This window comes from Parviterribacter multiflagellatus, assembly GCF_056863265.1.
This window is the reverse complement of sequence record NZ_JBXPIZ010000002.1, coordinates 498,580-552,485: the sequence shown is the minus strand read 5'-3', so window position 1 is coordinate 552,485 and position 53,906 is coordinate 498,580. Positions and strand designations below refer to the sequence as shown.

Sequence of the window (53,906 nt, the reverse complement as noted above, 5' to 3'; positions counted from 1 at the left end):
CGCGCATTCTGTATCGATCACTATGGAAATGAGGGACGACATGGGTGAGCTGGACGGCAAGGTCGCGCTGGTGACCGGTGGGAGCCGCGGGATCGGCGCCGCGGTGGCGCGACGGCTGGCCGCGGACGGGGCCGGCGTGGCGATCACGTACGCCCGCGACCGCGCGGGCGCCGAGGCGGTGGCGCGCGAGGTCGCCGCGGCCGGCGGGCGGGCGGTCCCGGTGCAGGCCGACAGCGCCGACCCGTCAGCGGTTCGCGGCGTGGTCGCGCGCGCGGCGGACGAGCTCGGTGGGCTCGACGTGCTCGTCAACAACGCGGGGATCTTCCCGTACGGGCCGATCGAGGACGTGGGGGAGGAGGAGCTGGAGCGGGCGCTCGCCGTCCACGTCAAGGGCTCGTTCGTCGCGGCGCAGGCCGCCGTGCCGCGGATGCGCGACGGCGGCGCCATCGTGAGCATCGGCAGCTGTCTCGTCGACCGCGTCGCGAGCCCGAACATGACGCTCTACACGATGAGCAAGTCGGCGCTCGTCGGGCTCACGAAGGGGCTCGCGCGCGACCTCGGGCCGCTGGGCATCACCGCCAACGTCGTGCACCCGGGGCCGATCGACACCGCCATGAACCCGGCCGACGGAGAAGGCGCCGACCATCAGCGCGAGCTGCTGGCCCTCGGTCGGTTCGGCACCGCCGAGGACGTGGCGGCGACGGTCGCGCACCTCGCCGGCCCGGGCGGCCGCTTCATCACGGGCGCGGAGATCGCGGTCGACGGCGGGCACGCCGCCTGACGCGCAACGCGACGGTTGCGGGTGCTGCTACGGTGGCGAGCACCCGCAACCGACCGGTTGCGTCAACCCCGCGAAAGGAGCCGACGTGCCCCTGGTCCCCATGGTCATCCAGAGCGACGGGCGCGGCGAGCGCTCGTTCGACATCTACTCGCGCCTGCTCAACGAGCGGATCGTCTTCATCGGCCAGGCGATCGACAGCGACGTCGCCAACCTCGTCGTCGCGCAGCTCCTGCACCTCGAGGCGACCGACCCCGACCGCGACATCTCGATCTACATCAACTCGCCCGGCGGCGAGGTCTACGCGGGGATGGCGATCTACGACACGATGCGGTTCATCCGCCCGGACGTGGCGACCGTCTGCTGCGGCATCGCGATGTCGATGGGCGCGGTGCTGCTCGCGGGTGGGACGAAGGGCAAGCGCACCTCGCTGCCCAACAGCCGCATCCTCACCCACCAGCCGCACGGCGGCTACCAGGGCCAGGCGACGGACATCGAGATCCACGCCCGCGAGGCGCTGGCGCTGCGCGAGCTGCTGGAGGACACGTTCGTCGAGAACACCGGCCAGTCGAAGGAGCGGATCAAGGCCGACATGGACCGCGACCGCTACTTCACGCCCGTCGAGGCGCAGGCGTACGGGCTGATCGACAAGGTGCAGGCCGAGCGGCCGTCCAACGGCAACGGCGGCTGACGCCGGCTACTCGAGCTGCCAGCCGCGGCGCGTGTACTCGACGATCCGCGCGCGGTTGAGCGTCGACGCCTGCACCGGTACGCGCTGCCGGTCGGGCGGGAAGACGCTCGCCGCGCGCAGGGTCGCCGCGTCGAGGGTGCGCAGCGCGTCCGGCGGGGCGAGCGTGAGCGCCGGCGCGCGCCGGCCGGCGGCCGCCAGGTGGAAGCCCCAGTCGCCGAACGACGGCACGTCGACGTGGTACGGCACGGTGCGCAGGCCGGCCTCGCGCAGCGACGCCTCGATCGACCAGTACGCCTCCTGCGCGAAGTACGGCGAGCCGGACTGCACGACGATCCGCCCGCCCGGCGCGAGCAGCCGGCGCGCGAGCATCCCGTACAGCTCGACCGAGTAGAGCTTGGCGATGTCCTCGGCGTCCGGGTCGGGGAAGTCGACGACGATCACGTCGAACGCGTCGCGCGCCTCGCGCACCCACGTGAACGCGTCTCCCGTGACGAGCTCGACGCGCGGGTCGTCCAGCGCGCCGCGGTTGAGCTTCCGCAGGTCCTCGTCCTCGCGCGCGAGCCGGAGCATCTCGGGGTCGAGCTCCACCTCCACCGCGCGCTCGACATCGGGGTACCGGAGCACCTCGCGCAGCGCCAGCCCGTCTCCGCCGCCGAGGACGAGCACGCTGGCGTGGCGGCCGGCCATCGCGGGGTGGACGAGCGCCTCGTGGTAGCGCGCCTCGTCGACCGAGCTGAACTGCAGGTCGCCGTTGAGGAAGAGCCGCACGTCGCCGCCACGGAGCGCCCGCGTGACGACGATGTCCTGGTAGCGGGAGCGCACGTGCGTCGCGATCGGGTCGTCGTAGAGCGCCTGGCGCGCGCTGGCCTCGAAGTCGCCGGCGACGGCCGCGGTGCCGGCGAGGATCGCGACGACCGCGGCCAGGGCGGCGGACAGGGCGGTGATGTGGGCGCGGGGGAGCGTCCGGCGCAGCGGCCACAGCACGACCGCGCCGGCCACCGCGTTCACGGCCCCGAACGCGAGCGCGGCCTGGACCTGGCCGAGCGACGGCAGGATCAGCAGCGGGAACGCGATCCCCACGGCGAACGCGCCCACGTAGTCGACCGCGAGCAGCGTCCCGACCGTCTGCCCGACGCTCTCGCGCCGCAGCCGGGCGAGGATCGCGGCGAGCAGCGGCAGCTCCGCGCCGACCAGCACGCCGAGCACCACCGACACGACGCGCACCGCCGGCCCGTACAGGTCGAGCCACGCGTACGCCGAGAAGAGCGCGAGCGCCGACAGCCCGCCGAGCAGCGCGAGCACCGCCTCGATGCCCACGAACGCGGGCGCCGCGTGCCGTTCGGGGATCTTCGCCGCAAGCCACGAGCCGGCGCCCATCGCCGCCACGAACGTCCCGAGCACCATCGCGGTCTGCGCGGTGGAGGAGCCGAAGAGGATCGTCCCGAGCCCGACGATCACGAGCTCGTACGCGAAGCCGCAGACCGCGCAGACGAACGTCGCCGCGAGCACGACGCGCCGGGCGCTCCGCGCGCCCGCCGGCACCGCGACGCCCTCCGCGGCGGCCATCAGGACGTCGAGGTCGTGCCGCCGCGGCCGCGCAGGGCGCCGTAGCCGGCCCAGACCAGGCCGACGACGAGGACGGCCCCGAAGAACAGGAGCACCAGCCAGTTCTCGCGCAGGAAGTCGTTGCCAGGCGGGTCGGTCGGCGTGCCCTGCTGGGCGACCGGCGTCGTGGACGGCTCGAACGGCAGCGGCTCGGCCTCGCCGTGGTCCGCGACCAGCGCGGGCAGCGCGCCGACGGCGTTGATGAGCGTCACGTCGTTCGTGTCGCCGGTGAGGTCGCCGTCGGAGTAGCCGAGGTCGCCCAGCTCGCTGAGCCGCGGCGGGTCGCCCAGGTTCGACTCGATCGACCAGTACGCGCTGTCGTCGGAGTCCGAGCTCTCGCTCGTGTACGTCACGGTGCCGGTCAGCACGACCCACTTGTCGCAGCCGGCGACGCCGGGGCCGACGTCCTTGCCGGGCCCGAGGTTCGACCCGACGTCCGGCCCGCCCTCGCTGCCACCGAAGTCGTTGACGTCGAAGCGCCAGCCGTAGCAGATGCCCTGCTCGGCGGTGGCCTCGGCGAGCGTGTTGGCCAGCTCGGCCGCGTCCTCGGGCGCGAGGATCGCCGCGCGCACCGGCGACGACGGCAGCAGGAGCAGCAGCGCGAGCGCGAGCGTGACGGTGCCGAGCGCGCGCACGGTCACTTCCCCGCCGCCGGCCCGCCGCCGCGGAACCGCTCGCCGGGGCCGCCGTAGGTGCCCCACCAGCCGCCGATGTACGGGTTGAAGTAGCCGTAGCCGTCGCGCTCGCGCGCGTCGAGGATCTTCGTCCGGCCTCCGTCGCCGCCCCCGTCGACCGCGCGCACGACCTGGCCGCGGGGATCCGCGGAGGCCGTCGCGGCGCCGGCGGGGAGGACGCCGATCATCCGGTCGCGGTAGCGCAGGAAGTGGCCTTCGGGGGTGGAGCGCCGGTCGGCCGGCGAGTGCGCCTTGGCCAGGTCGCCGGCGAGCTTGCCCGGCGTCCCGCGGCACGACCACGCCTGCGCGCGGTGGCCGTTCGGGTCGCGCTCCACCTGGCCCTTCGTGCAGTGGTCGGCGAGCCAGTCGTCGATCGACGAGCTGCACGCGAACACGCCGGCGAGCCCCAGCACGCCGACGAGGGCGACCGCGAGGCCCATCTTCACGCCCCTGGTCACTGGCGCTCCAGCAGCGTCTGGGTGGTCACGATCTCGCCCGAGCCGGGGTAGACGTGCACGGTCCACCACGCGACGCCCGCAGGCGCCGGCGCGCAGCCGATCGCGGTCACCGCGTCGGGGGAGCCGGGGAACACGCCGGCGAGCGCGTGGTCGTCGTGCTGGCAGCGCTCGCGCAGCGCCGCCGCCCGCACGCGCAGCTCCAGCGGGCTGAGCTGCTCGACCCGGCTGGCGAACGCGTGCCGCAGCCCGCGGACGACCTCCGCGCGTGTGGCCGGGAGCGGCGCCGGCGCCATGCCCGGCATGCACGCCACGGTCTCGGTCAGCCCGCTCGCGACGACCTGGTGCGAGGCGCCGAGCACGCGCAGCTCGACGTCCAGTGCGCCGACGCGCAGCCGGACGGTCTTCAGCGCCTCCTGGCGCGGCAGGTCCAGCCACAGGCCGAGCGCCGCGGCGGACGTGTCGACGTACGGGGCGGAGACCCGCGCCAGCACGTCAGGCGCGCTCCCCGGGCCGGCGCAGGCGCGCGACGACGGCCTCCTGGGTGCGCAGCGCGGCGCGCTGGCCCTCGATCTCCTCCGTCACGCGCGCCGCCACCGCGCGCCAGCGCAGCGCGGTGTCCGCGAGCGACGGGTCCGCGCCGTCGAGCCCGCCGCGCACGTCGAGCCGCTCGGCCTCGGCGAGCGCCTCCGCGCGCTCGTGCACGAGCGCGTTGAGCCGCGAGCGCAGCCGCAGCTCCTCCAGCAGGGCGCCGTCCAGCTCCGTGCTCACTGCGCGGGGTAGAGGTCGAGGACGTGCTCGGAGATCGTGGTCCCGACCGAGACCTCCCAGCCGCCGCTGCCGTACTTCTCGAACGAGAGCAGCCGGCCCGGCCCGCTGTAGTCGGCGTACTGCATCTGGCCGGACTCGGGCGGCGCGTCGTCGGAGCGCTCGATGCGGAACCGCGCGCTGCCCTGCTCCTCGCGCGTGAAGGTCGTGCCGTCGTGCGTGATCGACGCCGCGCCGGGCTCGAGCTCCACGCCGGCCAGCGGCTCGTAGACCGCGACCTCGACGCCCTCGTCGTCCTCCACCGACAGCCACAGCTTCCTGCCGCCGACCGCGTCGAGCAGCAGGTGCTCCTGCCAGCGGAAGCCGTCCTCGTCGAAGTGGATCGTCCGGTCGACCACGTAGTCGGTGCCCTCGTACGCGACGACGTCGCGCGGCTTGAGGCGGCGCACGTCGCCGTGGACCGCGCGCTGGTCCTCCTGCGGCGTGCGCTGCGGCGGCAGCTGCCGCTTGGGGGTCGACGAGCGGCCGCGGGCCACCGCGAAGGCGGCCCCACCGAGGACGAGCAGGACGACGATGACGATCAGGGCGGTGACCATGGCCCCCGCACCCTAGATCGTCTACCTGACGAGCAGCGCCACCCCGGTCACGAGGAGCACCGCGGCGGCGACCACGACCAGCCAGCGGAACGCGGCCGCCTCCGACGTCAGGGGGTTCCCGAGCCGCCTCAGAGCAGGTACACCGACGAGAAGACGATCACCCACATCACGTCGACGAAGTGCCAGTAGATGCCCGGGATCTCGACCCCGCGGTGGTCCTCCGGCGTGAAGTGCCCGCGGAAGGCGCGGGTCGTCGACATGATCAGCAGCGTCAGGCCGACGGCGACGTGCGCGCCGTGCAGCCCGGTCAGGCCGTAGAAGATCGACCCCTGCGCGAACGCCTGCGGGGTCATCCCCTCGTGGCTCAGCGAGATGTACTCGTTGATCTGGACGAACAGGAACGTCGCCCCGAGCAGCGTCGTCAGGAAGAGCCCCGCGCGCAGCCCGGCGTGGTGGCCCTTCTTGATCGAGTGCAGCGCCCAGTGCATCGTCAGCGACGAGCTGAGCAGGATCGCCGTGTTGACCGCCGCGACCGACTTCGGGAGCGCGAACTCCTCGAACGGGAACCACTCCTCCCCCTGCACGACCCGGATGAAGAAGTAGGCCGTGAAGAAGGCCCCGAAGACCATCACCTCGGAGATGATGAAAAGCAGCATCCCCAGCAGGGACGGGTCCACGCGGGAGCTGCGGTTGGCCTCCGGAGGGCCGTGGTGGTCGCCGTGACCGACGCTGATCGAAGCGGCTTCCATCGCCTGACGCTGCGCCGCCGCTAGGCGGGCACGCCCTCCAGGTGGACCTCGACGTGGTCGACCTTCGCGGCCGTCGAGTTGCGCACCCGCTCGACGAGGTCGGCGCGCAGCCAGCCGGACTTCTCGCCCGGCAGCGTCGAGATCACGACGTGGTCGACGGTGAAGAGCTCGAGCGCGTTGCGCACCGCGTCGTACGGGTCGGGGTCGCCGATCATCCCGCTCGCGGTGATGCCGTGCTCGCGCAGCTTGGCGATGAACGCCGTGAGCCGCTCGCGGGCCGCCCCTGTGTGGTGGCCCTCCTTGCCGTCCTGCGGGACGACGGCGATGAACACGCGCTCCTCCTGCTCGGCGTCGCGCTTGAGCAGCTCCATCAGCTCGTCCCCGCCGGCCGTGCGGTTCGCGACGACGAGCGTCACGCCGACCGCCAGCCCCTCGCTCTGCAGGTCGGTCACGACGTGCTCGACGGGCAGCCCGTCGGCCGCGTCGCGGATGCGGTCGACCAGGTCCCGCCGCAGCCAGCCCGAGCGGGTCTGGGGGAGGGTGGAGACGATGATCTCGTCGGCCTTGAAGCTCGCCAGTGCGTCGGTCGTCGCCGAGTACGGGTCCTCGTCGCCGATCTCGCCGGTGAACTCGATGCCCTCCTTGCGCAGGTAGGCGGAGACGAGCTCGATGCGCAGCCGGGCGGCGTCGCGCTCGGCCTCGTCGTAGATGACGTTGCCGTGGCGCGGCTGGGCGAGCGGCACGACGAGGTGGAAGCGGTGGTCGCCCTTGGCGTGCCGCTCACGCACCGCGTCGAGGAGCTTCTTGCCTGCGACGGTGCGGTTCGCGACGACCAGAACGTTGGGCATGGGTCACTCTCCTGCTCGTTCGGTGGCGGGACCCGCGGGCTGCTCGACCCGCGCCCCGTCCTTGAACACGCCGTGGACGGCGCCCGGGACGCCGTACTCGTACGGCCCCCCGACCACGGTCGGCACGGCATCGAAGTTGAACACCGGCGGCGGGGACGACACCTGCCACTCGAGCGTGAGCGCCCGCCACGGGTTGGCCGCCGCGCGCGGGCCGCCTCGCCAGCTCGCGACGATGTTGTAGGCGAAGATCAGCGTGCTCAGGCCGACGACGAAGCTCGCCAGCGACACGATCAGGTTGAGCGTCGCGAAGCTCTCGGCGTAGTCGTAGACGCGCCGCGGCATCCCCTCGACGCCGAGCACGTGCATCGGGGCGAAGGTGATGTTGAAGAAGATGAACGTGAGCCAGAAGTGCAGCTTGCCGAGCGACTCGTCGTACATCCGCCCGGTCATCTTCGGGAACCAGTAGTAGACCCCGGCGAAGATCGTGAAGAGCGAGCCGCCGAACAGCACGTAGTGGATGTGGGCGACGATGAAGTAGGTGTCGCTCACGTGGATGGTGAGCGGGATCATCGCGAGCATCACGCCGCTGATGCCGCCGAGCGTGAACATCGTCAGGAACCCGAGCGCGAACAGCATCGGGGTGTCGAGCCGCAGCACGCCGCGCCAGATCGTCGCGAGCCAGCTGAAGATCTTGATGCCGGTCGGCACCGCGATCACCGCCGTCGTGACCATCATCGGGATGCGGATCCAGTTCTGCATCCCGCTGACGAACATGTGGTGCGCCCAGACGGTGAACCCGAGCACGACGATCGCCAGCAGGCTGAAGGCCATCATCCGGTAGCCGAAGATCGGTTTCCTGGCTTTCACCGCCAGGATCTCGGACACGATGCCGAAGCCCGGCAGCATCATGATGTAGACCGCCGGGTGGGAGTAGAACCAGAAGACGTGCTGGTACATCAGCACGTCGCCGCCCTGGGTCGAGTCGAAGAAGTTGAAGCCCAGCCCGCGGTCGAGCAGGACGAAGAACTGCGACGCGGCGATGAAGGGCGTGGCGATGACGACCAGCAGCGACGTCGAGAAGTTCGCCCACACCAGCAGCGGCATCCGGAAGAAGCTCATCCCGGGCGCGCGCATGGTGATGATCGTGACCAGGAAGTTCAGCGCGGTCGCGATCGACGACGCGCCCGCGAACTGCACGCCGATCGTGAAGAACTCCTGGCCTATCGGCGCCGTCGTGGAGAGCGGCGCGTAGGCCGTCCAGCCGGTCGCGAACGAGCCGCCGGGGGCGAAGAAGCTCGCCATCATCATGATCCCGGCGATCGGGAGCATCCAGAACGACAGGGCGTTCAGCCGCGGGAACGCCATGTCCGGCGCGCCGATCATCAGCGGCAGGACGTAGTTCGCCAGCCCGGCGAAGACCGGGATGATGAACAGGAAGATCAGGATCGACGCGTGGACGCTGAACAGCCCGTTGTAGGTGTTCGCGTCGACGAACTGGCGTCCCGGCTGCGCGAGCTCGGCCCGCATCAGCATCGCCAGCAGGCCGCCGACGAAGAGGAAGAAGAACGCGGTGACCGTGTACTGGATGCCGATCACCTTGTGATCGGTGTTGACGCGGAAGTAGTCCTTCCACGTCCGCGCGCCGTGGCTCGAGTGGTCCTCGGGCCGCGTGGGCCTGCCGCTCGCCCAGTAGAACCAGTAGTCGAACGCGCCGAGGCCGACGAGCGCGAACAGCGGCGCGGCGATCATCGCGACCCGCAGGTAGCCCTCGCCGGTGACGCTGCCGGTGTCGAACCCGTTCGCCGCGAAGAGCAGCAGGTACGAGAACGCGGCGCCGTAGAGCAGGAACAGGCCGGCGCGGGGGAGCCCGGGGCCGGGACGGAGCACGGACGTCATCGGCTCTGCGCCTCCAGGTAGTCGACGAGCGCATCGAGCTCGGCCGGCGGCAGCGCGCCGTAGTTGCCGGGCATGATCCCCTCGGCGAAGCCCTCCGCGACCTCGGCGCCGGGATCGGTGATGTCCTCGCGGATCTTGTCCGCGGTGCGGCCCTCCAGGACCTCGTCGAGGTTCGGGCCGGTGGTGCCGGTGGCGCCCGCGTCGGCGAGCGTGTGGCAGCCGCCGCAGCCCTGGGCGGCGAAGACCGCCTTGCCCTGCGCCGCGGTGTCGCCGCCGGTCTCGCCGCCCGCGCCCGCGCCGCCGGACTGCTCGGGCGCGTTGCCCGCCGCGGCGTTGCCGGCGCCGCGCTCGCGCAGCTCCTGCAGCTTGCGGTCGAAGTCCGCGCGGCTGACGACGTGGGCGGTCTGGCGCATGTACGCGTGGCCCAGGCCGCACAGCTCGGCGCAGACGACCGGGTAGCGGCCGCGGCGCGTCGGCGTGACGCGGTAGCTCGTGTTGATGCCCGGGACCGCGTCGACCTTCATGCGGAAGGCCGGCACCCAGAAGTCGTGGATGACGTCCTCGGAGCGGATGTTGAACTTCACCGGCTGCCCCTCCGGCAGGTAGAGCTGCGTCGAGCGGATGGCCTCGTCGCCGCTGCCGTACTCGAACGTCCAGGTGAACTGCTGGCCGACGACGTTGATCTGCATCTCGCCTGCCTGCGCCTCCTCGATGTCCGTGAGGACGATGTAGGCGTAGGTGCAGAGCCCGAGGATCAGGACGGCCGGGATCAGCGTCCAGATGACCTCCAGGCGCGTGTTGCCGTGGATCGGCGGGCCGTCCTGCAGCTCCTGGCCCGGACGCATGCGGAACTTCCAGACGCAGTACAGGACGACGGCCTGCACGAGCACGAAGACCGGCACCGACACGATGAGCAGGACGTCCCACAGGGTGTCGATGTCCTTGGCCTGCGACGAAGCGGCCGTCGGGAACCAGTCGATGGCCAACCCGATGGCGATGCCGATCGCCGAGGCGATGACACCGAGCACCGCGAGCTGCACCGTCGAGGCACGCTCGCGCTGGCGTTCACGGACGCCGTTGTCCTCCCCAGGACCCATTGGTTCGTGATCCTACGCACAACATCGGATCGACGCCAAATGGTGTGTCGCTTGACACGAGGTGAGGGGTCCGGGAGGTGACCGGAGAGGGGCCGCGCGCTGGGGGACGGGGCGCGGCGGCTGCGCCGGGGGGCGGGGCGCAGTGGGGACGATGACGCTGCGCGCGGGCCACATCCGCGCGGGGCGTCGGTTTCCGGGAGGGTGCGGCCTAGAAGGTCGCGTACGTCGCGGCGGAGAGGTGCGCGACCGGGGAGGTCGGAAGCTCGGGCGGGCCGGTGCGGCCGCGCCGCTGGGCGCGGTAGTCGGACGGCGAGAGGCCGTGGTGGCGGCGGAACGCCTTCGCGAACTGGGCCGGCTGGCGGTAGCCGACGCGGTAGGCGACTTCGCGGACCGTGAGGCCGCGGCCGGAGAGCAGCTCCGCCGCCTTCTCCATGCGGACCTGGGTGAGGTGGTCCCGGAAGGTGGTCTGGCCGATCTCGGAGTAGGCCCGCTGCAACTGGCGGCGGGAGGAGGCGACGCGGCGAGCGATGTCGTCGAGCGACAGCTCGGACGCGTACTCGGCCTCGACGAGGGCGACCGCATCCTCGAAGAGCGAGGTGCGGTGCCGGATGGTGCTGGGGCGCTGGACAGGCATCGATGGGGATACGCGTGCGGTGGGACGCCAGGATGAGTCGAGTTGACGCGGCACCGCGATCCTGGCGCGCGTCCACTCTCCACCCGTTATGCCCGGGTTCGACGGATCGGGGGCGATGAGGTAGCTTCGTGGCGAACGTCGCAAGCTTTCGCCGGAGGAGTCGGAGATGCAGGTGCGGGATGGCATGAGCAACGTGGTCCTGACCGTGGGACCGGGCCATTCGCTGCGCGCCGCCTCGCGGCTCATGGCGCAGCGCGGCGTCGGCGCGGCCGTCGTGCTCGACCCGGACGGCGAGGGGCCGGGCATCGTCACCGAGCGCGACGTGCTGCGTTCGATCGGCGCGGGGGAGGACGTCGACCGCGAGCTCGTCGCCGACCACCTCACCGCGGACGTCGTCTACGCCGCGCCGGACTGGTCGCTCGAGGAGGCGGCCCAGCAGATGCTCCGCGGCGGCTTCCGCCACCTCATCGTCTGCGAGGGCGCCGACGTCGTCGGCATCCTCTCGGTGCGCGACGTCGTGCGCTGCTGGGCAGGTGACGGCGCCACCTGCGACGTGCAGTCCGCCGCGGCGGCGTAGGACGAACAACGGCCGCCCGGAGGCGGCCGTCCAGGGTTGGACTGAGTGAGTCATTCCGGATGGCTGGCGCGGCGGGCCGAGCGCCAGTAGGCCGATAGGCGTCGTCCCGTCGCGTCAGGCGCCGGAAGACCCGCTCAGTGCCCGGTGTCTTCCGGCTCCTCCCACGGAACCCGGTCGACGGGCTCGACGACGTGGTGCTCGAGGGGGAGGTGCTGGTACTCGCGGACGGCGTCGCGGATCCACACGAAGAGGACCCAGACCGTTAGGACGATGCCGGCGACGAGGAGGATCGGGCTGATCGTGATGCCGAGCAGCGCGACGGTGATGCCGATGGTCAGCAGCAGCGGCTGCGCGCTTCCGGGCGGGAGGTGGATCTCCTCGCCGGGCGGCGGGACGGGGCGTTCGGTCGTCTGGGTCATCACATGTTGTAGAGCCAGGCGGCGACCCACGACATCCCGAACATGAAGAGGATGACCGCGGTTGAGATCAGCGCCGTGCGGAGGTTCTTACGTGCGAGCTTTCGGTCCATAAGCGGAGTTGGGGGATCGTACTGCGATCGCTACAGCCGCGCGTCCAGGACCATGGTCCCGAAGAGCAGCGCCAGGTAGAGGAGCGAGAACAGGTAGAGGCGCAGCGCGTGCTTGCGGTCCGCCATGCGCAGGAGCTGCACCGCCATCGCGATGAAGATCGCGTTGAGGACCAGCGAGCCGGCGAGGTAGATGGCGCCGAACGCGTGCGTGCTGAAGAGCAGCTGCGTGACGGCGTACAGCAGGACGCTGTAGAGCAGGATCTGCTTGCGCGTCTCGCCCTCGCCGCGCACCACGGGGAGCATCGGCACCCCGACGCGCGCGTACTCGTCCTTCATCAGCAGCGACAGCGCCCAGAAGTGGGGCGGCGTCCAGAAGAAGACGATCGCGAACAGGTAGAGCGCGGTGCCGTTGAGCGAGCCCGTCGTCGCGGCCCAGGCCACGAGCGGGGGCACGGCGCCGGCGGCGCCGCCGATCACGATGTTCTGCGGCGTCCGGCGCTTGAGCCAGATCGTGTAGACGAAGACGTAGCCGAGGAAGCCGCTGAACGACAGCGCCGCCGCGAGGGGGTTCGCACCCACCCACAGCACCACGACGGCCAGCGCCGCGAGCACGCAGCCGAAGATCAGCGCGTGCGTCGGCGCGACGCGGCCGCTGGCCACCGGGCGATCGGCCGTGCGCGGCATCTGGATGTCGATGTCGCGGTCGTACCAGTGGTTGACCGCTCCCGCGCCGCTGGCGGACAAAGAGCCGCCCAGCAGCGTGATGAGGACGAGGCCGACCGACGGGTCGCCCGCGACGTACATCGTCGTGATCGTCGTGAGCAGGAGCAGCGACTGGACCTTGAACTTGCACAGCTCCAGGTAGTCGCTGACGACCTGCCGCACGCCGGGGCGTGCGGCGGCTACGGACGTCGTGGCCGGCATCGAAGGGACCCTACCGTCGGTGTCTAGCCGCCGGCCCCGGCGTGACCGGGCGCGACTTCCTCACGCTCGGACACCGGACGCGTCTGGCGCTCGACCTGCCGGCGGATGTCCTTCATCGGCTCGACCGAGCGGATGCGCGGCACGGAGTCGAAGTTGTTGACCGGCGGCGGGGAGGTGGTGAACCACTCCAGCGTGTTGCCCTTCCACGGGTCCGGCCCCGCGATCGCGCCCGTCTTGAGCGAGCGGACGATGTTGATGATCGTGAGCAGGATGCCGAAGCCGAAGGTGAACGAGCCGATCGTCGAGACGAGGTTCATCCACCCGAGGCCGTTCATGTCCGGGTACTCGTAGATCCGTCGCGGCATGCCCTCGAGGCCGATGGCGTGCTGGATCGCGAACGTCAGGTTGAACCCGATGAACATGATCACGAACGACCAGATGCCGAGGCCCTCGTGCATCCGGCGGCCGGTCATCTTCGGGAACCAGTAGTAGATGCCCGCGAAGATCGAGAAGATCGCGCCGCCGACCAGCGTGTAGTGGAAGTGCGCGACGACGAAGTACGTGTCGTGCAGCTGCCAGTCGATCGGGAACGTCGCGAGCGTGATGCCCGTGATGCCGCCCATGAGGAAGACCGAGAGGAAGCCGACCGCGAACAGCAGCGGCGTCTTGAACTCGATCGTGCCCTGCCAGAGCGTCGCGATCCAGTTGAACATCTTGATGCCCGTCGGGATGCCGATCAGGAACGAGCTCAGCATGAAGAAGACGAGCACGACGGCCGGGCTCGGCGTCGTGAACATGTGGTGGGCCCACACGATCAGCGACAGGAACGCGATGACCGCCGTCGCCGCCGCGACCGCCTTGTAGCCGAAGATCGGCTTGCGGGCGAACACGGGGAGGACCTCGGAGATGATCCCGAAGCCCGGCAGGATCATGATGTAGACCTCGGGGTGGCCGAAGAACCAGAACAGGTGCTGGTACAGCAGCGGGTCGCCGCCGTTGGCCGCGTCGAAGAAGTGCGTCCCGAAGTGCCGGTCGGTCAGGAGCATCGTCACGCCGGCCGCGATGACCGGGAGCGCGAGGATCAGCAGGACGGCGTAGATGAGGATCGTCCAGCCGAAGAGCGGCAGACGGCCCCAGCCCATGCCCGGCGCCCGCATGTTCGCGAGCGTGCAGTAGAAGTTCACCGCGCCCACGAGCGACGAGAGGCCCGTGAGGTGGATGAGGAAGATCCACGCGTCGGTGCCGGCCGAGATCGAGAACGCCTCGTTCGACAGCGGCGGGTACATCGTCCAGCCCGCCTCCGGCGGCGTCCAGAACATGGACGCGTAGAAGACGACGCCGCCCGAGAGCAGCAGCCAGTAGGAGAGGGCGTTCAGCTTCGGGAACGCCATGTCCCGGGCGCCGATCATCAGCGGGATGAAGTAGTTGCCGAAGCCGGCCATGATCGGCACGACGAACAGGAAGACCATCGTCGTCCCGTGCATCGTGAACAGCTGGTTGTACGTCTCCGGCGTGAGGAGCGTGTTGTTCGGCGTGCCCAGCTGCAGGCGGATCAGCAGAGCCTCGACGCCGCCCAGGATGAAGAAGACGAACGTCGTGACCAGGTACATGATCCCGATCCGCTTGTGGTCCGTGGTGAGGACCCACGAACGCCAGCCGACGGGCTCGCGTTCGACGCGGTGGGCGGTGATCTGCGGGACCGGCGCGAGTCCGGTCTGGGCGGCGGTGGTTGCGGCCATGAAGGTTCTAGCTCTCAGAGACTTTCAGCGAACGCCTACTGCGCGTTCTCGATCTGCTCGCGCTGACGCGCGGCTTCCTCGTTGCCGGCCTTGATCTCGGCCTTGCGGCGCTCGATGTACGCCTCGTACTCGTCCGGGGTGACGGCGGTGACGCGGGCGACCATGTTCGCGTGGTTGCGGCCGCACAGCTCGGCGCACTGACCGCGGAAGGTGCTGCCTGCCTTGCTGCCCGGGATCTTGAACCACGTGTAGTTCGTGTGGCCCGGGATGGCGTCGAACTTGCCGCCGAGCTTGGGGATCCACCAGGAGTGCGCGACGTCCTGCGCGCGGATCTCGAGGGTGACCGTCGTGTCCGTGGGCACCACGAGCTCCTCGTAGTCGAACGCGTTGTCCGCGTTGCTGTCCGGCGTGTCGTCGGGGTACTGGTAGCGCCACAGGTACTGCAGGCCCGTCACGGAGATGCGCAGCGTCTTGCCGTTCTCGGGGAAGGCGCTGTTGTCCGGCAGGTCCTGCTGCGCCGCGAGCTGGAGCCCGTTGGCGTCGTCGGTGGCCTCCGCGTTGCGGATGTCGCCGAGCTGGATGAACGTGACGATCGCGATGACCACGAGGATCACCGCGGCCCCGACGGTCCACCCGATCTCCAGCCGCGTGTTGCCGCGGATCTGGGCCGGCACCGCGCCCTTGCGCGCGCGGAACTTGACCAGCGAGTAGATCAGGGCGCCCTCGACCGCCACGAAGACGATCACGCTGAGCGCGAAGAGGAGCCAGTAGAGGGTGTCGATGGAGTCGGCGTTCGGTGATCCTCCGGACTCAGGAGACCAGAAGTCGGCCGACGCGACCGGCGTGAGCGTGAGCGTGCCCAGGGCGCCGAGGGTCAGCGCAGGCAGGAGAAGTCGAACGGATCGCAAAGCGGGCGGGATGATAGACGCGGCGCGGTCGGACACGCCGCCACGTCGGACTAGCGACCGGTGAATCGGGGGCCTCGCTTCTCGACGAACGCCATGACGCCCTCCATGAAATCGCCCGACGCGGCCATCTCCTGCTGGATGTCCGCTTCCAACGCGAGCTGGTCGTCCATGCCCTGGTAGAGCCAGCGGTTGAGCTGGCGCTTGGTGCCGGCGAACGACTTGGTCGGGCCGGTGGCGAAGCGCGTCGCGAGCGCCTCGAGCTCGCCCTGGAACGCGTCGTCGGCGACGACCTTGTTGACCAGGTTCCACTCGTACGCCTTCGCGGCGGGGACCTTCTCGCCCATCAGCGCCATCTCGGCCGCGCGCGTGAAGCCGGCGCGTGCCGGGACGAACAGCGACGAGCCGCCGTCCGGCACCAGCCCGATGTTCACGAACGCGAGCAGCAGGTAGCTCGACTCGGCGGCGAGGATGAGGTCGCACGCGAGCGCGAGCGAGCACCCGATCCCGACGGCGGGGCCGTTGACGCCGGCGATGACCGGCTTGGGCATGCGGCGGATGGTCGTGATGATGGGGTGGTAGACCTGGGTCAGCCGGGTGTGCACGTCGGGGTGCCCGGCAGGCGTGGGCTCGAAGCCCGCTTTCAGGTCGGCGCCGCTGGAGAAGGCGCGCCCGGAGCCGGTGATGACGACGGCGCGGACCTCGTCGTCGGCGGCGACCTCGAGGACGGCCTTGTTGAGGTCCTCGCCGAGCTGGGTGTTCCAGGCGTTCAGGGCGTCCGGGCGGTTGAGCTCGATCCAGGCCGCGCCGTCGCGGCGCGTGAGGTTCACGGCGTCGTACATGTCACGATCCTTCCATGGAGCGGCCCGTCGTCGGTGTGTGCACGTACCTCGATGACATCCGTTGGGGGGTGTGGGAGGACCGTGCGGCGATGGTCCCGGCGGGCTACGTCGGGGCGATCCAGCGCGCGGGCGGGATCGCGGTGCTGCTGCCGCCGGACCCCGCCGCGATCGACGATCCGGACCCCGTGCTCGACCCGCTCGACGCGCTGCTGCTGGCCGGCGGGGTCGACGTCGGGCCCGCGACGTACGGGGCGGAGCCACATCCGCGCACCGACGTCCCGAACGAGCTGCGCGACACGTTCGAGCTGGCGCTCGCGCGCCGGGCGCTCGAGCGCGAGATCCCGCTGCTCGGTGTGTGCCGCGGGATGCAGGTGATGAACGTGGCGGCGGGCGGGACGCTCGTCCAGCACGTGCCCGACCGCGTGGGCCACGAGGGGCATCGCGAGACGCTCGGCGTCTTCAGCGACCACCGCGTGCGGCTGGAGGAGGGCTCGGTCGCGGCGCGGGCCGCGGGGGAGACGCTCCACCCGACCAAGTCGCACCACCATCAGGCGGTCGACGCGGTGGGCGAGGGGTTCGTCGTCACCGGGTGGTCGGAGGGCGACGACCTGCCCGAGGCGATCGAGCATCCGTCGCGCCCCTTCGCGCTCGGCGTCCAGTGGCACCCCGAGGCGGACGAGACCAGCCGGCTGATCGCGGCGCTCGTCGAGGAGGCGCGCGCAGCGTCGCGCGCGCGGTGAGCGAGCTCGACTACCCCTTCGGCCGCGCGCCCGGCTCGTTCTTCCTCGCCGGCGGGGAGGCGCTCGTGGCTCCGGACGCGCCGCTCGCGCGGCCGCCGCTCCTCGCCTACGGGGCCAACGCGTCGCCCGAGCGGCTCGCGGCCAAGCTCCCCGGCATGCCGGTCGCGGCGCTGGCGGCCGAGCTGCGCGGGTGGGCGGTCGTGCACTCCCACCACGTCTCGCCCTACGGCGCGGTGCCCGCGACGCTCCTCGCGACGCCTGGCGCGACGGCGCTCGTCCACGCCCTGGTCGTCGATCCGGCGGGGTTCGAACCGCTCGACGCGACCGAACCGAACTACGTCCGTCGTCGGCTGGAAGGCTTGGATCTGCAGGTGGAACGGGTCGGTCACGTCCCGGTTGCCGAGGCCTACATCTCCCGTTGGGGAGCGCTGATCGTCGACGGGGAGCCGGTGCCGCTGGGAACGCTCCCGCAGGCCGTGCTCCTCGCATGTGTCCGGAATCGGACCTGAGCCGTTACTAGCATTGCGCGCGTGGCCTCGACAGACCGGGAACCCGACCTCGTCGAGGAGGACATCGCGCTGGACGAGGAGATGCCGCGACTGCGCGTCACGCGCCGCGTGCTCGTCCTCGGCATCCTCTTCATCGTCGCCACGCTGGCGTTCCTGTACTTCGTCCTCCCGCAGATCGCGGGCCTGGAGGACACGTGGGAGCGGATCGAGCACGGCGATCCGGCGTGGTTCGCGGTCGCGCTCGTCTTCACGCTCCTGTCGTTCGCCGGCTACGTCGTGCTGTTCCAGTACGTCTACGTGCGCGCGGGCTCGCGCATCGACCTCAAGGCGAGCTACCAGATCACGATGGCCTCGCTGGCCGCCACGCGCGTCTTCGCGGCGGGCGGCGCCGGCGGCATCGCGCTGACGGCGTGGGCGCTGCGGCGCTCGGGGATGAGCGCGCGGCGCGTGGCCGACACGACGATCGTCTTCCTCTCGCTTACGTACATCGTCTACGCGGTCGCGCTGGTCGTCGGCGGCTTCGGCCTGTACTTCGGGATCCTGCCGGGGCCCGGGCCGATCGGCATCACGCTCGTGCCCGCGATCTTCGGCCTCGTCGCGATCACGATCTTCCTCCTGCTGGCGCTCGTGCCCGACGACGTCGAGCGCCGGATGCGCGGCTGGGTCGCGCGACATCACGCGCGCCCGCGCGTGGCGCGCATCCTGGAGCGGCTCGCGGCCGTCCCGGCGACCGTCGGGGTCGGCGTGCGCGAGACGATCGAGCACCTGCGCGAGGGCAACCCGTCGCTGCTCGGCTCGATCGGCTACTGGGCGTTCAACATCGGCGTCCTGTGGGCGTGCTTCCACGCCTTCGGCGAGTCGCCGGGGTGGGCGGTGATCGTCATGGGGTACTTCGTGGGCATGATCGCGAACCTGCTCCCGCTGCCGGGCGGCGTGGGCGGCGTCGACGGTGGGATGATCGGCGCGTTCGCCGCGTTCGGCGTCGACATCGGCCTCGCGACGGTCGCGGTGCTCTCGTACCGCGGGTTCGCGTTCTGGCTGCCGACGATCCCGGGCGCCGTGGCGTACTTCCAGCTGCGCAAGACCGTCAGGAAGTGGCGGCGCGAACCGGCCGCGAAGGCAGCGGCCGAGGACCAGTCACCCGTACTACACTAAATGAAGTGACCAGCGAGCGCATCGAGAACGTCATCATCATCGGGTCGGGGCCGGCTGGGTACACCGCCGCGCTCTACACGGCCCGCGCCAACCTCGAGCCCCTCGTTATCGAGGGCTTCTTCTGGGGCGGCCTGCTCCAGCAGACGACCGAGGTCGAGAACTACCCGGGCTTCCGCGACGGCATCATGGGCCCGCAGCTCATGCAGACGATGCGCGACCAGGCCGAGCGGTTCGGCACGCGCTTCCTCACCGACCAGGCGTCCGGCGTGAAGCTCGCCGACGAGCCGGGCGGCATTCACGAGGTCCAGGTCGGCGACGACGTCTACCGCGCGCGCACCGTGATCCTGTCGATGGGCGCGGAGCACAAGAAGCTCGAGGTGCGCGGCGAGGAGGAGCTCTCCGGCCGCGGCGTCTCCTACTGCGCGACCTGCGACGCGGCGTTCTTCAAGGACCGCTCGACGATCATCGTCGGCGGCGGCGACTCGGCGATGGAGGAGGCGATCTTCCTCGCGAAGTTCGCGTCCAAGGTGACGATCGTGCACCGCCGCAGCGAGTTCCGCGCGTCGAAGATCATGCTCGAGCGCGCGCAGGCGGTCGAGAACATCGAGTGGAAGACCCCGTTCGTGGTGGAGGAGTTCCACCCGGCCGCGACCGGTTCGCTGGGGCACGCGACGATCAAGAACGTCGAGACCGGCGAGACCGAGGAGCTGCCGATGGACGGCGCCTTCGTCGCGATCGGGCACGAGCCGCAGAGCGCGATCGTCAAGGACGTCGTCGACACCGACGACGAGGGCTACGTCATCGTCCAGGGCCGCTCGACCCGCACGAACAAGCCCGGCGTCTTCGCCGCCGGCGACCTCGTCGACCACACGTACCGCCAGGCGATCACCGCCGCGGGCTCCGGCTGCGCCGCGGCCCTCGACGCCGAGTGGTACCTGCGCGACACGCCCGAGGTCCCGACGCCCGCCGGGCTGCCCGAGGGCGACCTGGCCGAGGCGCAGTGGACCACCTCCGCTGAGTGACGCTCCGGCGCTCTCGCGCCTGACCGTCGCGCTGCTCGCCCTCACGGCGGGCGCGACGGTCGCGAACATCTACTACGTCCAGCCGCTCCTGAACCTCGTCGGGAGCGGCTTCGGCGTGTCGGAGGCGGTCGCCGGGCTGCTCGTCACGTGCGCGCAGGTCGGCTACGTGGTCGGGCTCGCGCTGCTCGTGCCGCTGGGGGACCTGGTGGAGCGGCGCGGGCTCATCGTGCGGCTGCTGCTCGGCTCGGCGGTGGCCGCGGCGGCGTGCGCGGCCGCGCCGGGGTTCGCGGTGCTCGTCGTCGCGCTCGTCGCGCTCGGCCTGCTGTCGGTGGTCGCGCAGGTGGTCGTCGCGCTCGCGTCGAACCTCGCCGCCGACCACGAGCGCGGGCAGGTCGTGGGGACCGTGATGAGCGGGCTGCTCGTCGGGATCCTGCTGGCGCGGACGGTGAGCGGGGCGGTCGCCGAGGTGGGCGGCTGGCGCGCGGTGTTCGCCGTGGCGGCGGTCGCGCTGGTCGCGCTCGCGCTGGTGCTCCGGCGGGCGCTGCCGGTCGCTCCCCGCACGTCGTCGCTGCCGTACGGCGCGTTGCTGCGGTCGATCGTCGGGCTGGTGCGCGAGGAGCCGGTGCTGCGCCAGCGGATGGCGATCGTCGCCTGCAACATGGCCGCGTTCTCGATGCTGTGGACCGCCATCGCGTTCCTGCTCGACGGTGAGCCGTACGGCTACAGCGAGGGCGTCATCGGGCTCTTCGGCCTGGTCGGCGTCGTCGGCGTGCTCGTCGCGCCGGTGGCCGGGCGGCTCGCGGATCGTGGGCACGACCGGCTCGTGATGACCGTCCTGCTCGTCGCGCTGCCGGTGGCCTGGGGGCTGAACGCGCTCGGCTCGTCGTCGCTCGTCGCGCTGCTGGCCGGCATCGTCCTGCTCGACCTGGCGCTGACCGGCGTGCAGATCACGAACCAGAGCGCGATCTACGCGCTGCGGGCGGACGCGCGCTCCCGCATCACGACGGCGTTCATGACGTCGTCGTTCGCGGGCGGGGTGTGCGGCTCGATCGCGGCCGCGACGATCCAGGACGCCTACGGGTGGGGCTGGACGTGCGCCGTGGGTGCGGGGCTCGGGTTCGCCGCGCTCGGGGTCTGGCTCGTGAGCGAGGGGCGGCGGACCTCGCGAACGGCGCCCGCTCGCGAGGTCGGCTGCGAAGCCGGCTAGCTGCCGACGGACGTCATCGGCCCGCAGGCCAGGACGTCGGCGACGAGCTCGTTGGCGCGCTCGGGAAGCCAGCGCTCGGAGTCGACCAGGTGCTGGCCGAGGTCCTCGATCTGCTCGACCGCCGCGCGGGCGGCCTCGTCGGACACGAGGTCCTCGGAGAAGAACAGCGTGTCGGCGGCCTCACGGATCGTCTCCTGCTCGGCGGGCAGGAGCTTCGTGGGGCCGACCTCGCGCAGGGTCGTCACGACGCGCCCGTAGGCCTGGCTGCGTTCGGTGGTGGTCATGGTCGTTTCACCTCCGGTCGGTGCGTACTGGCGACCCAGTCCCATCAGTGTGACGGGTACTCCGGTCGTCGTCCGCGCGGGTTGGAACTTGAGGGTTGTTGGTGGCGGTTGTCACGTGAACCTCACGGTCACCGTGAGCTCCTCCACGCCGCGCACGAGCGTGAGGGTGAGGGAGCCGGGGATCGGCAGGCTGTCGAGGGCGTCCTGCACGGTGTCTAGACCGGTGATCGGGGTCGAGCTCATCGCTGTCAGGAGATCTCCGCGCTCGATCCCGGCCTCGGCGGCGGGGCTGCCGTCGTGCACGGCGCGCACGAGGAGCCCGTCGCGGTCGGGCAGGCCGACGGCGCGGCGCATGCGCTTGGCGATGTGCGGGGGCGCGATCGCGACGCCGAGCTTGGCGCGCCGGGGCGCCTGGCCGCCGGCGAGCTGCTCCACGTGCGCCTTGGGCGCGGGGAGCGCGAGCACGAGCCCGCCGCCGGCGCGGATCGCGTTGAGCCCGAGCAGCGTGCCGTCGCGGTCGACGAGCGGCCCGCCGGACGACCCGCGGGGGAGTGGGGCGGTGTGCTCGATCGCGCCGTCGATGCGGCCGCCGCGCGGGCCGCGCAGCCGGCGCGCCTCGCTGGCGGTGAGGCCGAGCGTCACGCGCAGCCCGCGGCCGCCCGGGTCGGCGAGCGCGACGACGTGGGCGCCCAAGCCGGGGTGCTCGGCGTCGCCCAGCGCGACAGGCGCGACGTCCTGCGTGTCGGCGTGGAGCACGGCGAGGTCGCCGTCGGGGTCGATCGCGATCACCTCGGCCTCGGAACGACGCCCGTCGCGGAAGGTGACGACCCTCGCGTCGGCCGGCACCGCGTGCGCGACCGTCAGCACCCGATCCGGCGCCACGACGACGCCGGAGCCGGCGTGCCAGCCCTTGCCCAGGCCGACGACGGCCGGGCCGACGGAGGCGGCGAGGGACTGCACGAGCGCTGAGGGGTCGAAGGGGGTCACTTGCAACTTGCAAGTCAGTGTACCCGCCTTCCATGCAGCTGCAACTACTGCACGCGACAGCGTACTCTCCGTGCCATGGGCCGCCGACCCGGGCGCGACGCGCCGACCGACTCGCCGCTGGGTGCGGCCCTCGCCGTCGTGGGGGACCGCTGGACGCCGCTCGTGATCGAGGCGCTCCTCGACCGGCCGCTGCGCTTCGGGGACCTGCAGGAGGCGGTTCCCAAGATCGCGCCCAACGTCCTGACGCAGCGCCTGCGCGAGCTGGAGTCGCACGCGCTGGTCGTCGCGTCGCCGTACTCCGAGCGCCCGCCGCGGTTCGTCTACGAGCTGACCGACGAGGCCCGCGGCCTGGCGGGTGCGCTGCGGCTGCTCGCCGACTGGGGCGCGCGCCGCTCGGGCGCCGAGGCGCCACACCACGCCGCCTGCGGCACGCCGCTGGAGGCGCGGTGGTGGTGCCCGACGTGCGAGACCGCCGTCGAGGACAGCGCCGCCGCCGAGGACTCCTGGCTCTGACGGGCCTGACGGGCCCTGGTTGCGCCTGACGCGACCGGACGACGACTACCGGCCCGTCGGCCTACTCGTCGTTCGGGCGGGCGCCCAACCCACGACGAGGGCTCTGTCAGGTCGACCGCGCGGCGGCGCGCTTGGCGCGGGCGCGCTTCTGCGTCGGCGTCGCGTGTGGGCGGCGGCGCGAGAGCGGGCCGCCGGCGAGCCCGACGAGCTCCGCCAGCGACGCCTGCAGCCCGTCCGTCAGCGCGTCGAGGTCGGGCAGCCCGTCGTAGTCGGCGATCAGGCCGAAGTTCATGCCGCCGTCGTACGACATCACCGCGACGGCCAGCGCGCGGTCACCGGCCAGGAACGGCACGGGGAAGACCGCCTCGAGCCTCCGGCCCAGCGCGTAGACGGGGATCTGCGGGCCGGGGACGTTCGTGACGAGCAGGTTGTAGAAGCGCCCGCTGAAGTTCATGCGCGACGCCTGGGCCAGGATCGTCGGTGGCGCGAAGTCCTGCGCGCCGGCGATGACCTCCGCGCCGAGCGCCTGCTTGGACTCCTTCAGCCCCTCCATCCGCTCTGACACCCAGCGCAGGCGGTCCACCGGATCCGGGATGTGCACGGGAAGAGGGCACAGGATCTGCACCAACTTGTTGCCGAGCGTCGGTGTCTCGTGACGATCTCGGACGGAGACCGGCACGCATGCGCGCAGCTCCAGCCCTTCGGTTCTCGTCCCCCGGGAATGCAGCCACGCCCGCAGTGCGCCGGCCACGACGGCCAGCACGACGTCGTTCACCGTCCCACCGAACGCGTTCTTGACGGCCTTGAAGTCCTCCAGCGAGGCGGGCGTCACCGCGTACCGGCGGTGCGGCCCGATGCGGACGTTCAGCGGCGTCACCGGCGGCGGGTTGAGCGCCGCCCACGCCACCTCGCCGACGCCCTCGGCCGCGGCGCGCGCCCGGTCCAGCGCCGTCGCCGGGCGGGCGGCCTCCGCGACGGCGCGCAGCGGCACCTCGGCCAGGCGCCGCGCGGCGCCGTTCAGCGCCGTGGCGGTGAGCTGCGCGGTGGACGGCTCGGGCCGCGCGTGCCACACGTCGCCGCCGACGTCGCGCGGCTCGGGGCCGAGGTCGAACAGCATCGTCATCAGGTCGACGCCCGAGATGCCGTCGACGAGCGCGTGGTGCGTCTTGGAGACGAGCGCCCAGCGCCCGTCCTCCAGCCGGTCGACGAGCCACAGCTCCCACAGGGGCTTCGTGCGGTCCAGGCGCTGCGAGAAGACGCGCGCCGTGAGCGTGAGCAGCTCCTTCGTCCCGCCCGGGCCGGGAAGGCCGGTGTGACGCACGTGGTAGTCGAGGTTGAACGTCGGGTCGTCGATCCACCGCCAGCGGCCGAGCCCGAGCGGCGGCGCGGCGAGCTTCTGCCGGTAGCGGGGGACCAGGTGCAGCCGGGAGCGGATGTGGCGCACCAGCTCGCGGTACGGCGGCGCCGGCCCTTCGAGCAGGGCGACGCCGCCGATCTGCATGTGCGTGTTCTGCCCCTCCTGGTGGAGGAACGAGGCGTCCACCGCGGAGAGGCTGTCCAAGTGCTGCTGCGCCATGTGCGGCGCGACACTACTTCAGCGGACGCCTTCCAGCCGCAGCAGCAGCTTCTTCTTCTCGACGCCCCCGGTGTAGCCGCCGAGCGCGCCGCCGGTGCGCAGCACGCGGTGGCAGGGGACGACGATCGGGATGGGGTTGGCCGAGCAGGCGTTGCCGGCGGCGCGGACGGCCTTGGCGTTGCCGGCCCGCTCGGCCACGTCGCGGTACGTCGCGGTGGCCCCGAACGGGATCGCCGCGATCGCCTGGAGGATGCGCTGGGTGAAGCCGCCGCTGAGCGACCAGTCCAGCGGCACCTCGAAGTCGTGGCGGCTGCCCTCGAAGTACTCGTCGAGCTGGCGGCGGAGCGGGTCGAACCGCGCGGCCGGGCCCTCGACGATGCGTGGCGAGAGGCGGCCGGCGAGGCCGTCGAGCACGACGTCGAGGCCGCCGTTGAACTCCTGGTAGGCGAGCCGGACGAGGCCGGCGGGCGTCTGCGCGGCGACGAGCGTCCCGAGGGGGGAGTCGAGCTGCGTGTAGGTCACGTCCACCGCGCCCTCGTCGAGGGCGCGCGCGGTCGCGCGGCGGATGGCGTCGGCGACCGCGTCGGTGGCCGGGGCGGGGGTGGCGGCGAGGGCCGCCTCGAGCGGGTCGGTCATGCGGGCACCCAGTCCTGTCGAAGCTTGGCGAGGCCGTCGGAGAGCGAGCGCCGGGCGGCGGCCTCCGTCGACCCCATGGCGGCGGCGATCTCCCGGTGCGAGAGGTCGCCAACGAAGCGCAGCAGCACGGCGCCGCGCTGCTTGGGGGGCAGCTCGTCGACCGCCCGCCACAGCGCGTCGTCGGGCGGGAGCGCGGGCGCCGGGGCGGCCCCGGACGTGATGCCCGCGCCCGCGCCGGCGACCGCGGCGGCCGGCTCGGGCTCCGCCACCGGGACGGCGTGGCGGGCCCTGGCGCGGTGGTGGTCGAGCGCCTTGTGGTGCGCGATCGTCAGCAGCCAGCCCTTGAGGTTGTCGGCGTGCCGCAGCGTCGGATACGCGCGCAGGGCGGCGACGACGGTCTCCTGGAAGACGTCGTCGGCGTCGGTCGGGCCCACCGACGCGACGCAGAACCGCAGGACGGCGGCCGCGTGCTCGTCGAGCAGGCGCTGGAAGGGAGGTCTCGGCACGTCAGTCCAACGTGGCGGCCCCGGAGAACGTGAGGCCGAGCGCGAGCGCGCGCCGCAGCGCGGGCGCCATGCGGTAGCGCTCCTCGCCCGTCTCCGCGCGCAGCCCGGCGAGGATCTCGGTCACGTGGTCGAGGCCGATGTGGTCGGCCCACTCGAGCGGCCCGCGCGGGTGGTTGAGGCCGAGCGCCATGCCCGCGTCGATGTCCTCCGCGCTCCCGACGCCCTCCCCGAGCGCGAACGCGGCCTCGTTCACCAGCTGCGCGACGATGCGGCCGAGCACGAGGCCCGGCGCGTCCGCGACCCACGCGACCTCCTTGCCGAGCGTCGCGAAGAAGTGCTCCGCGGCGGCCGCCGCGGCGGGGGAGGAGCTGGGCCCGCGCGTCAGCTCGACGAGGTGCGTGTCGCTGAGCGGCGGGAGCGCGTGGAAGCCGATGGCGGGCCCGTCGCCCTCGAGCGACGCGAGCGAGGCGCCGGCGCACAGCAGCGCCTGCGGCCCGCCCTGGATGGGCGCCTCCACCTCGCCTTCCGGGTCGAGGTCGAGCGCGAGGAAGGGCACGTCGCCACCGGCCTCCTCGGGCGTCGCGACGTCCCAGCCGGCCTCGGCCGCGGCGTAGAACAGCTCCTCGGCCAGGGCGCTCCCGCCGGCGACGACGATGAGCCCGTCGCCCTCCGGCGGCTCGCCCTCCGGCTCGGGATCCGCGACCGCGCCGCGGCCCCCGCCGGCCGCGCTGTGGTGCAGCGGGGTGGAGGGGGTGACGAGGCCGGGGTCGTACGCGTACCAGCCGCGCCCGCTCTTGCGGCCGTGGCGCCCGCTCGCGGCCATCCGCGCCATCAGCGGCGACGGGCGCCAGCGCGGCTCGCCGAACGACAGCTCGTGGAACGAGCGCGAGACCTCGAAGCCGACGTCGATCCCCACGAGGTCCTGCAGCTCGAACGGCCCCATCCGGAAGCCGCCGCCGAGGCGCACGATGCGGTCGATCGTCGGCACGTCCGCCAGGCCGTCGGCGAGGCACCGCAATGCCTCGAGCCCGAACGGCCGGTTGCAGCGGTTGACGAGGAAGCCCGGCCCGTCGGAGGCGAGCACGACCCGCTTGCCCATCGCCTCGCCCAGCTCGCGCACCGCGGCGACCGCCTCGGGCGCCGACTCGACGCCCGCGATCACCTCGACCAGCCGCATCACCGGGGCGGGGTTGAAGAAGTGCATCCCGACCACGCGCGCGGGCTCGGGCACGCCGGCCGCGACCTGCGTCACCGGGATCGAGGAGGTGTTCGTCGCCAGGACGGCCGTGGGACCGACGACCTCCGCGACCTGCGTCAGCACGCGCTGCTTGAGCGCGAGGTCCTCGGGGATCGCCTCGATCACGACATCGCAGCCGGCGAGCGCGGCCAGGTCGGCGACCGGCCGCAGCCGCTCCGCCGCGCCCTCGTCGGCCCGGCCCTTCGCGGCGGCGCGGGCGACGCCGGCGCCGACCGCCTCCTGCGCCCGCGCGAGCGCGCCGGCGTCCAGGTCGAAGAGCCGCGTCTCGGCGCCCGCCTGGCAGCCGAGCTGCGCGATGCCGGCGCCCATCGTGCCCGCGCCGACGACGCCGAGCACGCGTGGGGTGGAGGAGGCGGGCGGCGTCACGAGGGCACCAGCGCGTTGATGCCGGTGAGTGCCCGGCCGATGATGAGCTTCTGGATCTGCGACGTGCCCTCGTACAGCGTCGTCACGCGCACGTCGCGGAACCACCGCTCGACCGGGTGGTCGTCGACGTACCCCGCGCCGCCGTGGACCTGGATGGCCGTGTTCGCGCACTCGACGGCGGCCTCGGTGGCGTACAGCTTCGCGATCGACGTCTCGGTCGTGTTGGGGCGCCCGGCGTCCTTCAGCCACCCGGCGCGCCAGACGAGCATCCGCGCCGCGTCGGCCTTGACGCGCATGTCGGCGAGCATCGCCTGGACGAGCTGGAACGACGCGATCGGACGGTCGAACTGCTCGCGCTCGGTCGCGTACCTGACGGACTCGTCGACGCAGCCCTGGCAGATGCCCACGCAGCCGGCGGCGACCGAGTACCGGCCGGAGTCGAGCGCGCTCATCGCGACCTTGAAGCCGTCGCCCACCTCCCCGAGCACCTCGGTCGCCTCGACGTCGTCGAGCGCGATCGACGCGGTGTCCGAGCCGTGCAGGCCCATCTTCCCGTGGATCTCCGACGGCTGGAACCCAGGCTGGTCGGTGTCGACGAGGAACGCCGCCAGGCCGCGGTGGCCCTTGGACGGTTCGGTCTGCGCGAAGACGAGCGCGACCTTCGCGTGGTTGCCCATCGAGATCCACATCTTCGCCCCGGAGATCAGCCACCGGTCGCCGTCGCGCCGCGCGCGCGTCCGCTGGTTCGCCGCGTCGGAGCCGGTGTCCGGCTCGGTCAGCGCGAAGCACCCGAGCCACTCGCCGCTGCACAGCCGGGGGAGGTAGGTCTGCTTCTGCTCCTCCGTGCCCCACTTGAGGATCGCGCTGCACACGAGCGAGGTCTGCACCGACACGACCGTCCGCATCGACGAGTCGCCGCGCCCGATCTCCTCGACCACGAGCCCGTACGTCACGTAGTCGAGCCCGGCCCCGCCGTACTGGCGCGGCACGATCGCGCCGAGGTACCCCTGGTCGGCGATCTTGCGCACGAGCTCCGTGTCGAACCGCTTCGCCCGCGCGTTCTCGGTCGCGCGCGGCACGATCTCCTTGTCGGTGAACGCCCGCGCCGTCTCGCGGATGAGCTGCTGCTCGTCGGTCAGAGCGAAGTCCATGGCCGGGACGCTACGCGACGCGCGGCCCGCCTAGGCTCTCGCGCGATGGACGCTCCCTCGCCTCTCCACTACCAGCGGTGCGGCAACTGCGGCGCCGCCGTGCACCCGCCGCGGCTCCTCTGCCCCGTCGACGGCGGGCGGAACCTGACGTGGCACCAGAGCGCCGGGCGCGGCACCGTGTACTCGCAGACGACCGTGCACGGGCGGGAGGGGGCGCACGGGCTGTGCCTGGTCGACCTGGAGGAAGGCTACCGGGTGATGGCCGCCGGGGCGCCCCCGATCGGCACGAACGTGACCCTGCGCATCGAGAGCGGGCGGCTGTGCGCGGAGTAGCGGCGATCGCCGGCATCGGCGAGTCCGACACGTTCGACGCCACCGGCACCGACCTGACGCCGCTCGACCTGATCGCGCAGGCGACCGCGCACGCGCTCGACGACGCCGGGCTCACGCTCGCCGACGTCGACGGGCTCGCGACCGCGTCGGCGTACTTCGGCATGCCGGGCCTCAACGTCGCCGAGCACCTCGGCATCCGTCCGCGGTGGAGCGACGCGAACAACCTCGGCGGCGCGTCGTTCCTCGCCCACGTCCACCACGCGGCGGCGGCGATCCACGCGGGCCTCGCGGAGGTCGTGCTCGTCGTCTACGGATCGACGCAGCGCAAGGACGGCGGGCGCCTGAAGTCGATCGCGGAGAGCTTCCCGTACGAGCAGGACTACGCGCCGCGCTACCCGATCTCCCAGTTCGCGCTGGCCGCGCACCGGCACATGCACGAGTTCGGGACCACTCGGGAGCAGCTCGCGCAGGTCGCCGTCGCCGCCCGCGCGTGGGCGCGCGAGCCGCAGAACGCGAAGGCGTTCGCGCGCGAGCCGCTCACCGTCGACGACGTGCTGAACGCGCGGATGATCTCCGAGCCGCTCACGAAGCTCGACGCGTGCCTGGTCACCGACGGCGGCGGCGCGCTCATCGTCACCTCGACCGAGCGGGCCAAGACGCTCCGCCGGCCGCCCGCGGTCGTCCTCGGGGCGGGCGAGGCGCACTGGCACCGCAACATCAGCCAGATGCCCGACCTCACCACCACGGCGGCCAAGGACTCCGGCGCGCGCGCCTACGCGATGGCGCGCCTGACGCCCGCGGACGTCGAGGTCGTCGAGCTCTACGACGCGTTCACGATCACGCCGATCCTCTTCCTCGAGGACCTCGGCTTCTGCCCGAAGGGCGAGGGCGGCCCGTTCGTCGCCGACGGCCGCACCGCCCCCGGCGGCACGCTGCCGGTCAACACCAACGGCGGCGGCCTGAGCTACTGCCACCCGGGCATGTACGGGATCTTCCTCCTCACCGAGGCGGTGCGGCAGATCCGCGCCGGCCGCGACGTCGCGCTGTGCCACGGCAACGGCGCGGTGCTGAGCGCGCAGGCGACGGTGATCCTGGGCTCCGCCGGCACCCTGTAGGTCGTTTGGCCGACATCCGGAGCGTCGGCGCCGCCCGGACGGGAGGTTCGCGGTGGGATGAGACCGATCTGACACTGACCCGCAGCGCGCGTGCGCGTAGCGTGCGCCGCGCACACCCAGCACACGCCGGGGGCGTCGTCGGCCAGACCAGGAGCCACACCTGTCAACGGTCCGGCGGCGCCCCCGGGGTCCGCTCGCGCCCGTAGTCTCTGCGCGACATGGGCGGAGAGGTGTTCGTGTGGGTGATGGTCGGCGTGTTCGCCGCGCTCCTCGTCCTCATCGTGCTGCTCGGGCTCTTCTATCCCGGCAGCGGCGCCGACCAGCTGGACTGGCGCCCGACCCGTTCGCCCGAGACCGAGGCCCAGAACGAGATCGACGACGTGACGCAGATGCTCGAAGCGACGAACGCCAAGCGCACCGCCCGCGGCCTCCCGGCCCTGAGCGAGCGCGACGTCCACGCGCGGCTGGAGGAGGACGACGCGCTACGCGCCGCCCTGCGCGGAACCGGCGAGGACGCCGAGCTCGCGGAGGAGCGCCGGCAGCTGGAGGAGGCGCGCGAGGCGCGCCGGCGGATGCGCGAGGAGCGCCAGCAGCGCGAGGGCAACGCGTAGATGCGGCTGCTCGTGCTCGGCGGGTCGAGCGCCCGCGCGGTCGAGCTGGCGCGCGCGTACACCGCGGAGGGCCACGCGGTCCGCGCCGTCACGCGCGACGAGGCCAACCGTGAGCGGCTGGAGGCCGCCGGCGCCGAGTGCTGGATCGGCGACCCGAACGTCGTCGGCACGCTCCGCTACGCGCTCGACAACGTCACGCTCCTGCTCCACCTGCTCGGCTCGTCGCCCGACGCCGACCTGCACGGCTCGCGCCTGGAGATGCTGCTGGAGCGCACGATCGACACGACCGTGCGCGGCGTCGTCTACGAGGAGAACCGGGCCCACCCACCCAACGCGGGCGGGCGCGCGACGCTGGAGCGCATCGCGACGTTCAACGAGATCCCGCACCGGGTCGTCCAGCGCAACGACCCGGCGTGGCAGGCGAGCGTCCGCGCGCACGTCGACGCGCTGCTGGCGGGCAACCGCCGCCTCAACCGCGCGTTCTAGCCGGCGGCGGCCGCGGCCGGGTGGTCCAGCCGCTCGAGCAGGTCGCCGAGGATGCGCGCGGTCGCGCCCCAGATGAGGTCGTCGCCCACGACGTACGTGTCGGTGCGGAACGGCACGCCCCGCCGCATCAGCCGCCGCCGCGAGTAGCCCGCGCGCAGCGCCGGGAGCGAGAGCTCCAGCACCGAGTGGACCTCGTCGGCCGACAGCGTCCACTCCAGCCCCGGCTCGATCAGCCCGACGAAGGGGTAGACGGCGTAGCCGGTCGCGATGGTCGGGGTCGGCTGGAGCGCGCCGACGACCTCGACCGCGTCGGGCGGCAGGCCGATCTCCTCGTGCGCCTCGCGCAGCGCGGTGAAGGTGAGGTCGACGTCGGTCGGGTCCTCACGGCCGCCGGGGAACGAGATCTCGCCGGGATGGCGGCGCAGGTCGTCGCGGCGCTTGGTGAAGACGGCGTGCACGTCGCCGGCCTCGTCGACGTAGAGAGGCACGAGCACGGCCGCGTCGGTGCGGCCGTGGACGTCGAGCGCGGACGCGGCGGCAGGCTCGAGGAGGACGCGGCGCAGGGCCGCGGCCAGCTCAGCTCGCGGCGCTGAGCTGGGTGCGCTCGACACGCTCGTGGAACATGACCTCGCCGTCGAGCGTGCGGTGGACCGGGCACTTGGCCGCGATCACCTTCAGGCGCTCGAGCTGCTCGTCGGACGCATCGGCCGGCAGGCGCAGGACGAGGTCGAAGCGGGTGGGGCAGCCGCGCTCGGCCGGGGTGTAGGAGCACTCGACCTCGACGTACCCGAGATCCCACCCCTTGCGCTGGGCGTACATCTCCATCGTCACCGCCGTACACGAGGCGAGCGACGCCGCGAGCAGCTCCTGCGGGCTGGGGGCGGAGTCGTCGCCGCCGTGGTCGGCCGGCTCGTCGACGCTGAGGTGGTGGCCCCGGACGTCGACCATGTGGCGGTAGGTCCCGGTGCGCCGTGCGACTGCCTTCATCTGCCCCATAGGGCCATCGTAGCCCGCTTCCGGGACGCTCAGGTCAACGGGTTGAACACCAGTCCGGTCGGGACCTTGGGGTAGAAGTAGGTCGACTTCGGCGGCATCGACACGCCGGTCGCCGCGACCTCGCGGACCTGCTCGACCGGCGTCGGCCGCAGGAGGAAGGCGACGTCGAACGCCCCGCGCTCGACGAGCTCCACCGCCTGGCGCGCGTCGCGGGCGTAGCCGAAGTCGTGCAGGTGCGAGATGTCGTCGTCCGTCAGCTCCAGCGGGCCCTTGAGGAGGAGCGCCTCCAGCACCGCGGTGTCGAGCCGCTGCAGCGCCGGCGGGGCGTCGGGGAGCACCTGTGCGGCGCGCGCCTGGTCCTTGAGCGTGAGGCGGAACGGCTTCTTGAAGTGCGCGTCGAGGTAGCCGAGCTGGAGCGGGCCGTCGCCCGGCGGCGGCGCGAGGTCGGCGGTCGAGGGGAGCTCCTCGACCTCGAAGTCGGCCCGGAGGGCCTCGGCGAGCGCCTCATAGCGCGGCAGGCCCCGGCCGGTCGCGAGGCGGTGCGTGGGGAAGACCGTCAGCCCCGGGTCCTCGAGCGCGACGAGGCACATGAGCACCCAGCCTGCCGCCTCGGTCCCCGCTTCCTCCGCGTACACGCGCGCGGTCTCGTACCGGTGGTGGCCGTCGGCGATCAGGAGCTCGGCGTCCGCGACGGCGGCGGTGACCGCGTCGAGCGCCGCCGGATCGGTCACGCGCCAGAGGCGGTTCACCGTGCCGTCGGCGTCCCGCGTGGTGCCGAACGGCGCCTCGGCCGTGAACGGCGCGAGCGCGCCCCACGCCGCGCCCGCCGGGTCGCTGTAGAGGCTGAAGATGGGGGAGAGGTTCGCCCGTGTCGCGCGCGTGAGGCGCAGCCGGTCCTCCTTCGGGCCGGGGTGCGTGCGCTCGTGCGGGCGGATGCGGCCCGGGCCGTACTCGGTCACGCGGACCGCGGCGAAGAAGCCGCTGCGGGTGCGGAGCTGCCCGTCCGGCCCGGTGTACTCCTGCGTGATCGCCCAGATCGCCGGGGCGTCGTCGCGCACGAGCACGCCCTCGTCCTGCCACCGCGCGAACGTCGCCGCCGAGTCGTCGTAGCGCTCGTCCTGCGGGAGGTCGATCTCGACGACGTTGTGCGCCGAGCGCGCGAGGAGCGCCGCGCGCTGCTCGGCGTCGATGACGTCGTAGGGAGGCGCGACGACCGCGTCGAGGTCGACGTCGGGCGCGTAGTGGATCGCGTGGAGGGGCCGGATCTCCGCCATGCGGCGGACCCTACCCCTAGCCCTTCGCGCCGAACTCGGTGGTGTAGGTCGCGCCGTCGTCCTGGCCGGGCGCGCCGAGCGCCACGCCGACGCCGATCTCGCGGTACGCGGCCTGGAGGATGTTCGCGCGGTGACCCGGCGAGTTCATCCAGCTGTTGACGATCTCGACGGGAGAGCCGAGGTCGCCGGTGCCCCACGCGAGGTTCTCGCCGAAGCGGTACGAGCGGCCGCCCTTGAGGTAGCCGGACGCCTTGATGCGCGTCGTCACCGTCGAGCCGCCGGGCGAGACGTGCGCGAAGAAGTCCTGCGCGACCATCTGCTTGGAGTACTTCGCCGCCGCGCCCGCGAGCTTGCCGTTGGAGCGCAGCTTGACCAGCCCGCGCGAGGTGCGCTCGCGGTTGAGCAGGCACAGGACGGTGTCCTCGAGCGTGTCGACCGAGGCCTCGCCCGGCGCGGACGCGGCGGCCGGGCACGCGGTGACGGCGGCGGCGCGGGCGGTCGGGTTGAGCGGCTTGGCCTGCGCGGCGGGCGCGCCGGCGGCGATGACCGCCGCGGCGGCGGCGAGCGAGAGGACGATGCGGTGACGGCGATCCTGCATGGCCCTCCTCAACTCGGGCCGCCGCCTGCCGACCTTGCTGGGCTGAGGACCCGTCTGGACGTCTGTCCGGGGGGGCATCGGACATCCGGCCAAACGCGTTTACACGGAGCGCGGGATGTGTGCGGGCCGACACAGCACCGTTTGGCTCGTTGTGCGGCGTCAAGGACAACGCGGGATGCGTTTCCTCAAGCCTCCGACCCCGAAGGCGCCGCTCGCGAACGTCCGCCACCTCGACCGCCAGGCCGCGCTGGAGGGCGCCAAGCGCGCCCGCCGCAAGCTCGCCGCCCTGGCCCCGCTCCTCGCCGCCGTGCTCGTCGCGTACCGCTGGCGGGTCGAGCTGTTCGGCGTCGACGAGCCGATCCGGATCGCCACCGCCGTCGTGCTGGTGATCATCGGCTGGGCGTTCGCGCGGCAGCTCGGCGGGCTGCTGCGGCCGCGTCTCGACCGGCTCGATCCCAACGTCGCGGGCGTGGCCGGCTTCTTCATCCGGCTCGTCACCGTGCTCGTGATGCTCCTCGTCTCGCTGCGCATCGCGGGGCTGGAGCTCGGGACGCTGGCGCTCGGCGCCTCGTTCACCGCGGTCGTGTTCGGGCTCGCCGCCCAGCAGACGATCGGCAACCTCCTCGCGGGCATCGTGCTCCTCTCCGCGCGCCCGTTCACCGTCGGCGACCGCGTGCGCTTCGCGGGCGCGGGCATCGAGGTCGAGGGCGTCGTCGAGCAGCAGGGCCTCCTGTACGTCAGCGTCCGCGACGGCAGCGACCCGGTGATGATCCCCAACGCGTCGGTGCTCAACATCTCGATCCGGCCGATCCGCGAGCCGGATGCCGTCGACCTGCGCGCGCGGCTCCCGCACGACATCGACCCGACCGAGGTCGAGGAGCGCGTCGGCGAGGCGCTCTCGGTCCCGACGCGGCAGGACCTGCACGTGGAGCTGGAGGAGTTCGACGGCGGTGACGTCGTCGTCCGCCTGCGTGCGGTTCCGGTCGATCCCCAGCAGGGCGGCGCGCTCGCGCGAGAGGTCCTGCGTGCCGTCGCGGAGATCGCCCCGGACCAGCGGGGCGACGATCGGGACGGCCGGATTCGAACCGGCGGCCTCCGCGTCCCAAACGCGGCGCTCTAACCAGGCTGAGCTACGTCCCGTTGCGCCGTACAGCCTGACAGGCGCGCGCGGACACGTCGTGAACGGCGTGGTTCGAGCCCGCGCGATGCGTCCAGGGGACATAAAGCGTGCTCCTGATGCACCGACAACCGGCACATCATGCTCTCGCTCCCGACGCGCCGTGCTGCGCGCTTCGCCGCGGCCGGCCTCGGAGCCCTCGCCGCGCTGACCCTCTCGTCCGTCGCCGCGCAGGCCCAGCAGCCGGTCCCGACCGGCAACGGCATGCTCGCCTTCACCGAGAAGTCGGGCTCGACCAACATGTCGTACGTCATCTGGCCCGACGGCACGCATCAGCGCGAGGCCAACACCGACAACGACTTCGACCGCGGCATCGTCGGCGGCTGGTCGCCCGACGGGCACACGCTGCTCGTCCTCGACACGTACATGGGCGACCAGGTCAACCAGCTGTACCAGGGCGACGGCTCCTACGGCTGGTCGATGATGGATGACGACTACGCCGCGATCGGCGAGATGGGGAACGGCGACTTCAGCCCGAACCAGTCGATCCGCGTCTGGGGGAGCACGAACGGCCTGCGCACCCAGTCGGGCCCGAGCCCCGCGCAGTTCGTCTCGAACACCGAGGCGCGCGACCCGCAGTGGGCCAACAACGACCGTCTGATCTGGACCTCGCCCACCGAGGGCGTCATGGCGATCGACGACGCGTCGTCGAGCACGACGGTCCGCACGCTCGTGGCCGGCACCGGCTTCGAGCACGCGACGATCTCGGTCGACGGCACGAAGGTCGCCTACTCCGAGCACGACGGCACGAGCTGGAACGTCCGCGTCGCGACCGTCGACGGCGGCATGCCGCCGGCGAACCTCGAGACGGGCACCGACGGCAGCGACGAGCGCTACGCCACGATGTCGCCGGACGGCACGCAGGTCGCGTTCGTCTCGAACCGGTCCAGCAAGCCCGCGATCTGGATCGCGCCGGTCGACGGCTCCACCGCCGCGAAGATGGTCCCGAACACCGAGCGCGCCGGCACGGCCGACTTCGCCGGCCTCTCGTGGCAGCCGGGCCTGAAGCCGACGATGCTGCCCACGCGGTTCCAGGACTACCCGACCTACAAGGTCGGCGACAAGCTGTACGCCAGCTACGGCGGCCACATGGAGGCCACGCCGAGCTACGAGGTGGCCTACAAGTGGGAGATGTGCAGCATCCGGCGCAGCGACGCCGGCCAGTGCTACGACACCGGGCAGACCGGCTCCTCCTACACGTTCACCGAGGCGGACCGCGGCTTCAAGATCAAGTACACGCGGACGACGACGAACGCGCTCGGCAGCGCGTCGACGAGCATCGTCTCCGACTGGTACGGCGACCCGCCGGCCACCACGACGGGGCGCCCGACGCTGGTCGCGCCGACCGGGCCGATCGGCGGCACGACCGTGAAGGTCGAGTGGACCGGCGCCGAGCCCGGCGGCTGGTTCGTCTGCTCCACCGACTACCGCGTGACGTGGAAGGAGTGCGAGTCCGGGATGGAGCTGACCGGGCTCAAGCACGGCTACTCGTTCCTCTACGTCATGCAGAAGAACGACTGGGGGATGGGCGGCGCCGAGCTGTACGTCGAGATCTACTCCGACCAGCAGAAGCCGTACGCGCCGAACATCTGGAACTACCCCAACTACTGGACCGGCCCGACGATGGACGGCAAGTTCGAGTGGGGCGGCGAGGGCAAGCCCGAGAACCGTTTCGAGTGCCAGGAGGACGACGGCGCCTGGAAGGCGTGCGCCACCCCGCACACGATGAGCGTCACGACCGAGGGCCAGCACACGTTCCGCGTCCGCGAGATCGACGCCGTGGGCAACGTGAGCGACGTCGCGTCGCGCAGCTGGACGGCGACCAAGCCGCCGGCGCCCGCCGTGCCGCCCGCAGCGCCGACGCTGGTCAGCGGCCCGCCCGCGCTCACCAAGTCGACCGACGTCTCGATCGACTTCACCGGCGCGGACCCCGCGGGGACCGGCTACTCGTGCCGCCTCAACGGCGGCGCGTGGGGCGGCGCGTGCGGCCCGGCGTGGACGCGGTCGAGCATGGCGCCCGGCACGCACACGTTCGAGGTGCGCCAGCTCGGGGCCACCGGCCTCGAGGGTGAGATCCTGAAGGTCACGTGGACCGTCGACACGACGGCGCCCACGGCCCCGGTCATCACCGGCAAGCCGCCGACGACCGCGACGAGCGGCACCGCGACCTTCACGTTCACGACCGAGGCGGGCGCCACCGCCGAGTGCCAGCTCGACAGCGGCGCGTGGCTGCCGTGCAGCTCGCCGCACGAGGTGACCGGCCTGGCGTCCGGCTCGCACCGGATGGTCATCCGCCAGACCGACGCGGCGGGCAACGTCAGCGGCAACCGCACGGCCAACTGGTCGGTCAACCTCCCGTCCGGGATGGTGGCCGAGCCCACCGTCGAGGCGCCGCAGCCGCAGGTCGCGACGCCCGCGGGCACGACCGCGGCGGCGACGCCGAAGGCCGCGCCCGCCACCCCGGCGGCCGCCGCCAAGCCGAAGCTCACGGCCGACCTCGGCGCCACCGGCGCGGCCGGCGGCTCGGGCTCGGGCTCCGGCTCCGGTGGTGCGACGGCCGCGATCACGGTCTCCGGCAGCGCGCTCGACGTCGGCTGCTCGGCGCCGGGCGTCACGCTCTCGTCCTGCACGGTGAGCCTGTACGCGGCGGCCGCCACCGGCGCGACCGCCCGCGCGGCGGCAGCGACCAAGGTCCTCGTCGGGCGCGGGACGTACCGCCGCACCGGCGGCGGCGGGAAGCTCTCGGTCGATGTCGAGCTCAACGCGACGGGCCGCGCCCTCCTGCGCCGCTCGCCCGCGGGCCTGAAGGTCTCGGTGGCGATCACCGGCAAGCCCGTGTCCGGCGCGGCCCTGAAGGCCACGAGCACCGCCACGCTGATGCCCAAGCGCGTCAGCGCGACGGTCGGCGGCTTCGCGGTCGACCACGCCGAGCTGCCCGCCGCGGCGCGGCGCCAGCTGCGCACGCTCGCGCGGCAGGTCCGGGGGACGGCCGTGACGGTTCGCGTCGCCGGCCACACGGACGGCTCGACCACCGACTCCGCCTACCTCAAGCGCCTCGGCGCGCGGCGGGCGCGGACGGTCGCGGCCTACCTGCGCGCGCACGGCGTGCGCGCCAAGGCGACCGTCGTGTCGCGCGGCGCGCAGGCGCCGCGGGCGACGAACGCGACGACGGCGGGCCGCGCGCTCAACCGCCGCGTCGAGCTGCGCATCGAGCGCTAGGGCGCCGAGAGCATCGGCCGGACGTCCAGAGGGCTCGACAGCATTCTGGACGTCCGGTCAACGCTCCATAAAGCGGAGCCCCGACCCTCCGACCACCGGGACATCATGTTCCCTGCAAGGACGCGCCACGCAGCGCGTATCACCGCGGCTGCGGTCGGTGGCGTTCTCGCCGCAGGCCTCACCCTCCCCGGCGGCGCCGCCGCCCAGATGTACAAGGCCAACGACAACGGCGTCCTCGCCTACTCGACCACGGACCGGATCGCGCACACGATCTTCGTGAACGGCCAGAACGACAGCGTCGTCTCGACCTTCGACAGCCCGCTGGGCGTCCCCGGCGAGGTCGGCGGCTGGAGCGTCGACGGCAACCGCCTGCTCGTCGTCAACAAGCCGACCTCGAACAGCAGCGAGCTGCGGGACGTCAACCCGTGGACCCAGGCGCAGGTCGCCCGCGTCGACGAGGCGTTCGGGATCTTCGGGCCGTCGATGTCGCCGGACGGCACCGCCTACGCCTACGGCTCCGCGACCGGCGTGAAGCTGCACAAGAGCGGCGAGGGCACGACGGACCTGTGGCCCAACGCGGACGGCTCCGAGGGCACGGCGTGGTCCAGCGAGGACCACCTGCTCGTCGGCCTCAACGGGCCGATGGGCATCTACCGGTTCCTCCAGCCGCTGGACGGCAGCACCACGGGCGACAACTGGGTCATGTCCGACGACCCGACGTTCCCGCTGTCGCCGTCGATCTCCCGCGACGGCCAGCGCGCCGCGTACGCCGCGCTCGGGATCAGCGAGACCGGCCCGACGACCGACGTCTTCTGGCTGAAGGCGGACGGCAGCGAGAGCCCCGTGCGGCTCGAGCCGGGGACCACCGACGGCTCCAACGAGGACCTCGCGACGATCGCGCCGGACGGCTCCAAGGTCGCGTTCGTCTCCGACCGGCTGGGCGACGGCTACTTCGCGATCTACACGATCGACCTGCCGACGGCGGAGAACCCGAACCCCGACCAGACGGCCCACATCGTTCCCAACACGACCACGACCAAGGCCTACACCGGCCTGTCGTGGCAGCCGGCGGACGTGCCGTACCTGGCCGAGGGCTCGATCACGACCTCGCCCGAGATCGGCAACACGATCAAGCAGGACCCCGCGTTCGACATGCCGACCGCCCCGGTCACCACGCAGTGGCAGTGGCAGCGCTGCACGAACGTCGTGGGCACGCCGAACAACTACACGAGCGGCGACTGCGTCGACATGAACGGCGAGACCGGCGAGGGCTACAAGCTGCTCCCCGGCGACGTCGGCGCGCAGTTCCGCGTCGTCCGCAAGGTGACCAACGGCGCCGGCACGGACACGCAGGCCTCGGAGATCACCGAGCCGGCCTACGTTCCCGACAGCACCCCGCCGGGCGTCCCGACCATCGACACCAAGCCCGCCGCGCGGTCCAACACGCTGAGCCCCACGTTCACGTGGACCGGCGCCGAGGCCGGCGGCACGTACCTGTGCTCGCTCGACGGCGCGTCGTTCACCACGTGCACCTCGGGCTCGACGTTCAACGTCGTCGGCGAGGGCCCGCACACGTTCCGCGTCAAGCAGCGTGACGACGCGCTCAACACCGGCGACCCCGCCGAGCACACGTGGAACGTCGACGTCACCACGCCGTCCACGCCGAACGTGACCGCCCAGCCGGCCGCCGTGACGAAGTCGACGGCCGCCACGATCGAGTTCACCGGCGACGAGGTCGACGGGACGTTCGAGTGCCGCGTCGGCAAGGAGCTGTGGGAGGCGTGCACCTCCCCGGTCACGCTCACCGAGCTGCCCGAGGGCGCGAAGTCCTACTCGATCCGCCAGGTCGACGCCGCCGGCAACGTCAGCGACCTCCCGGCGCTCGTCGAGTGGACCGTCGACACGACGCCGCCGCTGGCGCCGACGTTCGGGACCAACGACCCGGCCGTCTACACGGTCAGCCACGACCGCGCGTTCACCGGCGAGGCCGACGGCACGTACGAGTGCCAGCTCGACGACAGCGCGTGGGAGGCCTGCACGTCCGCGGAGACCCTGACCGGGTACACGTCGGGCCCGCACACGTTCCGCGTGCGCCAGACCGACGCCGCCGGCAACACCGGCCCGGCCGGTGAGGACACGTTCACCGCGTACGTCGACGGCCCGGCCGCGCCCACCCTGCAGCACAAGCCGGCGGAGTTCACGAAGCTCACCGACGCCTCGTTCAGCTGGTACGACAACGGCGGCGTCCTGACCGCGTCGTTCGAGTGCCGGCTCGACGCGGGCGCCTGGGAGGCGTGCACGTCCGGTAAGACGTTCAACGGCCTGACCGAGGCGAAGCACACCTTCGAGGTGCGCGCCATCGGCACGAACGCGGTCGCGGGCACGCCCACCAAGCACGAGTGGACGGTCGACACGCACGCCCCGGCCAAGCCGGTCCTGACGAACCTGCCGCCGGCCCAGACGACGGACCCGGCCCTGAACGTCGGCCTCACGGTCGAGGCAGGGGCGATCCTGAAGTGCCGCATCGACGGCAACACCAACGCCAACGGCGCGTGGGCGTACTGCGGCGCGGACCTGCTCAAGTTCCCGAGCTTCCCGCTGGGCAAGCACACGTTCGAGATCCTGCAGGTCGACAAGGCCGGCAACGAGTCCGAGCCCGCGTCGTTCGCGTGGGAGGTCGTCGAGAAGCTCGCCGAGCCCGAGACCCCGGCGCAGCCCGAGACGCCGGCCAAGCCGGAGACCCCGGTCACGCCGGTCGTCCCGCAGACCCCGGCTGTCGAGACCCCGGTCGTCGCCGAGACGCCGAAGGCCACGACGACGACGACGCCGAAGACCGAGACCGTCACCCCGGCGACGGCGGCCAAGCCGAAGCTCACCGCCCTCATCGGCGGCACCGGCAACGGCGGGTCCGGCACGAGCGGCACCGGCAACGGCAACGGCAACGGCACGAGCTCGGCCGCCACGATCACCGTCAAGAACGACGGCGTCGGCGTCGGCTGCTCGATCACCGGCACGGTCCTCACCTCGTGCACGGTCGACCTGTACGCCGCCGCGCCGGCGACGGGCGCGACCGCGCGCGCCGCGGCCGCCAAGCAGGTGCTCGTCGGCACCGGCACGTACCGCAAGGCCGACGGCTCGAAGAAGCTCGAGGTCGACGTCACCCTCAACGCCACCGGCCGCGCGCTCATGCGCAAGTCGCCGGACGGCCTGAAGGTGTCGGTCAAGATCACGGGCACGCCGGTCAAGGGCGAGAAGCTCGAGGCCACGGGCGTCGCGACGCTGGTCCGCCAGCGCGTGGCGGCCACGGTCGGCGGCTTCGCGGTCGACCGGGCGACGCTGACGCCGGCCGCCAAGCGGCAGCTGGTCAAGCTCGCCCGCCAGGTCCGCGGCACCGCGGTCGCGATCCGCGTCGTCGGCCACACCGACGGCTCGACGACCGACTCGGACTACCTGAAGCGGCTCGGCGCGCGCCGGGCCCGGACGGTGGCCGCGTTCCTCCGCGCCCACGGCGTGAAGGCGAAGGCGACGCTCGTGTCGCGCGGCTCCGCGCAGCCGCGGGCCACGAACAGCACGAAGGCCGGCCGCGCGCTCAACCGCCGCGTGGAGCTGCGGATCGACCGCTAGCGGTCAGCCCGCATCACCCGGGTGCCACGGCCTGCGTCGTGGCACCCACCCCGGCACGGCCGCGCGGTACTCCTCGTACGCGCGGCCGTGCCGCGTTCTGAGGCGGGGCTCCTCGTAGACGCGGTGGAGCGTCGCCATCGCCCCGACGTAGACGGCGGCCGCGACGAGGAGGATCGGCTGCCTGAGCAGCAGGCCCTCGCCCGCGATCGTCGCCGCGGTCGCGACGTAGATCGGGTTGCGGACGTGGCGGTACGCGCCGGCGACGACGAGGTGCTGCGCGGGCGCGGCGGGGGAGGGGGTCCCGAGCCCGTGCCGCGCGAACTGCGCGAAGGCGTGGACGAGCGTCGCCAGGCCGGCGGCGACGAGCAGCGCGCCGAGGACGCGCAGCGGGACGGCCGTGGGCCCGTCGCCGATGGTGAAGCCGCCGGTGAGCAGCGCGGGGCCGACGCCCGCCTCCAGGCCGGGGCCTGCGAGGAAGAAGAGCGCGGAGCCGATCGTCGCGGCGCGGCGGGCGCGGTGCGCGTCGGCGCTCATGCGCCCGGCGGGGTCTCGTCGCGGGCCATGAGGACGACGGCGAGCTCCTCGGCGCGCTCGGGAGGCAGGACGGACGTGAGGCGGATCTCCTCGTCCGTGGCCGTGCGGAGGACGAGCGCGTCGCCGCTGGTCGACGCGTCCGCGATGTCCGCGCGCGCGAGCTGCCACTCGTGGTCGTGCGCGCGGCGCACGGCGCCGCTGTAGAGGAGCAGGCGGCGGTCGGTCAGCGCGAGCAGGCCCTCGAAGCCCAGCTCGGCGAGCGCCAGCCGCTCGACCCGCTCGCCCGGCTGCAGGCGGTCGACGAGCGCCTCGATCGCCAGCCCGTGCCCGTACGCGAGCGTCCGCCCGAGCTTGCGGCGGGCCAGCTCCCGCAGCTCCTCGACGGTCGTGTCGGGCTGGCCATGGCCGGGCCGGTCGCGGAGGAACGCGGTCAGCGCCGCGAGCTCCTCGTTGGGGCCGACGAAGCTCAGCTCGATCAGCGTGCCGCCGGCGAACGTCAGGTCGATGCGGCTCGGCCCGCTGCGCTCCTCGGCGAGGTCGCTCCAGGGCAGGCGCAGCTCCTCGCCGCGTCCGAGCCGGGGCTTGCGCGCGAGGTGGAGGTGGTCGGGGGTCGCGGCGGCGAGCCAGCCGCGCATGCGCCACATCCCGCCGATCACCGCGACGAGCTCCTCGCCCTCGCTGGCGGCCGCGAGCAGCCGGACGGCGCGCGCCGAGCCGACGCGCACCATGCCGAGCCGCCGCTCGATCTCCTGAAGCCGGTCGCTCACGCTGGCGGGCAACAGTAGCCCGCGCGGGTGCGCGCGCCCTCCGCGAATCCTCCACGCCGCGGCGGGTAGGGTCGCCCGAGTGGCAGACGTCGTGATCGGGGTCGACATCGGGACGACGAGCGCCAAGGCGGTCGCGTTCGACGCCGAGTGCACCGCGCACGCCGAGGGCCACCACGGCTACACGCTCAGCTCGCCCGCGCCCGGGCGGGAGGAGCAGGACGCACGCGAGGTCCTCGACGCGACGCTCGCGGCCACGCGGGACTGCGTCGCGGCGGCGCGCGACCAGGGCCTCCGCGTCGCGGGCCTCTCGTTCTCGTCCGCCATGCACTCGCTGATCGGGCTGGACGCCGACGGCGCGCCCGTCACGCCGATCGTCACCTGGGCCGACGCGCGCGCGTCCGAGCTCGCCACCGCCCTCCGCGCCGCGCCGGAGGGCCTCGCGATGCACCGCCGCACCGGGACGCCGATCCACCCGATGGCGCCGCTGCTCAAGCTGCGCTGGTTCGCCGACGAGGCGCCGGACGTGGCGGGGCGCGTCGCGCGCTGGGCGGGGGTGAAGGAGCTGGCGCTGCTCCGGCTGACCGGCGAGCTGGTGATGGACCACTCGATCGCGTCGGGCAGCGGCCTCTTCAACCTGGCCGAGGAGACGTGGGACGCGGGCGCGCTGGAGTACGCGCGGATCGACGCGGCGCGGCTCCCGCGGCCGGTGCCGACGACGGAGGTGCTGCGGCTGTCGCCGGCGGGCGCCGAGGCGGTCGGGCTGGAGGCCGGGACGCCGGTGGTCGCGGGCGCGGGGGACGGGCCGCTCGCGAACCTCGGGCTCGGGGCGATCCGCCCGGGCACGGTCGCGTGCTCGATCGGGACGTCGGGCGCGCTGCGGGTCGCCGTCGACCGGCCGCTGGTCGACCGCCGCGGGCGCGTGTTCTGCTACGTCCTCGCGCCCGGCCGGTACACCGTCGGCGGCGCGATCAACAACGGCGGGATCGTCCTCGAGTGGCTCGGCCAGACCGTCGCGCCCGACATCGGCGACGACCCCGACGCGCTGCTCGCGCTGGCGTCCGAGGCGCCACCGGGGTCGGACGGGCTGCTGTTCCTCCCGTACCTGCTGGGCGAGCGGGCGCCGCACTGGCGCGCGGGCGCGCGTGGGGTGTGGCTGGGGCTGACGCGCGAGCACGAGCGGCCGCACCTGCTGCGCAGCGCGATCGAGGGCGTGTGCTTCCAGATGGCGCTCGTGCTGGGCGCGATGGATGACGCGGGCGCGCGCGTGCAGGAGGTGCGCGCGACCGGCGGCTTCAGCCGCAGCCCGCTGTGGCGGCGGTTGCTCGCCTCGGCGTTCGGGCGGCCGATCGGGTTCGCCGCCAACCCGGAGGGCTCGGCGCTCGGCGCGGCGCTGCTGGGGATGACTGCGCTCGGGCTCCTCGACGATCTCGACCAGGCGGCCGAGCTCGTGCGGGTGACCGACGCGCAGGAGCCCGGCCCCGCCGAGGCCGAGATCTACGCGCGGCTGCTGCCGGTGTTCGACTCGGCGTCCGAGGCGTCGTCGGCGCAGTTCGACGCGCTCGCCGAGGTCATGGCGGAGCCGCGCGTCGGCGCCGCCGCGCGTCCTTGACCTTCCCTTTAGCCGGCGTCGTACGCTGATCGGCGAAGGGAAGTATCCCGAAGGCCGGATCCCCGTCAGCACGGCGCCCACGCGGCGCCCGGGACCGGCAGCCCCCCGCGCGGAGGGCCGGAGAAACCTTCGACTGCTCGTCCAACGATCAGCCGGAGGTAGTTCCGACCTTGACCGCCACCCCTCTCCATACCGACACCATCGAGGTGAACTGAGGCATGTCCGACCTGGGCCTGCTCGTCGTGCTCTCCGGCCTTCCGCTGCTGTTCGGCCTGTGGGCGCAGTGGAAGGTGAAGAGCACCTTCTCCAAGTACTCGCAGATCCGCCCCGCGAACGGGATGACGGGCGCTGAGGCGGCCGCGGCCGTGCTGCGCTCGTCGGGGCTCCCGGACCTGCAGATCCGGCCGGTCGCGGGGCGCCTGAGCGACCACTACGACCCGCGCTCGCGCACGCTGAACCTGTCGGCCGACGTCGGCCAGGCGTCGTCGCTGGCGGCGCTGGGCGTGGCGGCGCACGAGGCCGGCCATGCGATCCAGGACGCCCGCGGGTACGCGCCGATGCGCGTCCGCCAGTCGCTGGTCCCGGCCGCGATGGTCGGCCAGTCGCTGTGGTTCCTGCCGGTGCTGATCGGCCTGTTCCTCAACATGACCGGCCTCGTGATGGTCGGCCTCGTCCTCTTCGCGGCGATCGTGCTCTTCCAGCTCGTGACGCTGCCGGTGGAGTTCGACGCCTCCAAGCGGGCGCTGGTCGCGCTCGAGGGGCAGGGCCTGCTCGTCGGTGACGAGGTCGTGGGCGCCAGGAAGGTGCTCAACGCCGCGGCGCTCACGTACGTCGCGGGCTTCGTCGCCGCGCTGGGCCAGCTCGTCTACTTCTTCCTCATCTCGAGGGACTAGCGGAGGGCTTCGCCGGCTTGGTCCGGCACTTCTGGGACCGGACGACGTTCGTCCGGGTGGGGGAGGCCGCGGCGGGAACGCTCGGCCAGATCTCCCACCCGGCTGCGGGTGGTACACGACTCGCCTATCGTGTACCACCCGTGTCCGGTCCGGTCCTCGATCTCCTCGCGCGCGCGTTCGATCCCGCGCGGCCCGCGCCGCCGGAGGACGCCACGAGCGAGCGCATCCTCGACGGCGCGCTGGCGGTCGCCGCCGCGTCCGGCGTGCGGCACCTGACGATGGACGAGGTCGCGCGCCGCGCGGGCGTCGGGCGGATGACCGTCTACCGGCGGTTCGGCGACCGCGAGTCGCTGGTCGACGCGCTGACGGTGCGCGAGGCGCGCCGCGGGCTGGCGGCGCTGGACGCCGCGGCGCCGGTCGATGCGCCGATCGCCGAGCAGATCGCGGCGGGCTTCGTCGAGTCGCTGCGCATCGCGCGGGAGCACCCGCTGCTCAACCGGCTCGCGCAGGTCGAGCCCGACGCGGTGCTCGAGGCGCTGCGCGGGGACGGGGGAGCGGTGCTCGCGATGGCGCGGATGTTCGTCGCGGCGCGGCTGCGGGCGGCGCAGGAGGCCGGCGTGCTCGCGCGCGACCGCGACGCCGAGGCGGCCGCCGAGCTGCTCGTGCGGCTGATGTTCTCCTTCGTGCTGGTGCAGGACACGGCGCTGCCGATCGATGACGAGGCGGCGGCGCGGGCGCTGGCAGAGCGGCTCGTCGTGCCGCTCGTGACGGGCTAGAGCCGCTCGAACCGCGCGGCGAGCACGGCGCGGGCGAACGGCCACTGGTCGGCGTTCCGGCCCTCGCCGGGGTTCACCGTGTCCAGCAGTGCGAGGCCGCGGATCGTCGAGACCGCCATCTCGAGCATCGGCGCGAAGCCCGGCCGGTCGGCCAGGTCGGGGAAGAGGTCGCGCGCGAGGTTGCGGGTCTGCCGGTCGAGCATGCGCTCGACCTCGACCAGCCGCGCGCGCAGCTCGGGGTCGGTGCGGCCGGCGGCCCACAGGTCGAGCGCGGCCTGGAAGAGCGGGCTGGCGTAGCTGGCCCACAGCAGGTCGAGCGCGCGCTCGCGGCCCTCGCGGCCGGGCGGCAGGTCGACCGCCTCGCGCTCGAGCTCCTCGCCCCGGCGCCGGGCCAGCCGCTCCACCGCGGCGGCGAAGAGCGCCGCGCGGGTCTGGAAGTGGTGCAGGTGCGCGCCCCGGCTCAGCCCCGCGCGCTCGGACACCTTCGCGGTCGTCGTGCCCGCGTACCCGTACTCGATCAGGCACTCGATCGTCGCGTCGAGCAGCGCGGCGCGCGTCGTCGCGCTGCGGTCGGCCTGGGTGCGTCGCTCGGAGGTCGCCACGGGCGGCGCGGATGCTAGCGATGTGAACTTGCGTTCACGAACGAATGTTTTTTCGCTAGGGTGCGGCGGCGCCGTTGCTGCGCCCAGGGTTCGACTGAGGGAGAGGGACATGCCGGTACTGGAGATGACCGACGAGCGGCAGGCGTTCGTCGAGGCGATCCGCGACTTCTGCAAGCGGGAGGTCGGGACGCGGGAGCAGCGTGACGCGCTCACCGATCGCGGCCGGCACCCGCACAACAGCGACCTGTACAAGAAGATGGCCGACCTCGGCTGGCTCGGGATCGCGATCCCGGAGGAGTACGGCGGCAGCGGCGGCGGCCTCGTCGACATGTGCCTCTTCCTGGAGGAGACGTCGAAGGGCCTCGCGCCGGTCGGCGGCTACGGCGTGACGTCGATCGTCGCCGGCGCGTACGAGCGGTTCGGCACCGAGGAGCAGAAGGAGCTGATCCTCTCCGGCGTCGTCGCGGGCAACGTCGAGGCGATCGCGATGTCCGAGCCCGAGGCCGGCTCCGACGTCGGCTCGCTCAAGTGCCGGGCCGAGCGCAAGAACGGCTCGTACGTCCTCAACGGCCAGAAGACGTGGATCTCCGAGGCGCACCTCGCCGAGCGCATCCTCGTCGTCTGCCGCACCGACGCCAGCGGCCCGAAGCACAACGGCCTGTCGATGATCTCGGTGCCGACCGACGCGCCGGGCCTGGAGATCCGCCCGATCGAGACGATGGGCGGCGAGGTCGTCAACGACGTCTTCCTCACGGACGTCGAGGTCCCGGCCGAGAACCTCCTCGGCACCGAGAACGCCGGCTGGGTCCAGCTCATGGCGGGCCTCAACGTCGAGCGCCTCATCCTCGCGGCGCTCATGCTCGGCACCGCGCAGCGCGCGTTCGACGACCTCCTGCAGTACGTCAAGGAGCGCCAGCAGTTCGGCCGCCCGATCGGCTCGTTCCAGGCGCTGCGCCACCGCATCGCGGACCTCGCCACCGAGATCGAGTGCTGCCGCCTGCTCACCTACGAGGTCGCGTCGAACGTCGACAAGAACCCGGGCGCGATGTTCCCGCGCGAGGCGTCGATGGCCAAGCTCAAGGTCACCGAGACCGCCAAGAAGGTCACGCTCGAGGGCATGCAGATGATGGGCGGCTACGGCTACGCCTCCGAGTACGACATGGAGTACCTGGTGCGCCAGACGCTCGTCTCGACGATCTACGGCGGCACCTCCGAGATCCAGCGCGAGATCATCGGCAAGACCCTCGGCCTGTAGCGACCGCGGGCGGCGGGGAGAGGGAGCCGCCTGGGCGCAGGCCATACTTCCTCTCTCACGCCCCCGTAGCTCAGCTGGATAGAGCGCCCGCCTTCTAAGCGGGATGTCGCAGGTTCGAGTCCTGCCGGGGGTGCTCACGCCGCCGGGTGCGAGAGCGAGCCGCGCCGTTCGGGCATCCCGGACGGATGACGCCCTCGCTCGCCATCGTCTTCCTGCTCTTCGCCGCGCTCGCCGTCGCCGCCGTGATCATCCGCCGCCGCGCGCCGCGGCGTGTCCCGCGCTACGTGCCGAGGGAGTGGACCCGCGCGTGGGAGGAGGAGCAGGCGCGGCGCGGGGAGCGCGAGCTGTCGTGACGTGCGGGTGACCGCACCGTGACCCTCCGCCGCAGAGCGCGGGTTTCCCGCACCTGCGCGGCGGGGTCGGGCGGATCTCGTCAGGTCCCGTCGGCGGTGGAATGCAGGGCGTTCCACCAAACCCGAGCGGAGACCCGACATGAGCAAGATCTTCAACCTGACGACCGTCGCCGGAGGCGTGGCGCTCGGCATGATCGTCGCGGGCATCCTGGCGCTGATCGGCGGGACGTACGCCAAGGACGTCGTGCACGACCAGCTCGTGCCCCAGAAGATCTTCTTCCCGCAGAAGGGGGAGGAGCTGCCCGAGAGCCTCAACGAGTACGCGGGCGAGCAGGTCGACACGGCCGCCGAGGCCAGGGCGTTCGCCGACGACTACATCGGGCTGCACCTGGAGGGCATCGGCCAGGGCAAGAGCTACTCCGAGGTGTCGGGCGAGTTCATGAAGGACCCGAACAACAAGGAGCTGGCCCAGCAGCGCCAGACGCTCTTCATGGGCGAGACGCTGCGCGGGACGCTGCTGAGCGCCTGGGGCTGGGGCACCGTCGGGACGATCGCGTCGATCGCCGGCATCGTCCTGATCGTCCTCGGCGCCGTCCTGCTGATCGTGCCGCTGCTGGCGCTGCGCTCCGGCCGCCGCGCCGGCGCCACCACCGCCGCCGCGGCGACCGCATAGCGCGGGCGACGACCGAAGGGCCCGCGGGGCCGCGTCAGAGGGTGACGCGGCCCCGCATCTCGTAGGCGACGGCGTAGGTTCGGCTCCCGCGGGAGCAGGAGAACAGGCGGGGGCGCGAGGCGGCGGTGGCGCTCGCGCAGTTCCAACCGCGGTGCATTCGGAAGCACCCGCTGCCGGTGCACGGTGACGTGGTCGTCGCGTACCACGAGAGCATCCGGAGCCCGGCGGCACACGACGTGCCCTCGACCCGGGCCTCGACGTGATGGCCGTCGGCGAGCTGGACGTTCCCGCAGGAACGCTCGCGCGCGTGGGCGGCGGTGGGGTCGGCGAGGCCCGCGGGGCCGGCGACGAGGAGGAGTGCCGCGAGGGCGGCGAAGCGATGGAGGCTCACGGGGCGGCGGAGGGCTGCGCGGCGGGTGGTTCGCCCCGGCGCCCGCTCGGATCGCGCTCTACGGCCAGGTGCCGACCCTTCCTCCCCGGTTCACGCGCCTGCGGAGAACCTCTCCCGGAGCTGCCTCCGCCGACCACGGGCGGCGGAAGCGCTGGATGCGGTCGGTCTGACCTGATTAGTGTCGATTCCGCCAACCATCGAGAGGAGCAGCGATGTCCACCGCCAGGGCCACTGGGCGATCGCGGTTGCAGATCGGCTCGCCGGAGGCGCTCGTCGCGCCGGTGCACGCCGGCCCAGAGGCGTTCGCGGCCACTCGGCGCCGCGGCCTCGTCATGAAGGAGCTGACGCTCCACCGCACGGGCGACATCTTCAGCACCAGAGGGGAGATCTACTACCTCGCAACCGGCTTCACGCTCAACGGGGAGAAGCCGACGGTGTTCCCGATCGGCGACGCGGACAAGGCGATCCTGAGGCTCGATGAGGGCGAGACGTTCCACTTCTCGCTGGGGCAGGGCGCGCCGGTCTTCCCGCCCACCGAGCTCGTTGGCGGGCTGTCCCTGCAGATCCACGTGTTCGACTCCGACGGGGGCGCCCGGCGCGCGGGTGAGACAATGAAGAAGGCCGCCGACGCGGTCAGGGACGACGGCAAGGTCCTCGACCTGCTCGCCAAGCTCGCCAAGCCGGAGAAGATCGCGCTCGACCTCGTCGCGGGCGCCGCCGGCGAGATCACCAAGGTCGTCGGCGCGATCCTCGAGAGCAACAGCGACGACCAGATCGACTTCTTCACGGGCTTCTGGTCGGCCGACGATCCCTGGGACGGTCAGCTCGACGCGGACCAGCGCGGCGCGTCGATCCGGCTGGCCGAGGTCACCGCGCCGCTCTGAGCTAGGAGGGGGTCAGCGCACGCGGAGGGAGAGCGCGTCGCCCGGCGCGAGGAGCATCGTCACGCCCGTGCGCGGGTCGCGCGGGGACGCGCGGCGCTCGCGCAGGACGACCGCGGACCAGTGCTCGCCCGCGTCGAGCGACGGGGCGATCTCCGCCGCCAGCTCGCGCGGGACGTAGCCGAGCTGGCGGCCGCTCGGGAGGTCGACCGCGATCGCGTTCGGGTCGTGCGCGTTCTCCGGGTCGCGGCGCAGGACGAGCGGGCAACCGGGCGAGGCGGCGGAGGAGCGGAGCGCGGGGGAGTAGTGGCCGGCCGCGCCGGCGACGCTCGCGACCCGGACGCCGCGGCCGGCGAGCTGCTCCGCGTCGCGCGCGAGGAACGTCCCCGTGGCCGGATCGATCGGCTGGTACCCCGCCAGCCACACCTGGCCGCCGTCGGGCGGGTACCAGTAGCGCTCCTCGAGCTCGACGTCCACGACCACCGGCTCCATGCAGCGAACCTACCCGCAAACCAGGGCACTTCCCGACCGCTACGATCGGATCAGATGAGCCACGAGGACGACTGGAGCACCCGCGCGGTCACCCAGCTCGAGGAAGGCGGCAAGCGCAGCGAGGTGCGGCGCGCAGTCGTCGAGAAGCTGGGCGCGCAGCCGTGCGCGGTCAGCGCGCAGGACCTCGAGGACCTCCTCAGCGAGGATGGCCGCAAGGTCGGTCGCGCCACCGTCTACCGAGTGCTCGAGCAGCTCCTGGAGGCGGGCCTCGTCGAGCGGCTCGACCTCGGCAAGGCCGGCACGCGGTACGAGCCGCACCGGCACGGCTCCGGCCACCACCACCACGTCGTCTGCGACAACTGCGGCGACGTCATCCCGTTCGCCGACCCCGGGCTCGAGAAGGCGATCGACAAGGTCGTCAGCAAGCTCGACTTCGCGGTCTCCGGGCACGACGTCGTGCTGCACGGCGACTGCGGCCGCTGCGACGACGACGCGCCCGCGAGCTAGCGCGCAGCGCGGGACGCGCCACGCACCTGCGGGGCGTCGGTGCCGGCGGCGGGCGCGGCCGGAAGGCGCTCCGGCCGGCCCAGCCGGAACCCCTGCCCGTAGACGACGCCCAGCTCCCGCAGCGCGCGGATCTCCTCGTCCGTCTCGATCCCCTCCGCGACGAAGACCGCCTGCGTCTCCGCGGCGAACGAGATGAAGGCGCGCGTCAGCGCACGCTCGCCGCGGTGGTCGGCGATCCGCCGCGTGAGCGACATGTCCGCCTTGATGACCTCCGGCTGCACGCGCAGGATGTGCCGCAGCGACGCGAACCCCGCGCCGGCGTCGTCGATCGCCAGCCGCACCCCGCGCCGGCGCAGGCGCTCGAGCCGCGGGCAGAAGTCGTCGTAGTCCTCGATCGGCGCGTGCTCGGTGATCTCGACGATCACGCGCTCGCCGATCGACGGCGGGAGCATCGCGAGCATCTGGTCCGACACCGCGGTCTCGGGCGACAGGTTGATCGAGAGCGCGACGTCCTGGGGGAGCCGTGGCAGCTCGGCGAGCGCGTGGCCCGCGGCCGCCAGCTCCAGCTCGAGCTGCATGCCGACCTCGGCCGCCTCGTCGAACCACAGGTTCGGCGCGCGCAGCGGCTCGGTCGCGAACCGCGCGAGCGCCTCGTACGCCAGCAGGCGCCCGTCGCCGAGGCCGACGATCGGCTGGAAGACCATCGACAGCAGCCCGTGGCTGAGCACGTGCGAGATCCGCGCCCGCGTCGCCCGCTCCTTCTCCGCCGCGACGTCCTCGCGCGCGAGCTTCATGGCGAGCTCGCCGACGAGGTCGCCCGCGACCTGCCGCGACACCGTCGACTGGCCGGCCGCCGCGGCGTGCACCGCCTCGATCAGCTCCTCGACGTCGTTGCCCTTGACGAGGTAGCCGCACGCGCCCGCGCGGAGCATCTCGACGACCGACTCGCGATCCTGCCGCCCGGAGAGCGCGAGGACCTGCGCGGCGGGCACGCGCTCGCGGATCGCGCGCGCGGCCTGCGGGCCGCCGCCGCCCGGCATGGCGACGTCGACGAGGCACACGTCGGGGCGCATCTGCACGGCGAGCGCGATCGCTTCGTGCGCATCGGCCGCGAGGCCGACGAGCTCGAAGTCCGGCTGCCCCTCGATCAGCGCGCTCAGCGCGACCTGCATGCCGGGATCGTCCTCGGCGAGGAGGATGCGGACAGGGGTGGACGGCGGGGGCGTGGGGGGCGTCACGCGTCAGGTGATGCCCGATCGACGCGCTCGGGCATAGCCGTCTGGACGCTCGTCGTATCGCCGACCGCGCTTCCAGGCGGAGCACGGTCGGCGGGACGACAAACGCGTGCTACTTGGCGTCCGGCTCCCCGTCGGGGAGGAAGTGGAGGAGCACGAGCTCGGTCGTGACCTCCTCGCCGGAGATCTTGCCGGCGGCGCGGCGCTCGACGACCTGCGCCTGGATGCTGAGGGCCTTCTCCATCGTCTTGTCGAGGAGCTTGACCATCTCCTTGTAGCCCTTCTCGTCCAGGTCGAACGTCGTCCAGGAGACGTGGGCGTCGGTGCGCTCGAAGCCGCCCTTCTTGGTGGCCTTGCCGACGTGCTGCCAGATCTGGTCGAGCGTCTGCCCGTAGATCTTGCGGCGCGCCGAGGCGGGAAGGCGCTTCCACTGCTCGTTGTCGAGCATCGCGCGGGTGGTCGCGCGGTAGTAGTGCTTGATCGCGCCGCGGCGCTGCTCGGTCTTCACGAGCTCGATCGCGCCGTACTCCCGCAGCTGGCGGAAGTGGTAGCCGACGTCGCCGAGCTTCTCGCCGAGCTCCTCGGCCACCTCGCGCGGACTGCTCACGCGCTGGTTGAGGATCTCGAGGATGCGCTGCCGCAGCGGGTGCGACATCGCCTTGACGAGCTTGTCGTCGATGGACTCCCGAGCGCTCGTTGGCGCTTTCTTCGTGGGAGTCTGCTTGGTCTTCTCTGGGGCGCCCGCGGTCATGATGCGGGCACCGTACCAGCGTTGTGGGACATCTCAGTCATGCGTACCGGATTTCTTTCCGTTTCCATACGTTGCGCAGACGCGCTTGCATGATCGCGAACTCGTGGTCAAATCGCCAGCGACATGGCGCATCGCGAGGGGTGGTACGAGGTTCGTGACGGCATTCGCGGTGGTTTCGGGCACTCCTGCCCACACCGGATTCCGGGGGTTTCGCGGGCGCTTCCGGAAGTGGGACACGTGAGCGCGACCTGACCAGTCGAGGCAGGTCTTGACGATTGTCGACACTCTGTCGTGTTGCCCGATCATCACGGCGCGCCCGGTCGACCTTGCGCATCTGGTGGACCTCGTGCCCGAAGTGGAAGTCTCGGTGTTCCCTGACCGGTTGAGGCCGCGCAACGCGGTCAACGGCGCCCTCATGAGTGATCCTCGGTCATCGATCCGGGGTGGGTTCGGCCGGTCGCGGCGGGCGCTGTCCCGATGTGGGTCACGGCGACGGCGCGACGCCGTTTCGGGAGCCGGCGGAGCGCACCGGCCTGA

57 protein-coding genes, 2 tRNA genes and 1 pseudogene are annotated in these 53,906 nt (G+C 72.6%); 25 read left to right on the top strand and 35 right to left on the bottom strand.

Annotated elements, in window-relative coordinates; all coding sequences use genetic code 11:
- Positions 1-40: 40 nt before the first annotated feature.
- Both AC1UE5_RS06240 and AC1UE5_RS06235 read left to right on the top strand, forming a co-directional pair.
- Positions 41-781, top strand: coding sequence for an SDR family NAD(P)-dependent oxidoreductase (locus AC1UE5_RS06240; protein WP_482921227.1), 741 nt, complete (start codon positions 41-43; stop codon positions 779-781).
- A 91-nt stretch (positions 782-872) separates the two neighbouring features.
- Positions 873-1,469 carry an ATP-dependent Clp protease proteolytic subunit gene (locus AC1UE5_RS06235; RefSeq protein WP_482921504.1) on the top strand — a complete coding sequence of 199 codons (597 nt, stop codon included), beginning with the start codon at positions 873-875 and terminating at the stop codon, positions 1,467-1,469.
- Positions 1,470-1,475: 6 nt separating this feature from the next.
- Here AC1UE5_RS06235 and AC1UE5_RS06230 read toward each other — a convergent pair whose 3' ends face one another.
- The 11 genes from AC1UE5_RS06230 to AC1UE5_RS06180 all read right to left on the bottom strand — a co-directional run bounded on the left by AC1UE5_RS06230 (position 1,476) and on the right by AC1UE5_RS06180 (position 10,791).
- Complete coding sequence (locus AC1UE5_RS06230) at positions 1,476-3,035, bottom strand: polyamine aminopropyltransferase (RefSeq protein ID WP_482921222.1); 1,560 nt, start codon at positions 3,033-3,035, stop codon at positions 1,476-1,478.
- A complete protein-coding gene (locus AC1UE5_RS06225; protein WP_482921220.1) occupies positions 3,035-3,709 on the bottom strand; it encodes a hypothetical protein in 675 nt (224 codons plus the stop codon). The genes AC1UE5_RS06230 and AC1UE5_RS06225 overlap by 1 nt, the downstream gene beginning before the upstream one ends.
- Positions 3,710-3,711: 2 nt before the next feature.
- Positions 3,712-4,206: a DUF4247 domain-containing protein gene (locus AC1UE5_RS06220; protein ID WP_482921218.1), complete on the bottom strand. Its 495-nt coding sequence runs from the start codon at positions 4,204-4,206 to the stop codon at positions 3,712-3,714.
- The gene (locus AC1UE5_RS06215) at positions 4,203-4,697 is read right to left on the bottom strand and encodes a DUF2617 family protein (protein ID WP_482921216.1); all 495 of its coding nucleotides are present in this window, start codon (positions 4,695-4,697) and stop codon (positions 4,203-4,205) included. Before AC1UE5_RS06215 ends, AC1UE5_RS06220 begins: the two co-directional genes overlap by 4 nt.
- Position 4,698: 1 nt before the next feature.
- Positions 4,699-4,974, bottom strand: coding sequence for a hypothetical protein (locus AC1UE5_RS06210; protein WP_482921214.1), 276 nt, complete (start codon positions 4,972-4,974; stop codon positions 4,699-4,701).
- The gene (locus AC1UE5_RS06205; protein WP_482921212.1) at positions 4,971-5,567 is read right to left on the bottom strand and encodes a DUF4178 domain-containing protein; all 597 of its coding nucleotides are present in this window, start codon (positions 5,565-5,567) and stop codon (positions 4,971-4,973) included. The genes AC1UE5_RS06210 and AC1UE5_RS06205 overlap by 4 nt, the downstream gene beginning before the upstream one ends.
- A 128-nt stretch (positions 5,568-5,695) precedes the next feature.
- Positions 5,696-6,316 (bottom strand): cytochrome c oxidase subunit 3, encoded by a 621-nt coding sequence (locus AC1UE5_RS06200; protein ID WP_482921210.1) that lies wholly within the window; start codon positions 6,314-6,316, stop codon positions 5,696-5,698.
- A gap of 20 nt (positions 6,317-6,336) precedes the next feature.
- On the bottom strand, positions 6,337-7,164 hold the full coding sequence (locus AC1UE5_RS06195; RefSeq protein ID WP_482921209.1) for a hypothetical protein: 828 nt from the start codon (positions 7,162-7,164) through the stop codon (positions 6,337-6,339).
- 3 nt (positions 7,165-7,167) lie between these two features.
- Positions 7,168-9,060, bottom strand: coding sequence for a cytochrome c oxidase subunit I (gene ctaD, locus AC1UE5_RS06190; protein WP_482921207.1), 1,893 nt, complete (start codon positions 9,058-9,060; stop codon positions 7,168-7,170).
- Positions 9,057-10,157, bottom strand: a complete 1,101-nt coding sequence (coxB, locus tag AC1UE5_RS06185) for a cytochrome c oxidase subunit II (protein WP_482921205.1) — start codon at positions 10,155-10,157, stop codon at positions 9,057-9,059. Before coxB (AC1UE5_RS06185) ends, ctaD (AC1UE5_RS06190) begins: the two co-directional genes overlap by 4 nt.
- Before the next feature lie 208 nt (positions 10,158-10,365).
- Positions 10,366-10,791 (bottom strand): helix-turn-helix domain-containing protein, encoded by a 426-nt coding sequence (locus AC1UE5_RS06180; protein WP_482921203.1) that lies wholly within the window; start codon positions 10,789-10,791, stop codon positions 10,366-10,368.
- Between the two features lie 166 nt (positions 10,792-10,957).
- Between AC1UE5_RS06180 and AC1UE5_RS06175 the strand changes: the two genes are divergently transcribed.
- The gene (locus AC1UE5_RS06175; RefSeq protein ID WP_482921202.1) at positions 10,958-11,368 is read left to right on the top strand and encodes a CBS domain-containing protein; all 411 of its coding nucleotides are present in this window, start codon (positions 10,958-10,960) and stop codon (positions 11,366-11,368) included.
- 134 nt (positions 11,369-11,502) lie between these two features.
- Here the strand turns inward: AC1UE5_RS06175 and AC1UE5_RS06170 are convergent, their stop codons facing one another.
- The 5 genes from AC1UE5_RS06170 to AC1UE5_RS06150 form a co-directional block, all read right to left on the bottom strand.
- The gene (locus AC1UE5_RS06170) at positions 11,503-11,787 is read right to left on the bottom strand and encodes a hypothetical protein (RefSeq protein ID WP_482921201.1); all 285 of its coding nucleotides are present in this window, start codon (positions 11,785-11,787) and stop codon (positions 11,503-11,505) included.
- 140 nt (positions 11,788-11,927) lie between these two features.
- Positions 11,928-12,821 carry a heme o synthase gene (locus tag AC1UE5_RS06165; protein ID WP_482921200.1) on the bottom strand — a complete coding sequence of 298 codons (894 nt, stop codon included), beginning with the start codon at positions 12,819-12,821 and terminating at the stop codon, positions 11,928-11,930.
- 23 nt (positions 12,822-12,844) lie between these two features.
- Positions 12,845-14,560, bottom strand: a complete 1,716-nt coding sequence (gene ctaD, locus AC1UE5_RS06160; RefSeq protein ID WP_482921199.1) for a cytochrome c oxidase subunit I — start codon at positions 14,558-14,560, stop codon at positions 12,845-12,847.
- A 35-nt stretch (positions 14,561-14,595) separates the two neighbouring features.
- Positions 14,596-15,468 carry a cytochrome c oxidase subunit II gene (coxB, locus tag AC1UE5_RS06155; protein ID WP_482921198.1) on the bottom strand — a complete coding sequence of 291 codons (873 nt, stop codon included), beginning with the start codon at positions 15,466-15,468 and terminating at the stop codon, positions 14,596-14,598.
- Positions 15,469-15,518: 50 nt separating this feature from the next.
- Entirely contained in the window at positions 15,519-16,307 is a 789-nt protein-coding gene (locus AC1UE5_RS06150) for an enoyl-CoA hydratase/isomerase family protein (protein WP_482921197.1), read from the bottom strand.
- A 14-nt stretch (positions 16,308-16,321) separates the two neighbouring features.
- On the opposite strand from AC1UE5_RS06150, the gene AC1UE5_RS06145 reads away from it, so the two are divergent.
- Genes AC1UE5_RS06145 through AC1UE5_RS06125 form a run of 5 tightly spaced genes read left to right on the top strand, consistent with a single transcriptional unit; the run spans position 16,322 to position 20,940 of the window.
- A complete protein-coding gene (locus AC1UE5_RS06145) occupies positions 16,322-17,047 on the top strand; it encodes a gamma-glutamyl-gamma-aminobutyrate hydrolase family protein (RefSeq protein ID WP_482921196.1) in 726 nt (241 codons plus the stop codon).
- Positions 17,044-17,556 carry a hypothetical protein gene (locus tag AC1UE5_RS06140; RefSeq protein WP_482921195.1) on the top strand — a complete coding sequence of 171 codons (513 nt, stop codon included), beginning with the start codon at positions 17,044-17,046 and terminating at the stop codon, positions 17,554-17,556. The genes AC1UE5_RS06145 and AC1UE5_RS06140 overlap by 4 nt, the downstream gene beginning before the upstream one ends.
- Positions 17,557-17,577: 21 nt before the next feature.
- Positions 17,578-18,711, top strand: a complete 1,134-nt coding sequence (locus AC1UE5_RS06135; protein WP_482921194.1) for a lysylphosphatidylglycerol synthase transmembrane domain-containing protein — start codon at positions 17,578-17,580, stop codon at positions 18,709-18,711.
- Between the two features lie 5 nt (positions 18,712-18,716).
- Positions 18,717-19,733: a thioredoxin-disulfide reductase gene (gene trxB, locus AC1UE5_RS06130; RefSeq protein ID WP_482921193.1), complete on the top strand. Its 1,017-nt coding sequence runs from the start codon at positions 18,717-18,719 to the stop codon at positions 19,731-19,733.
- Positions 19,726-20,940, top strand: coding sequence for an MFS transporter (locus AC1UE5_RS06125; RefSeq protein WP_482921502.1), 1,215 nt, complete (start codon positions 19,726-19,728; stop codon positions 20,938-20,940). The genes trxB and AC1UE5_RS06125 overlap by 8 nt, the downstream gene beginning before the upstream one ends.
- Here AC1UE5_RS06125 and AC1UE5_RS06120 read toward each other — a convergent pair.
- Together AC1UE5_RS06120 and AC1UE5_RS06115 are read right to left on the bottom strand one after the other, a co-directional pair.
- Positions 20,937-21,224, bottom strand: coding sequence for a hypothetical protein (locus AC1UE5_RS06120; protein WP_482921192.1), 288 nt, complete (start codon positions 21,222-21,224; stop codon positions 20,937-20,939). The genes AC1UE5_RS06125 and AC1UE5_RS06120 overlap by 4 nt on opposite strands.
- Before the next feature lie 111 nt (positions 21,225-21,335).
- Entirely contained in the window at positions 21,336-22,211 is an 876-nt protein-coding gene (locus AC1UE5_RS06115; protein ID WP_482921500.1) for a S1C family serine protease, read from the bottom strand.
- A 75-nt stretch (positions 22,212-22,286) separates the two neighbouring features.
- Between AC1UE5_RS06115 and AC1UE5_RS06110 the strand changes: the two genes are divergently transcribed.
- Positions 22,287-22,724: a winged helix-turn-helix transcriptional regulator gene (locus AC1UE5_RS06110; protein WP_482921191.1), complete on the top strand. Its 438-nt coding sequence runs from the start codon at positions 22,287-22,289 to the stop codon at positions 22,722-22,724.
- 106 nt (positions 22,725-22,830) lie between these two features.
- Here the strand turns inward: AC1UE5_RS06110 and AC1UE5_RS06105 are convergent, their stop codons facing one another.
- The 5 genes from AC1UE5_RS06105 to AC1UE5_RS06085 are packed head-to-tail and all read right to left on the bottom strand — an operon-like array spanning position 22,831 to position 28,217.
- Positions 22,831-24,300, bottom strand: coding sequence for a WS/DGAT/MGAT family O-acyltransferase (locus AC1UE5_RS06105; RefSeq protein WP_482921190.1), 1,470 nt, complete (start codon positions 24,298-24,300; stop codon positions 22,831-22,833).
- A gap of 18 nt (positions 24,301-24,318) precedes the next feature.
- Positions 24,319-24,936 (bottom strand): methylated-DNA--[protein]-cysteine S-methyltransferase, encoded by a 618-nt coding sequence (locus AC1UE5_RS06100; protein ID WP_482921189.1) that lies wholly within the window; start codon positions 24,934-24,936, stop codon positions 24,319-24,321.
- Complete coding sequence (locus AC1UE5_RS06095) at positions 24,933-25,442, bottom strand: RNA polymerase sigma factor (RefSeq protein WP_482921188.1); 510 nt, start codon at positions 25,440-25,442, stop codon at positions 24,933-24,935. Before AC1UE5_RS06095 ends, AC1UE5_RS06100 begins: the two co-directional genes overlap by 4 nt.
- 1 nt (position 25,443) lies before the next feature.
- Entirely contained in the window at positions 25,444-27,066 is a 1,623-nt protein-coding gene (locus AC1UE5_RS06090; protein WP_482921187.1) for a 3-hydroxyacyl-CoA dehydrogenase NAD-binding domain-containing protein, read from the bottom strand.
- Positions 27,063-28,217, bottom strand: coding sequence for an acyl-CoA dehydrogenase family protein (locus AC1UE5_RS06085; protein ID WP_482921186.1), 1,155 nt, complete (start codon positions 28,215-28,217; stop codon positions 27,063-27,065). The genes AC1UE5_RS06090 and AC1UE5_RS06085 overlap by 4 nt, the downstream gene beginning before the upstream one ends.
- A gap of 45 nt (positions 28,218-28,262) precedes the next feature.
- Here AC1UE5_RS06085 and AC1UE5_RS06080 point away from each other — a divergent pair, with 45 nt between their 5' ends.
- The 4 genes from AC1UE5_RS06080 to AC1UE5_RS06065 all read left to right on the top strand — a co-directional run bounded on the left by AC1UE5_RS06080 (position 28,263) and on the right by AC1UE5_RS06065 (position 30,762).
- Positions 28,263-28,550 (top strand): Zn-ribbon domain-containing OB-fold protein, encoded by a 288-nt coding sequence (locus AC1UE5_RS06080; RefSeq protein ID WP_482921185.1) that lies wholly within the window; start codon positions 28,263-28,265, stop codon positions 28,548-28,550.
- On the top strand, positions 28,538-29,665 hold the full coding sequence (locus tag AC1UE5_RS06075; RefSeq protein WP_482921184.1) for an acetyl-CoA acetyltransferase: 1,128 nt from the start codon (positions 28,538-28,540) through the stop codon (positions 29,663-29,665). Before AC1UE5_RS06080 ends, AC1UE5_RS06075 begins: the two co-directional genes overlap by 13 nt.
- Before the next feature lie 218 nt (positions 29,666-29,883).
- Positions 29,884-30,276, top strand: a complete 393-nt coding sequence (locus AC1UE5_RS06070; RefSeq protein ID WP_482921183.1) for a hypothetical protein — start codon at positions 29,884-29,886, stop codon at positions 30,274-30,276.
- On the top strand, positions 30,277-30,762 hold the full coding sequence (locus AC1UE5_RS06065; protein WP_482921182.1) for an SDR family oxidoreductase: 486 nt from the start codon (positions 30,277-30,279) through the stop codon (positions 30,760-30,762).
- On the opposite strand, the gene AC1UE5_RS06060 is transcribed toward AC1UE5_RS06065, so the two are convergent.
- The 4 genes from AC1UE5_RS06060 to AC1UE5_RS06045 are packed head-to-tail and all read right to left on the bottom strand — an operon-like array spanning position 30,759 to position 33,630.
- Complete coding sequence (locus AC1UE5_RS06060; protein ID WP_482921181.1) at positions 30,759-31,373, bottom strand: NUDIX hydrolase; 615 nt, start codon at positions 31,371-31,373, stop codon at positions 30,759-30,761. The genes AC1UE5_RS06065 and AC1UE5_RS06060 overlap by 4 nt on opposite strands.
- Positions 31,339-31,758, bottom strand: a complete 420-nt coding sequence (locus AC1UE5_RS06055; RefSeq protein ID WP_482921180.1) for an OsmC family protein — start codon at positions 31,756-31,758, stop codon at positions 31,339-31,341. Before AC1UE5_RS06055 ends, AC1UE5_RS06060 begins: the two co-directional genes overlap by 35 nt.
- A gap of 29 nt (positions 31,759-31,787) precedes the next feature.
- Positions 31,788-33,032, bottom strand: coding sequence for a DUF1015 domain-containing protein (locus tag AC1UE5_RS06050; protein ID WP_482921179.1), 1,245 nt, complete (start codon positions 33,030-33,032; stop codon positions 31,788-31,790).
- Between the two features lie 16 nt (positions 33,033-33,048).
- Positions 33,049-33,630, bottom strand: coding sequence for a CAP domain-containing protein (locus tag AC1UE5_RS06045; protein ID WP_482921178.1), 582 nt, complete (start codon positions 33,628-33,630; stop codon positions 33,049-33,051).
- A gap of 115 nt (positions 33,631-33,745) precedes the next feature.
- Here AC1UE5_RS06045 and AC1UE5_RS06040 point away from each other — a divergent pair.
- Positions 33,746-34,417, top strand: a pseudogene (locus tag AC1UE5_RS06040) (mechanosensitive ion channel domain-containing protein); the annotation flags it as partial.
- A gap of 278 nt (positions 34,418-34,695) precedes the next feature.
- Here the strand turns inward: AC1UE5_RS06040 and AC1UE5_RS06035 are convergent.
- Positions 34,696-34,770 (bottom strand) — tRNA-Pro (locus AC1UE5_RS06035).
- Between the two features lie 118 nt (positions 34,771-34,888).
- Here AC1UE5_RS06035 and AC1UE5_RS06030 point away from each other — a divergent pair.
- Entirely contained in the window at positions 34,889-38,026 is a 3,138-nt protein-coding gene (locus AC1UE5_RS06030) for an OmpA family protein (RefSeq protein WP_482921177.1), read from the top strand.
- Between the two features lie 207 nt (positions 38,027-38,233).
- On the top strand, positions 38,234-41,650 hold the full coding sequence (locus AC1UE5_RS06025; protein ID WP_482921176.1) for an OmpA family protein: 3,417 nt from the start codon (positions 38,234-38,236) through the stop codon (positions 41,648-41,650).
- Positions 41,651-41,653: 3 nt separating this feature from the next.
- Here AC1UE5_RS06025 and AC1UE5_RS06020 read toward each other — a convergent pair whose 3' ends face one another.
- Entirely contained in the window at positions 41,654-42,184 is a 531-nt protein-coding gene (locus AC1UE5_RS06020; protein ID WP_482921175.1) for a methyltransferase family protein, read from the bottom strand.
- The gene (locus tag AC1UE5_RS06015) at positions 42,181-42,951 is read right to left on the bottom strand and encodes a hypothetical protein (RefSeq protein ID WP_482921174.1); all 771 of its coding nucleotides are present in this window, start codon (positions 42,949-42,951) and stop codon (positions 42,181-42,183) included. Before AC1UE5_RS06015 ends, AC1UE5_RS06020 begins: the two co-directional genes overlap by 4 nt.
- Before the next feature lie 79 nt (positions 42,952-43,030).
- Between AC1UE5_RS06015 and AC1UE5_RS06010 the strand changes: the two genes are divergently transcribed.
- From AC1UE5_RS06010 to AC1UE5_RS06000, 3 genes are all read left to right on the top strand, one after another.
- Positions 43,031-44,560: a gluconokinase gene (locus AC1UE5_RS06010; RefSeq protein WP_482921173.1), complete on the top strand. Its 1,530-nt coding sequence runs from the start codon at positions 43,031-43,033 to the stop codon at positions 44,558-44,560.
- A 218-nt stretch (positions 44,561-44,778) separates the two neighbouring features.
- The gene (locus tag AC1UE5_RS06005; protein ID WP_482921172.1) at positions 44,779-45,453 is read left to right on the top strand and encodes a zinc metallopeptidase; all 675 of its coding nucleotides are present in this window, start codon (positions 44,779-44,781) and stop codon (positions 45,451-45,453) included.
- Positions 45,454-45,593: 140 nt separating this feature from the next.
- Entirely contained in the window at positions 45,594-46,229 is a 636-nt protein-coding gene (locus tag AC1UE5_RS06000) for a TetR/AcrR family transcriptional regulator (RefSeq protein ID WP_482921171.1), read from the top strand.
- Here AC1UE5_RS06000 and AC1UE5_RS05995 read toward each other — a convergent pair.
- Complete coding sequence (locus AC1UE5_RS05995; RefSeq protein ID WP_482921170.1) at positions 46,226-46,831, bottom strand: TetR/AcrR family transcriptional regulator; 606 nt, start codon at positions 46,829-46,831, stop codon at positions 46,226-46,228. The two genes, AC1UE5_RS06000 and AC1UE5_RS05995, sit on opposite strands and share 4 nt — an antisense overlap.
- A gap of 109 nt (positions 46,832-46,940) precedes the next feature.
- Here AC1UE5_RS05995 and AC1UE5_RS05990 point away from each other — a divergent pair, with 109 nt between their 5' ends.
- The 4 genes from AC1UE5_RS05990 (at position 46,941) to AC1UE5_RS05975 (ending at position 49,112) form a co-directional block, all read left to right on the top strand.
- Positions 46,941-48,086, top strand: a complete 1,146-nt coding sequence (locus AC1UE5_RS05990) for an acyl-CoA dehydrogenase family protein (protein ID WP_482921169.1) — start codon at positions 46,941-46,943, stop codon at positions 48,084-48,086.
- Between the two features lie 59 nt (positions 48,087-48,145).
- Positions 48,146-48,219 (top strand) — tRNA-Arg (locus AC1UE5_RS05985).
- A gap of 52 nt (positions 48,220-48,271) precedes the next feature.
- Positions 48,272-48,439: a hypothetical protein gene (locus tag AC1UE5_RS05980; protein ID WP_482921168.1), complete on the top strand. Its 168-nt coding sequence runs from the start codon at positions 48,272-48,274 to the stop codon at positions 48,437-48,439.
- 139 nt (positions 48,440-48,578) lie between these two features.
- Positions 48,579-49,112: a hypothetical protein gene (locus AC1UE5_RS05975; protein WP_482921167.1), complete on the top strand. Its 534-nt coding sequence runs from the start codon at positions 48,579-48,581 to the stop codon at positions 49,110-49,112.
- A 34-nt stretch (positions 49,113-49,146) separates the two neighbouring features.
- Here AC1UE5_RS05975 and AC1UE5_RS05970 read toward each other — a convergent pair whose 3' ends face one another.
- A complete protein-coding gene (locus AC1UE5_RS05970; RefSeq protein WP_482921166.1) occupies positions 49,147-49,503 on the bottom strand; it encodes a hypothetical protein in 357 nt (118 codons plus the stop codon).
- Positions 49,504-49,715: 212 nt separating this feature from the next.
- Between AC1UE5_RS05970 and AC1UE5_RS05965 the strand changes: the two genes are divergently transcribed.
- On the top strand, positions 49,716-50,387 hold the full coding sequence (locus tag AC1UE5_RS05965; RefSeq protein ID WP_482921165.1) for a hypothetical protein: 672 nt from the start codon (positions 49,716-49,718) through the stop codon (positions 50,385-50,387).
- A 12-nt stretch (positions 50,388-50,399) separates the two neighbouring features.
- On the opposite strand, the gene AC1UE5_RS05960 is transcribed toward AC1UE5_RS05965, so the two are convergent.
- Entirely contained in the window at positions 50,400-50,876 is a 477-nt protein-coding gene (locus tag AC1UE5_RS05960; RefSeq protein ID WP_482921164.1) for an HIRAN domain-containing protein, read from the bottom strand.
- Between the two features lie 54 nt (positions 50,877-50,930).
- Between AC1UE5_RS05960 and AC1UE5_RS05955 the strand changes: the two genes are divergently transcribed.
- Positions 50,931-51,383 (top strand): Fur family transcriptional regulator, encoded by a 453-nt coding sequence (locus AC1UE5_RS05955; RefSeq protein ID WP_482921163.1) that lies wholly within the window; start codon positions 50,931-50,933, stop codon positions 51,381-51,383.
- Here the strand turns inward: AC1UE5_RS05955 and AC1UE5_RS05950 are convergent.
- Positions 51,380-52,621 carry an EAL domain-containing protein gene (locus AC1UE5_RS05950; protein ID WP_482921162.1) on the bottom strand — a complete coding sequence of 414 codons (1,242 nt, stop codon included), beginning with the start codon at positions 52,619-52,621 and terminating at the stop codon, positions 51,380-51,382. The genes AC1UE5_RS05955 and AC1UE5_RS05950 overlap by 4 nt on opposite strands.
- Before the next feature lie 109 nt (positions 52,622-52,730).
- Positions 52,731-53,369, bottom strand: a complete 639-nt coding sequence (locus tag AC1UE5_RS05945; RefSeq protein ID WP_482921161.1) for a helix-turn-helix domain-containing protein — start codon at positions 53,367-53,369, stop codon at positions 52,731-52,733.
- Positions 53,370-53,906 lie beyond the last annotated feature (537 nt).

Excerpts from the sequence above, each read along its gene's own strand:
- AC1UE5_RS06240 (WP_482921227.1), top strand. The coding sequence starts at position 41 with ATGGGTGAGCTGGACGGCAAGGTCGCGCTGGTGACCGGTGGGAGCCGC.
- AC1UE5_RS06230 (WP_482921222.1), bottom strand. The coding sequence starts at position 3,035 with ATGGCCGCCGCGGAGGGCGTCGCGGTGCCGGCGGGCGCGCGGAGCGCC.
- AC1UE5_RS06205 (WP_482921212.1), bottom strand. The coding sequence starts at position 5,567 with ATGGTCACCGCCCTGATCGTCATCGTCGTCCTGCTCGTCCTCGGTGGG.
- AC1UE5_RS06200 (WP_482921210.1), bottom strand. The coding sequence starts at position 6,316 with ATGGAAGCCGCTTCGATCAGCGTCGGTCACGGCGACCACCACGGCCCT.
- AC1UE5_RS06195 (WP_482921209.1), bottom strand. The coding sequence starts at position 7,164 with ATGCCCAACGTTCTGGTCGTCGCGAACCGCACCGTCGCAGGCAAGAAG.
- ctaD (WP_482921207.1), bottom strand. The coding sequence starts at position 9,060 with ATGACGTCCGTGCTCCGTCCCGGCCCCGGGCTCCCCCGCGCCGGCCTG.
- coxB (WP_482921205.1), bottom strand. The coding sequence starts at position 10,157 with ATGGGTCCTGGGGAGGACAACGGCGTCCGTGAACGCCAGCGCGAGCGT.
- AC1UE5_RS06180 (WP_482921203.1), bottom strand. The coding sequence starts at position 10,791 with ATGCCTGTCCAGCGCCCCAGCACCATCCGGCACCGCACCTCGCTCTTC.
- AC1UE5_RS06175 (WP_482921202.1), top strand. The coding sequence starts at position 10,958 with ATGCAGGTGCGGGATGGCATGAGCAACGTGGTCCTGACCGTGGGACCG.
- AC1UE5_RS06170 (WP_482921201.1), bottom strand. The coding sequence starts at position 11,787 with ATGACCCAGACGACCGAACGCCCCGTCCCGCCGCCCGGCGAGGAGATC.
- AC1UE5_RS06165 (WP_482921200.1), bottom strand. The coding sequence starts at position 12,821 with ATGCCGGCCACGACGTCCGTAGCCGCCGCACGCCCCGGCGTGCGGCAG.
- ctaD (WP_482921199.1), bottom strand. The coding sequence starts at position 14,560 with ATGGCCGCAACCACCGCCGCCCAGACCGGACTCGCGCCGGTCCCGCAG.
- AC1UE5_RS06150 (WP_482921197.1), bottom strand. The coding sequence starts at position 16,307 with ATGTACGACGCCGTGAACCTCACGCGCCGCGACGGCGCGGCCTGGATC.
- AC1UE5_RS06145 (WP_482921196.1), top strand. The coding sequence starts at position 16,322 with ATGGAGCGGCCCGTCGTCGGTGTGTGCACGTACCTCGATGACATCCGT.
- AC1UE5_RS06120 (WP_482921192.1), bottom strand. The coding sequence starts at position 21,224 with ATGACCACCACCGAACGCAGCCAGGCCTACGGGCGCGTCGTGACGACC.
- AC1UE5_RS06110 (WP_482921191.1), top strand. The coding sequence starts at position 22,287 with ATGGGCCGCCGACCCGGGCGCGACGCGCCGACCGACTCGCCGCTGGGT.
- AC1UE5_RS06105 (WP_482921190.1), bottom strand. The coding sequence starts at position 24,300 with ATGGCGCAGCAGCACTTGGACAGCCTCTCCGCGGTGGACGCCTCGTTC.
- AC1UE5_RS06100 (WP_482921189.1), bottom strand. The coding sequence starts at position 24,936 with ATGACCGACCCGCTCGAGGCGGCCCTCGCCGCCACCCCCGCCCCGGCC.
- AC1UE5_RS06085 (WP_482921186.1), bottom strand. The coding sequence starts at position 28,217 with ATGGACTTCGCTCTGACCGACGAGCAGCAGCTCATCCGCGAGACGGCG.
- AC1UE5_RS06080 (WP_482921185.1), top strand. The coding sequence starts at position 28,263 with ATGGACGCTCCCTCGCCTCTCCACTACCAGCGGTGCGGCAACTGCGGC.
- AC1UE5_RS06070 (WP_482921183.1), top strand. The coding sequence starts at position 29,884 with ATGGGCGGAGAGGTGTTCGTGTGGGTGATGGTCGGCGTGTTCGCCGCG.
- AC1UE5_RS06065 (WP_482921182.1), top strand. The coding sequence starts at position 30,277 with ATGCGGCTGCTCGTGCTCGGCGGGTCGAGCGCCCGCGCGGTCGAGCTG.
- AC1UE5_RS06055 (WP_482921180.1), bottom strand. The coding sequence starts at position 31,758 with ATGGGGCAGATGAAGGCAGTCGCACGGCGCACCGGGACCTACCGCCAC.
- AC1UE5_RS06050 (WP_482921179.1), bottom strand. The coding sequence starts at position 33,032 with ATGGCGGAGATCCGGCCCCTCCACGCGATCCACTACGCGCCCGACGTC.
- AC1UE5_RS06045 (WP_482921178.1), bottom strand. The coding sequence starts at position 33,630 with ATGCAGGATCGCCGTCACCGCATCGTCCTCTCGCTCGCCGCCGCCGCG.
- AC1UE5_RS06030 (WP_482921177.1), top strand. The coding sequence starts at position 34,889 with ATGCTCTCGCTCCCGACGCGCCGTGCTGCGCGCTTCGCCGCGGCCGGC.
- AC1UE5_RS06025 (WP_482921176.1), top strand. The coding sequence starts at position 38,234 with ATGTACAAGGCCAACGACAACGGCGTCCTCGCCTACTCGACCACGGAC.
- AC1UE5_RS06020 (WP_482921175.1), bottom strand. The coding sequence starts at position 42,184 with ATGAGCGCCGACGCGCACCGCGCCCGCCGCGCCGCGACGATCGGCTCC.
- AC1UE5_RS06005 (WP_482921172.1), top strand. The coding sequence starts at position 44,779 with ATGTCCGACCTGGGCCTGCTCGTCGTGCTCTCCGGCCTTCCGCTGCTG.
- AC1UE5_RS05990 (WP_482921169.1), top strand. The coding sequence starts at position 46,941 with ATGCCGGTACTGGAGATGACCGACGAGCGGCAGGCGTTCGTCGAGGCG.
- AC1UE5_RS05980 (WP_482921168.1), top strand. The coding sequence starts at position 48,272 with ATGACGCCCTCGCTCGCCATCGTCTTCCTGCTCTTCGCCGCGCTCGCC.
- AC1UE5_RS05975 (WP_482921167.1), top strand. The coding sequence starts at position 48,579 with ATGAGCAAGATCTTCAACCTGACGACCGTCGCCGGAGGCGTGGCGCTC.
- AC1UE5_RS05965 (WP_482921165.1), top strand. The coding sequence starts at position 49,716 with ATGTCCACCGCCAGGGCCACTGGGCGATCGCGGTTGCAGATCGGCTCG.
- AC1UE5_RS05960 (WP_482921164.1), bottom strand. The coding sequence starts at position 50,876 with ATGGAGCCGGTGGTCGTGGACGTCGAGCTCGAGGAGCGCTACTGGTAC.
- AC1UE5_RS05955 (WP_482921163.1), top strand. The coding sequence starts at position 50,931 with ATGAGCCACGAGGACGACTGGAGCACCCGCGCGGTCACCCAGCTCGAG.
- AC1UE5_RS05945 (WP_482921161.1), bottom strand. The coding sequence starts at position 53,369 with ATGACCGCGGGCGCCCCAGAGAAGACCAAGCAGACTCCCACGAAGAAA.